This window comes from Dokdonia sp. Asnod2-E02 (assembly GCF_045063915.1).
Taxonomy (GTDB): Bacteria; Bacteroidota; Bacteroidia; order Flavobacteriales; family Flavobacteriaceae; genus Dokdonia.
Genome location: NZ_JBEFNX010000005.1, coordinates 1,483,529 through 1,540,303, shown reverse-complemented (window position 1 = coordinate 1,540,303; position 56,775 = coordinate 1,483,529). Strand labels below are relative to the sequence as shown.

Below are 56,775 nucleotides of genomic sequence, written 5' to 3'. Positions count from 1 at the left end.
CAAAGCACGCCGCAAAGCGTAACTATGGAATAGATGATGCCCGTTTTAAGTGTAGTAGACAGAAACAGATTACACATAATAAAATATCTAAGAGAAGATAAGTGCAAACCGCAGTAGGTTAAACTGTGAAGACGCTGTTAAGCTTTTCGTTTTAAGATATTGTTTAATGATTGAGCATTATCTTTGTACAAAAAATGAGTTGTCACGCTTTCGCGAAAGCGTACTTATAACTCCGCTCACCAAGCACGATAATTTAAGATGACAAAGAAAAAACCAGATCAGGTTGTGTATAATGAAGAAAAAGGGAAGTATGATGCTGCCTTAACTCCATATGCTACAAACCTAGGTGCTCCAGCCATAGTAACAGATGATGTTACTACCTGGAAAAACTCAAATATAAGTAAGGTTAACCATCAATTTAAGACAGAGTACCAAGAGCTTAAAGCGCAGTATGATAAAATGATGGAGCAGTTTGAGTATAATAACCTTATATACTCTGCAAAGTTTTCTTTTGAGCCTATAGTAGGCGCCGTTTATCATTTATACAAGAGAGGAGGAGGTGAGCCTTTTTTATCACTCATCTCGCCAGAGGAATGTAACTGGGACTTTGTAGGCACTTTTGAGCTTAAAGCAGATAAAATTTGGAACCGCATAGACACACCTGTAGATGAAGAAGAATAACTTACAACAAGCAACCGTAGGAGGTGGCTGTTTCTGGTGTACAGAGGCGGTAGTACAACGTCTCAAAGGAGTTACAAATGTAGTTTCTGGTTATGCTGGAGGGACCGTGCCTGGTCACCCTACATATAGAGAGATTTGCTCTGGTCTTACGGGTCACGCAGAGGTGATACAATTTGATTATGATCCTACTGTGATTACTTATGCAGAGATTCTTACAGTCTTTATGACTACTCACGACCCTACTACTTTAAACAGGCAGGGTGCAGACAGAGGTACACAATATAGATCTGTAATTTTTTATCACAATGAAGAGCAAAAAGAACAAGCCGAGCAAGTGATAAAAGCTGTACAAGAGTATTATGAAGACCCTATAGTTACAGAGGTGTCTGAGTTACCTACGTTTTATGAGGCTACGCAAGAGCATCAAGATTATTATAACGAAAACAGATTACAAGGCTACTGTAGAGTCGTGATTGATCCCAAAATTGCTAAACTCAAAAAGTACTACGAGCATTTAATAGCCTCATAGAATACTAGTTTTTTGAGTATGAAATATTTATTTACGCTTTCGCGAAAGCGGACTTATCTTTTCTCATTTATGAGTCTGTAAATTAATAGGGCGGTACGTTTAGTAAGCATCTCTATGGTGTTTATGTATACCGTTTCATTTGGCGTGTGTGCTCCTGTTCCCATTGTGCCCAAACCGTCAAGACAAGCCACATATTCTGCGACAAAAGAGGTGTCTGCAGCACCACGTTTTCCAGGGTCATATGCAGCCACAGCTGGCCCTCCCATATCGAGGCTTACTTGACTTAATTTTTCTAAAAGCGCATAATTTTGAGGAGTAGGCTGCATCGCTGGATAACTATCTTCAAACTCAACTACAGCGCTTGTTTGCGGTAAATTATTTGCAACAATGGCTCTCATTTTATCACGAGCTTCTTCTTTTTGCTCTTCAGATATAAAGCGTAGGCCACCTTGTACGTATGCAGTTTGTGCTACTACATTTCCTTTGCCAAAGATGCTTCCCTTACTTTGTTTTGCTTCAAGATCCATTTTTGTGCCTCCCAGCATCATACCAGGATTAAAGGATAGTAATTCTGGACCTCTTACTTCATTATAAAAACCGTTGAGAATACGTGCAAGTTCAAAATTTGCTCCCGCACCTGCGCTTTCGCGAAAAATCCCGCTTGAGTGTGCTCTCTTTCCTGTAACGGTTACATTCCAGTTTGAAGAACCTCTTCGGGCTACGGTTGCATTATCAAAACCTGTTGAAGTTTCAAAACCAAGGGCAATATCTGAGCTCTTTGCTGCGTCTATAAGATCCTTACGGCTTATAGTGAGCGGTTTTCCTGTGCTTTCTTCATCTCCAGTAAAGGCTACTGTGATTTGTGCACTGTCTAGCATCCCTGCTTCTCTTAGAGCTTTGAGTGCATAAAGTACCACCACGTTACCACCTTTCATATCATTTGCTCCGGGACCTTTTGCTACGGTGTCGTTTACCATTTCAAATTTTTGAAACTCGCTGTCTTCTTCAAAAACGGTATCAAGATGACCTATAAGTAGTAGCCGTTTACCTTTTGTGCCCTCTGTGGAGGCAAAGAGGTGTCCTGCACGATCCATTTCGGTGGGCATATCAATCCACTTTGTGTTAAAGCCTATGTCTGTAAATGCGCTAGAAAAGCGATTACCTACTTCTTTTACTCCTTTTACATTTAGAGTTCCGCTATTTATGTTTACCACCTCTTCTAGAAATGCGATACTCTCTGCCGAGTTTTTTTCTACTAGGCTAAGTATGCGTTGTTCCTCCTTTGAGAGATTTGTATTAGTCTGGGCTGTGAGGGTTAACGCTTTCGCGAAAGCAAAAAAAATAAAAACAGCCGTGTATATAATAGAATTGCGGTTACTCATTGTTTACTATGGATTTATGGGTATGATGTACTTGTTATAAATGTAGCAATATGTCGCCAGTTATCCATCAATCTATAAAATTTAATAAATAGGGTAGGAGTTTTTTTGAGTAGACTGTTTCATAACCAAAGCATTTAATCCTACTAAATGATAGTTGATGCCAAGTGTTGGTATATTGTTTTTATTTAAAACTACCCGACTATGACTTCCCCGAATTCATAATCGGAAACAATAGTTCTCCTACTAGAAGTGTTGTAAATAGAAACATTTTTGAAGAATCCCAAGAAACTTTTGTACTTGGGATTTTTTCATTTTGATTAGATACGCTTTCGCGAAATTCATAATGTAATCACGTAAAAAGCTGTTTAAAAAGTAGTTGTAGATTTCTTTTGTGGGGGTAGGTTTTTCCTTAAGTTATGAAGGCAAAATAAATCACTAAAAAAAGTGGAAAAAATGTCAATTTTTTTTTGATGATTGTAAAAAAGCTTTATATTTGCATCCGCTTACAAAAAGTAACACTCCTCAATAGCTCAGTTGGTTAGAGCATCTGACTGTTAATCAGAGGGTCCTAAGTTCGAGTCTTAGTTGAGGAGCTAGTAAGTAAAAGCCACACAGTCCGTGTGGCTTTTTTGTTTTATGTTCTAGTAAAACAATAGTAAAACATTTTGCCCTATTTTTACTCTTATATGTTTTTCCAATGTTTCCATCCTTAAAGTTTTATAATGACCTTGCTTTTAATAATAAGCTTGAAGAACTAAGTAATTCATTCTATAATAATGCTGAATTATTGGATAAAGGATATTTCTTTGACGGAGATAGAAATGAATATGTCAATTTTGAATTAATTGATGATTCTGTAAATGCTAAATTTCACAATGACATAATCAATATAGAAAAGTTTATTCAACAAAGATTAGAAGACAATAATGAGCAATTCTATGGGTATTTAAGGAAATTGAATAATACATCAGAAGAAGATGATTTCAAGATCTATTTGAATAGCGTTTATGATGATCTCCTTAAAATTTATTTTAAAATTCAAGAAAATTCTGAGTGCAGCTATTTTGATATAATCTTAGATCATTTAATTGACGTTTTTAAAGATTTGAAATTTCTCTTTTCCTCAGTTATAGAGTATCATAGAATTTTCACAAAGATTGCTTCTTTAAATAATGAGGTTAGTCTTTTCCAGTTTAAAGAATTAAAAAGATCCTTTTTTGAAGAGCTTTATGAAGTTGCTTCCAACTTAAATATTATAGATGATATAGTTGTGGAAGAGGATACTTTTATTGATGTATTTACAACTCCAAGACAAAATGAAAAACTCTTTATAATATTCAGATCTCCAAATTATATAGTTACACACTTCTTAGAAGAAATTGGAATTTTCTTTTTCAATTTGAATGGTAAGACAATTGGAGATAGTAAAATGTTTTTGAATAAGTCACAAAAGCCATTTACTGCAAATGATCTTTATGCAGCTAAAAGTAGAGTGCCACATAAAGCAAAACCCAAATTATCTACTATTACTTCCCAAATTCAAATGTTGCAAAAGAAATTTCTGTAACACCTTACATTCCACCTTACACTTTTACTTACAGTCATCTTACCCTTTGAAAATCAAAGGGTTTTAGTTGCATTTCTTTGTTGCAAATAACAAGGATATAGGCCTATATCCATAATCTCAAAAATTATGGAAAGTATCCAAGAACAACTAAAAAGAATAGAAAATTTATTAAAGAGTCAAACACTTCTCAAAAAAGAAATACTAACTGTTAAGGAGGCTTCAATTTATTTGGGGCAATCCACATCTAGTATTTACAAACTTACAGGTAAGAATGAGATACCATTTTATGTGCCTAATGGCAAAATGATTTATTTCAAAAAAAAAGAACTGGATGAATGGCTACTTAAAAATAGAGTGTGCTCATTATAAAATGATTAAGTGAATTTAAAATGATATAGATATGACTAGTGTGAAAATACTGCTTAGAAAAGCTACAAATAAAAAGTACAGACCCATTATAATGAGGGTTATAAAGAACAGAAAAACTAAAACAATTAATTTAGGTTTTGACTGCTTAGAAAAAGATTGGAATGATAAAAATCTAAAATTCAAAAAAAGTTATCCGAACTATAGACAGAGAAATCTTCTTCTCCTTAAATATCTTGAAAAAGCTGAAAAGATTATAGATGATTTTCATCAAGATGATGTTGATTTCACTCTAGACCAATTTGAAGAAAAATTTAGAGGAAGAGAGGTAGATACATACACAGTATCTGAATTTTGGCTAGAAAAAATAGCAGAACTCATAAGTGTTGGTAGGACTGGAAGAGCTAGAGCCTATAAAGGAACTTACTCATCCTTCTATAAATTTAATGACAATTCAGAAATCCTCTTCAAAGAGATAGATTTAAACTTACTAAACAAGTATGAAATATTTCTGAGAAGTAATGGTGGATCTGATGGAGGCATTGGTGTAAGGATGAGGGATATAAGAGCTTTATTCAATGAAGCTATTTCTAAGGGTATAGTAAAAGAAAAATATTACCCATTCAAAGCTTATAAAATCTCTAAGCTCAAGAGTCAAAACACCAAAATTGCCTTGTCAAGAGAGGAGTTTAGAAAAATTGAAGATGTAGATATTTCTGAGCATTTACACTTATATGATTCTAAGAACTACTTGATTTTCAGCTATTACACAGGTGGGATGAATTTTCACGATTTAATGAAACTCAAATGGAGTAATATTCAAGAGGAGAGAATCACTTATAAAAGATCCAAAACAAAAGGAAATTTTAGTATTCCTAAACTTGAACCTATTAGTAAGATTTTGGAACACTATAAGAATCAAGAAAGAACCTCAACTTATGTGTTCCCCATTTTACTATCAGATGATCTCACTCCTCCTCAAATAGAGAACAGAAAGGCGAAAACTCTAAAGAAATTCAATAAGCAACTTAAAGAATTAGCTTCTCTAGCCAAAATAAATAAGAAAGTCACAAGCTATACCATAAGGCACAGCTTTGCAACCAATCTCAAGTATGCTGGAGTTTCAACAGATATTATAAGTGAACTAATGGGGCATACTGATATTAAGGTTACACAGTCTTATCTTAAAGATTTTGGTAGCCAAATCACGGATAAGGCTGTTAGAAAACTATTAGAAGAACCTAGAGTAAGGTATGCTTCTTAACAATTAATGAGTTTTTAAATTTTTAAATTAAATTATTATTAATGAATTATTTAACAAAGCAAGAAGTTGTAGACTTACTTGAAGAAGAAACACAATTTATAGAAATACCAGTATTTAATCCTGAACTGGAACTATCAGAGAACTTAGAAACAGGAACAAAGTATTTTATTATTCCAATAGACTCTAATGAAATAGGACACTATGAAAACAGAAGGCTTATAGCCCCTGGGACAAAAATTATAAGCGGTATTAAGGATATGGAGTCCTTTGAATATTCTGAAATGATGAACTTAATTGTAGATTATGCTACAATGTTTGGAACTAGGCTTAATAGGTTTATGAAGTATAATCCTAAGTTTTTTACTTGCGATGAGCGTGTCTTTTTTGAAAGTCTGTTGATGAAATATAGATACTTTAAGTATAAGCCCTTCTTCCTCTCTTATGAAACTATCTTCCAAGAGATAGGTATTAAGAAAGATAGGGCGGTTTCTATAAGGAAGAAATTTGAGGCGATAGGTATTTTAGAATCTAGTCTGGTTACTTCTAAAATAAATAACAGACCTTCCCAAATCACCTATTACTCCTTACATCTAGAGAAGATCATAAAATTACTCCCTAATATTTTCAAAGATGAAGATGATGTTTTTGACATAAGAGGTGATATAGAGAAGTATTTAAAAGGTAAAAATATCTAAGTGATTTTTATCAATAAATTGAGTAAAGGAAATCCCCCAATACAAGAGAATAGTAGTTTTTAATACTCTTTTATTGGGGGATTTCCAATACCCGCAATTCTAAAAATATAGTTATGGAATTAAGAAAATCAGAAAGAAAAAGAGCCAAGATTAAAATGGCTCTTCAAGGGAGTAGTGGTTCAGGTAAATCTATGAGTGCATTGCTTATTGCAAAAGGATTATCAAATGATGATCTCTCAAAAGTGGCAGTTATAGACACTGAAAATGGCAGTAGTGATCTCTATGCTCATTTAGGTAGATACAATGTAATAAATATGGAACCTCCATATACACCAGAGAAATATATTGAGGCCATTGATATTTGCTTAAATGCTGGAATGGATGTAATCATCTTAGACAGCATTTCTCATTGCTGGGATGAGCTTATAGACTTTCACTCCAAACTGCCAGGAAATAGCTTTACAAACTGGAATAGGGTCACACCAAGACAGAAAGCATTTGTAAATAAAATTCTACAATCTCCTGTTCACTTTATAAGCACTATGAGAACTAAGCAAGATTATGTCCTCAACTTAAAAAATGGAAAGTATGTTCCTGAAAAAGTTGGGTTAAAGGCTATACAGAGAGATGGGGTTGAATATGAATTTACAATTGTATTTAACATTGATTCTAAACATTTTGCCACTGCAAGTAAGGATAGAACCAACCTTTTTGGGGATAAACCAGAATTTCAGATTACATCAGGAGTAGGTAAGCAAATAAAGGATTGGTGTGAGTCAGGAATTGACCTAGATATAATTAAGAAAAATATTAAGAATTGTACATCTCAAGATGAACTTAATGAAATCTATAGAAGTTGTATTTCTTACAAAGACATTCTCAATCAGCATTTTGTAGATCAACAACATCACATTAAAAATAGTCAAATCATTAACTCAAATAACTTTAGCAAGAATGGAACTACAACAAATTAAACAGACTAGTCCTTTACATCAGAAGAGAATATATAATCATAATTCTCCTCTTGATGTAATAGAGATTCCAAAGACAGTCATAGAAGCAAACCCATTTATAGAGGCTAATACCAAAAGTGTTAGCCTTTCTCATTTAAAAGAAGATTGTGTAATCCCTGTTTTTAGTAAAGACAATGAAATTACTATTAGTCATAGCCAATTTATTGAGACAGCTATAGAGGCATCTAGTAATGCTCTTGGAATAGATATTTCAAAGCCAGAAATAAGAATTAGCCATCAAATTAAAGGAAGAACACCAGATGCCTTACAGCTTACCACTTCAGAACTTCAAGATCATCAGAAAACTATCTATTATGAGAGAATGGCTTGGATTGCTAAGATTCCATCTATTACAGCAGATGTGGGAGGAAATAGGCTAGAATTGACCATAGGAGGTGTAAGAGCCTATAATCAAGAAAATATTTACAGTAAAAAAAGCCCTGAGAAGTTCAAGTTTTTTATAGGGTTTCAGAATATGGTATGTTGTAATCTGTGTATATCAACAGATGGATATAGTAGTACTATAAAAGCTATGGGTACTCAAGACCTAAATTCCAATATCATTAACTTAGTTGAATCTTACAACGTAGATCAACAACTTACTTATATGACAAAACTGGACAAACAGAAAATGTCTGAAAAGCAATTTGCTACTCTCATAGGCAGATCAAAGCTATTTCAACATTTACCAAAAAAGGAGAAACAGCTTTTGCCTGAATTACTATTCACAGATAATCATTTCAACACAATAGCAAAAGACTTTTATGAAGATGAGAGTTTTTGTAGAAATGAAGCTGGTGATATTAGTTTATGGAAACTCTATAACTTGTTTACAGGAGCAAATAAAAGCTCTTACATTGACACATTCTTAGACAGGAATGAGAATGCCTTCACATTTTCTGAAGGTATCTCAAAGGCAATCAATGGTGATGGTAATTACTGTTGGTTTTTGAGTTGAATGATGCCCAATCTTTATTAGATTAAGGATTGGGTTATTTTAGATTTTACCCAATAAAAAAACCTAGAGCAAGTCTAGGTTTTAAGTTTTATTCTTTTTAAGTGCAGAAACTAAAGCATTATATGAATAGCAGTGCACTGGCGCAAATGTATAAAAACTTATTTATAATTTATCTTCTCATTAATAATAACTTTAATAGCGTCATTGTTAAAATTCATAGTAAACAGTTCATCAATGTCTTTAAGAAAATCATTTTTTCTATTTTCAGAGATGTGTTCTAGTAGATATGCAATAACTTTTATACAAGCATTAAGAGAACTCCTATCACTACCTACAAAATCTATACCAGGAACCACAGATAAACCTTTAGGAGTTTTAAAGTCATAAAGGACATCACCATGAGAACAAATATTTCTTATCAGAACTACTGTACTCATTAGATTTTCAAACTTATTAGGGTTTAAGAATCCTAAACTCTCTGAAACCCTCTTCTTAATATCTTCACTTCTTACGTTTTTAAATAAATTTAGTAAAACACCAAAAGTGAAAAACTCAAGTGTCTTCCACGCAGGAGCATAAGTATCTTCTGGGTTGTTTTGATGATGTTTTTTTAAAGTTTTATTGTTGTTTATGAACTCAGGATTATAAACTCTATTAAGCATGCTTGTTTTGTAAGGCGTACTATGAATAAAACTATTATTCACAATACTATCATCAGCAAACCAGGCAGGTGAATCTCTAAACTTATTTGATACATAATAGACAACTTTAGTTCTAAAATGAATCTCTATTCTATTTAAGTATCTTAACAAAATACTTCTTAAATCTACATCTAAATAGTATAAAGCTATGACATCAGATAATTTACTGCCTTTGACAAAATTGTGATCATCATCCATTTCAAAATGGTGCCAATAGAAGCCTAATCTATAATATCCTATATCTAGTAAAAATTCTTTTATTTTAGAATCTTCAAAATCAAGGTTCAGTCCTCTTTTTCTTAGAATCTCTATTTGATCTTTTATAATAGTTGCCTTATTACCCATTCAATTTTTTTATAAAACTATGTATTTCAGTCTCAGCTTTAGGATTTGATAGTATAACAGCTAATTCAAAATTTTATGACTGCTGTTATAATTATAAAATTCAATCTTCCCACTCAAACATATTATCATCCACACATTCATCAGAATTTCTATATGTTTTAAAGTGATTATAGGGATGCTCTACATATTTAACTCTATCAATAGGCAAATTATGAATCATTCTGTACCTAGTAAAAAATCCATAGCTCTTTGTTCCTAGTCTATCCCAGTTACTACCAAAGCCACAGATATAATTGTAGTATAACATTAATTGCTCAGAATTAGATAATTGGGCTCTTAAAACCCTTAAATATTGTCTTGCTTCTTTATAGGAAATTACACTATTATCAACCTGAAATGTCACATATTTCACAGTTTGAAATAAATGCCTATAATAATGTGCTAGTCTAGATTCATGACCTTGAAAAGGAACATACCTAGTTTTTATTTTTTGACTACCTCCTTGATATAAGTTGCTTTTATAGTCATCTTGTTCTAGTTTAAGAGTGTTTTTGACAATGTTTTGATGCTCTATTTCTATCATTTTAGAATCTGCAAAATCTGAATATACTCCCCAGAAAAATATAGAATAGGCAAAACTTAAAACATCTTCTTTTTGGTAGCCAAAATTATTTTCTTCCATTAAAATATTTAAGGAGCACTCAAAACAATATTTAAGTTCCTTTGCCATATCTACAAAACCCTTTTTTCCAGTAACTTCCCTCAAAATAATATTTGGGCTTTTTTTTTCTATACTTATATTTATTGTAGATGTGGGAGAATCTCCTAGTAAGTCAAAAAATGGAATGCTAAATTCACCAACATTTCCCCTGTGCAAATCAATCATCTTATAATATTGATTTTCAAATTTTTGAATCTGTAACGTTTGATTCTGAATCTTAAATTCTCTATTTGTTTGTTTTACTTCTTCATAATTTAATTCTAATTGTTCTTTTTGATTTTTTAAATCAATTCTCTGCATATATAGACTTATAATTATTCCAGCAAAAGCTAATCCAGAAAATACTGCATTAACTGCCCCAAACATGTCTCCTAAAGTTCCTCTTTCATTAGAGTCCATAAAGCCTAGAGAAACCATATTTATAAGCCAAAAAACAACAACTATAGATATTGACCACCCGATTATAGTTTTGATATTTTTGTATTCTTCTATATCAGAACTCTTTTTGTTCACAATTTGCTCTTTTGACATTCTCTTATAAATTTTTAACAACCCCAATTATACTCTCAGCAGTAAAACAATCTTCCACTTTCTTAGTTTGAAAAACCATAAAGTAACTATAAGCTCTACCTGCTTCTTTATCCCAAGCTTTACCTAATCTATTCTTATCTCTACTATCATCATTATCTCTATCATCCCCCTTAGTTTCTAAAAGAATAATATTGTCATTTTTAGTATAGATAATAAAATCAGGATAGTGATTGTTTTTAAAGCCATTTAAGAAGAAACCTTTTCCTCTGTCAAGATTTCTGTGCCAGAATAACACATTAGGAAGAGCTTGAATATTAGTAATCATATCCCTCTCAAAATTATTCATACTGCCCTCTCCTTCATAAAGAGACTTAGCAATGGGAGTGCTAGGTCTTAATGGTGTAATACTCTCAGGGAAAGTAAATCTATTGTCCACAAAGATCTGTTGACTAGCAAGACCTTCTTTAAATTTTACTCTAGAATAATCATTAGTAAGCTGTTTAATCTTATCCTTAATTTTCTGAGAATATGAGAAGTCATTAGTTATGACCTCTCTTACTTGTTCAGAATCTAAATCTTCAAAAATCCTAGAGACATATTTTTGTAAATCTTGATGAGGTATAGGGTACATATCCCCAAGTCTAGATATTACGTGATTTGTAACATCCTTTATCTGTGAATCTTTAGGCTTAGCCAAGATATTATCAAGTAAAATACTTTTAGTCCTACCACTTATCTTATCTACTACTATAGACTTGTTATCTGAACTAAAATCTAGTTTTCTAATCTCAGCAGAGATCTCATTAAATGGTATTGTAGAATCTTGGCTAGTAAGATTAAAATTCTTGTCTATCAATTCTACAGGAGAGAGTAGCTTATCATAAGAGGCAGCTTCTTCAAACAATATATTTTCTGGTGCTTGATTGTGATCTTGTTTGATAAAAAACTGTGGAAGTTTTAGTTTAGAATGAATATCCTTAAACTTATCTACCACTTGAAATGTCTTTGGTTTCTTTCCCATTACTTGAGTAAATAGTGCTGTATCATCATCTACAGTTGTTTTTTGAACTTCCATTTCAAAAGCCTGCCCTTCTGTTTCAGCTTTTTGAGTAATATGGGTAACTATTTCAGGTTGATTTACTTGGATTGAAGCTAGAGTTACTTCTTCTGTAGGGTCAAAATCAATGTCACTTATTTCAAAATCATCATCACTCTTTGGTACATCAGGAGAGGAATCACCAAAAAGGTCTTCTTGCAACACCTCATTATCTGTCTTTTCTGCTTCTGGAGCTTCTTCAGCATAATAGTCATCCCTTGAGAAGCCTGATTCTTGCAAACCTTTTACTATGTTGTCTAGTGTATCATTGAATTTTGCAGATGCAGTAAGTACAAATGATAAATTGAGGAGAGGGTTTTTGTGTTTAGTCACATAAGGTTGGCGCAATACCCTCCCTAGAATCTGTTCTACCTCTACAGGACTTGATTTATCTGCCAGAGAAGCAAGTATATAAGCATTAGGGCAATCCCAACCTTCTTTGAGAGCATTTACAGTGATAATGTACCTAATTGGGCAATTCTTAGATGATAAATCTATTCCTTTAAGTTCATCAGTACCACTTACTTTTATAGCAATTTGCTCTTCTGGTATTTTTAGCTTTACTAGCTTGTCTTTGATGTTCTGAAAAGTTGTATTGTTTTTACCTTTAATATTACTTTGAGCCTGAAAGAGTATAATAGGTCTTATATACCTCCCTGTTTCCCCTTCTTCTGCTACAGCGTGTAATTCTAGTTGTCTTTGTAAGTGTAATGCACTACTTATTACTTCTTCCTTTCTGTTATGATTATAAACTACCACAGGCAGTTTTACCATATTCTCTTTCTTTAACTCAATAGCATTTACAAAACTGATGATATTACTATTGCTTTTAGGAGTAGCAGTAAGGTCTAAAACAAGAGAGGGGTTGAGATTGTTAAGCATTTCAACACTTAAATCACTTTCAGCATTATGACTTTCATCTACAATAACTACAGGGTTAAGGCTTCTAATGACATTGATTAGTGCAGTATCATCAGTATCTGGCAGTATGAGATTTTTATCTATTATGCTTTCGCGAAAGCTTTCTAACCTTCCATTATCCTGATATACTTTCCTGTCATCTTTCTTTCTACTATTAATCCTAAGGCTACTAAAATTAAAAACGAAAATATTAAGCTGTTCTGTGACAGAGGAAGGATTGAAATTTGCCCCCTGTAAGAGACTATCCTTATCATAAACTTCTACTCTACCATTAAAAAGGGTGTTGAGTTTATCTCTGTAGGGGTGACTAGGATTATCGAGGTTACCATAAGTTTGTTGTAGGAGATTAGACCAAGGCACTAGCCAAACAACAGCTTTAGCATTACCATTGGCAAGATGTTTATTTATAGTATGAAGTGCATTACAAGCTATAAATGTTTTGCCTCCAGCAGTAGGTACTTTGATAGCAATATGAGTAGCTCCAGGGATATTATCCTTATAGGGTTTCATTCCTGAGAAAGTACCATCCAGTTGTGGAGAATAAGGACCTATCTTATCTGACCAATATTGATTAAAGGCATTATCTGGTGTTTTATTATTTCTTAAATATTCAAGAAATAATTCAAGGTCTTTTATGACTTTTTGTTGATAGGGTTTTAATTCCATTTATACATTTTTTGATCTAAGACACCCTGCTCTTTATGAATAACATATCCCAAACCTGTCCCCATAAGAAACCCTAAGATGATAAATAATTCATTGTATTTCGTAGACTTTGAAAATTTTCCTTTCCCTTGGTCAGTCATACTTTCATATTGCATAGAACCAATGGTATATCTCTTATTTTCTCTAACTCTAAAATAACTTACTTCTTGTGTAAGATAACCAATGGTAAGACCAAAGAAAGCCCCTATTATAATACTTCTGGCTACTCTTTCCCTTATATCTTTTACTGTGAATAATCTTGCAATTCTTCCCATATTAAAATCTACTTATGTCTCTTGGTATTTTCTTGAAAATGATATGGTATTTCTCTAGTATCTTTTTGTCAAGTAAACAGTTATCTGCATAAATTATATATTGACTTGCTTTTGTTTTAATCTTTCTCAAATATTCTAAATCTAGGGTGGTAATCTTTTCCTTGATGTAATAAAAATAGTAAGCTGTATCTTCTTTAGTTCCTAGTAAATGCTCTTCTTCTTGTTTTAGATATAAACCTTTAGTTTCAGAATACCAGACATACTCTAATATCTTATTAATGTCAACTTCTTCATTAAGGTTGTTATTTGAATCAAACAGAGATTTGCCTAATTCATAATAAGAGAAATCTCCCCCTGTGCCTTCTACTTCTTTTGGCTCTTTCCCATAGCCATTAATAACTTTCTTTACTCTTTCAGCAGTAATTTTATTAGCATAATCTTCCATTTCAATAAGAATGAATTTTCTGTTGCCATTATCCTCTTTATTGAGATTAAGAACTGCGTGGGCTGTTGTTCCTGAGCCTGCAAAAGAATCTAAAATAATATCATCTTTATTTGATCCTATTGTTAAAATTTGTCTAATCAACATTTCAGGTTTTGGAAAGTCAAAAGTAGATTTACCAAGAAGATCTGTAAGTTCTCTAGTTCCTTTTATAGAATGGTAATTTTTGCTATCCCAAGTTGTTTTAGCCGTTTGAGAAAGCTTTCTTTCTTTTTGAAAAATTCTAGTTGAACCATCCTTACCAAGTTTTGCAACAAGATCTTTATTTTGATTTGTAGATTTTTCTTTACCCCATCTCCAAACACTCTCTAACCCATCAATTGTACTAGCATAGACCTCTGACCATCCTTCAATAAAGTTAGTGCTAACTTTGAATAAGCCATTGCTATCAGGAGTTTTATGATTTACATAAAACGGGTATCTCAAGTTAGGACGGTTAGTAGAGTTAAAAGATTTTACATTTCTATTTCTCAACCCCTTTAAATTGAAACCGCCATCTTTATCATCATAATCATAAGATTTACCTTCAATAGTAATTTCATTTAATTTTAACTCAGAACTGTTTTTACTGAATACGAGAATATATTCGTGTGTTTTGGCAAAGTAACCATATCTTCTACCTTCTGGTTTTACAATGACTGTTATTGTTGCCACATAGTTTGAATCTCCAAAAATTTCAGAGCATAATTGCCTTAAATTAGTGATTTCATTTTCATCTATTGACATAAAAATCGCACCCTTATTAGATAGTAGTTTATGAAGTAATTTTATTCTAGGGTACATCATACACAACCACTTGTCGTGCCTGCTTAAATCTTCAAATTCTTTACCAACAACCTCACCAAGCCATTTTTTAAATCTTGGATGAGTTAAATTATCATTATACTTCCATTCCTCATTTCCAGTATTATATGGTGGATCTATATAAATACAATCTACTTTGCCCTCATATTCTGGCAGTAAACTTTTAAGAGCTTCTAAGTTATCTCCGTGTATAATTTTGTTATCACTTTTACCATTTGTTTTCTTGCCATTTGCATAGGTGTATTGATGTTCCAATACTTTGTAAGGCACATCTTGATGATGGTTTACTACTTTGTCTTTTCCTATCCAGTTTAGTGTGGGCATAAGGTCAATATTATTTTAGTTGAATAAGCTCGTTAATGCGTAAATAAAAATATAGTAAAGTAATACAACGATAAAAAGACAACCTAAACCATTTATAATATTCTTAATAGTTTCCTTGTCAGCCTTTCTTTGTTTTTTTTTCTTTATTTGTTTTATTTCCTCAGCACTTTTACCCTTATATTCTCCAGTTCTATCAAGATTAGCATTATATATTATTCTGGTTCTTTTTTGATCAGAAGATTCATTTTGTCCATAGGTTCTTTTAGAGTCTTTCCTTCTAAACAAAAAGAAACTCACACCAATGGTAAATAGTTGAAGTATCATTAAGCCTGGCTTATGTATCATAGCAAAGCTAAATAATATGCAGAATATCAATGCAATAAGCCCAAATTTCGAATTTATTCTACAAGCGATAAAAATGACTATGGCAATGCCAATTTGATATTGAAGTACTTCCACTTAAATGAAAAAATATTATTAAGAGACTAATTTACCTATTAGTACCACTCAAAAAAAATTTAAAATTTTTTTGACTAATTCAATAGTGCATTTTTACCCCACCTCAGGAATCACCCCCACCAAGTCTTAGGGAAAGGGGAATCCCCGCACCCAATTATGAGAACTACTTTTTTTATCAGGAGAAATAATACAAGATGATAGCTGTATCTCTTTCCTAATGTTAATGACAATCTCATTTAAAATTATTAACTCAAAAACATATAACAATGGTAACTATTATTAACTACAAAAAACACATTACAAAAGATGGAAGAGACTTCTTAGTACTTATTGTACAAGGAGGAATTGAGATGGTACAATCCAAAAAAACTGGAAACTACTATGCTACTATTAGACAAGCAAATGTGCCATCTACTTTTGATGAGCTCACTTGCAAATCCTTAGTGGGTACAGAGCTTTCTGGAATGGTTGAAAAGGTTGAGACAGACCCTTATGAATACACCATCAAAGAAACAGGAGAAGTTATAGAGCTTTCTCATAGATGGCAGTATAATCCTAATGAGCCAAAACCTAAAGTAGAGAAAAGTACTTCTACAATAGATGACTTTATAATACCACAGAGGCAAGAGAAATTCTCTATGAATGGGGTAGAGCACTAAAAAAGGGGGATATCCAGTTCTTGCAGTCAGTTTTATAAACTGCTGTGGGGATTGGATATTATTAATATTTAGAATTATGAAAAATACAATAGAAGAAATTAAAGTTTCATATACTTCCAATAGTTCTGTAAAACCAAAGATAAGTTCTAGTGAAGATGCTTATAATTTGTTTTTATCCTGTTGGTCAAAATACACAATTGAACTTCAAGAAGAATTCAAAATTTTACTACTCAATAGAGCAAATAAAGTAATGGGAATCTACTCTTGTTCTAAAGGAGGAAGTTCTAGCACTACTGTAGATGTAAAACTCATCTTTGCTGTTATCTTAAAAAGTACAGCATCCTCTGTTATTTTAGCACACAATCATCCTAGTGGCTCTTTAATAGCAAGTCAAGCAGATAAAAATCTTACAAAGAAAATCAGAGATGCTGGAAAACTACTTGATATTGAGGTATTAGATCACCTCATTGTTACCAAAGCTGGATTTATGAGTTTTTTAGATAAAGGGTTAATGTAGAGATGTGAAAATAAGCCCAAAAAAGCGTAAATAATTAAATTAAGAATTATTAAGTATTGTATTAATAGCCTTTATCTAAGATTGGCTTTTAAGATCTATCTTAACAATATCACACAAATCTACTTTAAGAGACTCAGCTATTTTGTGAAGGGTGTATAGAGTAGGGTTAGTATTTCCAGCTTCTAATCTACTGAAATTAGATTTCTCAATATTACAAGCACCAGCAATGTCTTGTTGAGGAATATTTCTATCTTCCCTCAACTCTCTGATTCTTTTTCCCACAGCTATTTGGAGAAGTTTCTTGTCTGAGATTGCTTTTTTACTCACACAACAAAGTTGTCATATAGTACAACTCAGATGGTTATCATAAATGGTAAAAACTTATTTTTGAATTAGATACATAATTATGTTAGAACCATTAAAGGAGATTCTATTAAAATCAACGAATAATCCATTAGAAATGGAGTATATAATTGATTGGCTAAGTGAGAATGAAAAACTTTACAATAAAATAAAAAGAATGACTCAGGCAATGGATTTGTTTGAGACAGACAAAGGTCTTGTAAGGCTTCCTATGGATTTGAATGGTACATCAGAAGATGATCAGTTTTTGGAGATTTATGACAAGCTCACAGAGTTGAAGAGGTTCTTTGAAATGGAGGCTTACTTTAAAGGTGAGCTTGAATTATTTTCTAAAATTGGTGATAATAAAGTATTGCTTCAAGAATTTTATCTCAGGAATAAAGAGGTCTATGATAAGGAGGTGTTCTCATTCTTCATTGAGTACTATGATGAGGTTGGAGCTAAGTTTATGAATATTCCTTTAATCTCGGGAAATCAGAGTCTAGTCATAGTCCCAACTAATTTTTCCAAATTAATAAGCTTTTCAGAGGTCTTTGAAAAGATATCAACGAACCAATAATAATAAAAATAATCTTTATGATAGGACAAATACAATTAGGATTTATAGTGATAGGACTCTTTGGATGGGGTTCACTATTCTATATAATCTTCAATAAAAGAAAGGAGAACCTTGTAAGTATTCCTCTTTTACCGCAAATAGGATTGTACCTTTTATCATTAGTTCCTCTGGGTTTAATAGTAGGTCTTTATATAGAAATGAGAACCAAAAAAATTGAAGGGGTCAAGAGGCCTAAATATTCAGTTAATGCTAGAAAAAATGCAACTTTAATAATTGCTATTTCTATAGCATCTTGCATTTTATCAGCATATAACTTAACACAGAACTAAAATGAAGATTAAATTCCTTTCAGCTATTATAATAATTTCAGGGATACTACTTTCAGTTATCAAATACAATGGTTTTGAGATATGGTCATTACCATTAAAGACTTTAGGTGTCATAGTTACAGTTAGCGTAATTTTATTTCTTGATTCAGTTTTGATATATAATAGACTTATATCTTTAAATAGCAATAAAGTTGCTTTAAATGCAACTAGTAACAATGACGTAATTCTATATTCAAGGAAATCTTTTCAAAAGAAAATTATATATGTAACTAGTATAATAATATTAATATCAGTATTGATTATTTATAAAATTGTTAACCAAGAAAACCATCAAGGACAGGAACCCAAAAAATCTAATGTTACTAGTGTTCCAAGCAAAAACATTGATAAAAGAAAAGACTCACTTCAGTCACATAAATATTTACCTGAAATCTTAAGGTTTGAAACTAATTTTAAAATAGACCCAAATTATGGAAATGATTTAAACGTAAATATTGATTTAAAAAGCACTCATCAAGATGTTTTAGAAAATGCCTCTATGTTAACTTCAATAGAAATTACCTATAGATCAGAGAGTTATACTTTAATGCCAGATTATGAAAAGTCAATTACTCCAAAGGAGTTTACAAATCTTAGTTTAGGGATGCCAAAATTCGACGATTATAACAATACAAGAGTATTTAATAGTGTTGATGCTGTTCCATATTTCAAAGGACTCTATGACAATGAACTTGATTTTCAAATTGACTTATCTGATGTCTATTTTAATAATAACTATAGTAATAGAGAACAAATAAGAGATATATGGTTAGAAATAGATAAGGAGTTTGATGGAGTTTGGTATCCACAACAAATTAAGAAAATTAGATTTTCCTATGACGTTGATGAAATGATAGGCAGAGATAAATTGCCATCTATTGAGTATTTCAAAGCTTCCGTGGTAATTATGAAAAATTATATTGAAGTGAATAATTCCATTGGTTATGATTCTTCTATACTCATTAAGGAGACTGATATAACTAATATTTGGAACGAATACTATTATAAGTCTTTGTAAAACCTCAGTAAAACATTTAAGTACTTTATCTGTTAATAAAGGTTGGCAAGAGATAAATAGAAGTCCTAAAGTTATTGATTTTATTAGGATAAGCTAGCATCTGCTAATTACTGATAAACTATAAAGACTGACTGTTAATCAGAGGGTCCTAAGTTCGAGTCTTAGTTGAGGAGCTAGTAAGTAAAAGCCACACAGTCCGTGTGGCTTTTTTTATGCTCAATAGTTTGTGCAGGGTTTTGGTTATAATAAGTTCTTTTGCACTTATCTTTTTTAGAATGTGCTATAAACAAAAAAAGCCTCTCCTACAGGAAAAGCTCTTCACCGGATTCAACTACAAATCCTACCACGTGTGACGTGGCCAACACAACGATGTTAAAAGTACTAAAAAAATAGAAACTTCTATTTTATCTCTCTCAGTGTAAGAAATAAACTAGGTACAGAAATTATAATATATTTGGGAGATGAAGAAATACGATCTAAGCTTCCCTATTTTTTTTCTTACCCTATTTTATCTTTTAATTTTTGCTTCTCACGCCCATAGCCAGACTAAGGAGGTTGATAGCACAACCTTCTACTATAATTCTATTATGGGTGCTACTAGTAAAGAAGCTATACAAAAGGGTGTGATTTTCTTTGAAAACGAATTAAAATCTAATACTAAAAAAGAGGATCCACATTATAAAGCACAGATTTTTGACCTTATTTCGCTAGGATACTTTAATATGGGTGAGTTTTTTAAAAGCGAAATCTCTGCTATAGAAAGTTATAAGGCTCTTGACCTAGAATCACAAACTACAGATAGAGAGGATATCAAAATAAGATTAGGAAACCGTCTAGGTAGACTCTATAGAAGGCTAGGAGATGATGATAATGCACTAAAGTATTATAAAAATACACTCCCTTTTCTTTCAAAAAACAGAGATAGTTTAATCCTTTCAAATAATATAGCTTCAATCCATATGGATCGTGAAGATTATCAAAAAGCAGTAGACTTGCTTGCTCCCTTTGTAATTGATTCAACTTCTATATTAGAAAAAAAATATCTGGCTACTATTTTTGATAATTACGGTTATAGTTTGTCACATTTACGTCCTCTTGAAGGGCTCTCTTTTATGAAGCGCGCAGGAGATATCAATAAGACGATTGGTTATATGCGAGGGCTCTTTTCTGTTAAAAGACATCTTTCTCAATATTATCGCAATAATGAAAATTTTCTTAAAGCAAGTAAGTATGCGCAAGAAGCTAATGAAATTGCAAACTCACTAGGAAGTACTACTTATCAAAAAGAAGCTTTAGGACTTCTCATTGAGGCAGGTATAACAACAGACGCCTTAGCCTATAAGCAACTGTCAGATAGTTTGCAGAGCGTGCAAGAACAAGTGGCAAATAAATATGTTGCTCAAAAATATGACTACAGTGTCTTTCAAAATGAAGCTCAGGAGAGTGAGCTAGTTGCTCAAAAGGAAAAAACTAAAAATAGATTTTACCAGTTTTTAGTCATTTTCTTAATACTTCTTGCTGTTGCTGTATTTGTTATTTCTAGGCTGTTAAACAAGAAAAAAAGGATGGAGGAGATGTTTAAAACAGAGGCTCGTTTTTCTAAAAAAATACACGATGAGGTGTCAAATGATATTTATAAAGTAATGGCACATATGCAGAGCAGTAAGGAGCTGGATCCTGGTCTTATGGATAACCTAGAAAGTATTTATAATAGAACACGAGATATCTCAAGAGAGACAAGTCCAATAGATGCTGGTAAAAATTTCCAGACTACATTAAGTGATCTTTTACTGGGGTATCAAAGTGACTCATTAAATATTGTTACTAGAAATAGTGATGGCGTGAGATGGACACAAATATCTAACGAGAAGAAGAATGCTATTTATAGAGTTTTGCAAGAGCTTATAACAAATACTTTAAAACACGGTAGGGCAAGTTTGGTTCTTATTGAGTTTAATCAAGATCATAAAAAAATTGCAATCAGATATAAGGATAATGGCATAGGATCAGAACTATCTAATAAAAATGGATTGCAGAATGTGGAAAACCGTATAAAAGCCTTTAAGGGAACTATTACATTTGAAAGTGAAAAGAATAAAGGTTTTCAGGCAAATATCCAGATGTAATGTTTAAAAAAGTTCTAATTGCAGATGACTTAGTCAGTATTAATGAAGGTGTGTCGCATACACTTAGTGGTTTAAATATAAATCGTGCAAAACAGGTCACATATTGTGATGAGGCGTATTTACAAATCAAGAAGGCAGACAGAGATAATTTACCTTATGACTTATTAATAACCGACTTGTCTTTTACAGCAGATCATAGAAAGCAGCGATTTTCTTCTGGAGACGCGCTTGCAGAGGTTGTTAAAAAAGAACACCCCGAGATTAAAGTAATAGTCTACTCTGTAGAAGACCGCTTTCAAAGAGTACGTCAGCTCTATAATGATGTCCATATAGATGCTTTTGTGTGTAAAGGCAGGGATGGCATTACAGAGCTTAAGGACGCAATTAAAACCGTTTTTGAGGGTAACCGTTATATCTCACCTAAAGTTGCAATGGCGTTATCTAATAATGCAAATCTAGAAATAAATGAGTACGACATTACACTTATGAGATTACTCTCATATGGCTACTCTCAAGAAGAAATAAGTAATGATCTTAAAGAAAAGAATGTATCACCTTCTAGCGTAAGTGCTATTGAAAAGAAGCTAAATAAGTTGAAAATTCAATTTAGAGCAAATAATGCAATACACCTCGTAGCTCTGGTGAAGGATATGGGGCTCATTTAAAAGAAAAAATGTTCTAATTGTGGATTCCCGTAAAGTGTAGAAAGTACAATCTTATATACTTGTAATGCTTTAAGTTTTTGGGGGGCTTAAAGCATTTGTTTGTTAAAGAGCATCTTCGGGTGCTCTTTTTTTTGTGCTTTACTTTATCCAGAACTTACCGAAAACAAAAAAAGCCTTTCCAATCAGGAAAAGCTCTTCATCGGATTCAACTACAAACCCTTACCACGTGTGACGTGGCCAACACAACACTGTAAAAAAAAAGCCCACAAATGTGGGCTTAATTATGCGGTCTGGACGAGACTCGAACTCGCGACCCCCTGCGTGACAGGCAGATATTCTAACCAACTGAACTACCAGACCGTTCCCTTATGTTATAGACTTGGAGGTTGTCTTAATTCTTCAATATTTTACTTGCTACATTTCCTTTGTCAAGAACTAACAACTCATCGTTGCTCTGTTGCGGGTGCAAATATAGAACACCTTTTTAATTGCACCAAATAATTTTTTAAAATTTTTATAAAAATTTCTGACGCTCTACTAAAAACGTCGTGAGTATAGGGCTAAAGCCGTTTTCTATAATCGCAGGAATGTACTTAATTCTATATTGTGCACACTTGATTTGCAGTGTTTTAAAATAAGTTTCTACAGAGCTTTTGTAAATATCACGTATACTATCTGCATATAAATTAATAGATGCTCCACTTTCTACATCAACAAACTTTTTTGGGCTATTGTCAAAATCAAAGTTATATTCCTTCTCTTTACTGTAGGTGTGAAACAAAATTACTTCGTGCTTGTTGTATTTAAGATGCTGTAAGGCTTCAAAAAGTTGCTCTTGCTCCACGTCATCTTGTAGCATATCAGAAAAAAGAAAAACTAGAGACCTACGTTTTAACTTCTCTGCAATAAGATGAAGGTGTTTGTAAGTGTCTGTGCCTTTAGGTTGTTCCTTATGTGAGCGAGTAGTATTTATAATACCATTAAGTTGGTCTAGTAGCATATGGTGGTGCCTATCGCTACCTTTTTCTCCTGTATAAAAATCATAAGTATCACTATAGATACTCATTCCCACAGCATCACGCTGCTTCTTCATAAGATTCATAATAGCTGCACTAGCCAGCGCAGAGAAGCTTATCTTGTTAAGCTCTGTTATGCTCGGCTCTTTTACAGCAGGATAGTGCATAGAGCTACTATTATCTACAATAAGGTGACAGCGCAGGTTAGTTTCTTCTTCATATCGCTTTGTGTAAAGCCTGTCTGTCTTTGCATAGAGTTTCCAGTCTATGTGTTTTGTGCTCTCGCCGGGGTTGTAAATCTTATGCTCTGCAAACTCTGCCGAGAAGCCGTGAAAAGGACTCTTATGCATACCAGATATAAATCCCTCTACCACCTGGCGCGCTAGTAGCTCTAAATTGCCAAAACCTGAGGTTTTATGAAGTTCTGATTTTATATCCATCGTTATGCGAGTGTAGCGGTTAGAAATGCTCTTAAATGAATCGGAACTTGCCCTAAAAGAAGAACAAGTTCCGATGTGTGATTAGAGTAGCGGGTTTATCCTTGGTAAACGCCGTCTACGATACCGTAGTCTACAGACTCATCTGCACCCATCCAGTGATCACGCTGGAAATCTTTCATTATTTTATCAAAAGTTTGTCCACAGTTATCTGCAAGAATCTGTGCGCTAAGCTCTTTTGTTTTTACAATTTCTTGTGCAGTAATTTCTATATCAGATGCTTGACCTCTAGCTCCTCCAGAAGGCTGGTGTATCATAACACGAGCGTGTGGCTGTATAAAGCGGCGTCCTTTTTCTCCTACAGAGAGTAATAGTGACCCCATACTAGCAGCTAGACCTGTACAGATGGTAGAGACTGGGCTCTTAATCATCTTTATAGTGTCATACATTGCAAATCCAGAAGTTACATAACCACCAGGGCTATTTATAAATAACTGAATCTCATCGTGCCCTTGTGCGTCAAGATATAGTAATCTATCTATAACGTGCTTTGCGCTCTTATCATCTACCATTCCCCAAAGGAATACCTTTCTATCATTGAGCAACTGGTTGTCAATAGCGTCTTGTACTTTTATTTTCTTTTCCATAAATATCGCTGCTCTGGCAGCTATTAGTCATTTTCGCTTGCGCAAAAATCTATTGGTGTTAGACAATATAAATTTCATAAATAGTAAAGTTTGCATTTTACGCTTTCGCGAAAGCGTACACCTTCTATCTAATGCTTTAAAAATACAAAAAGGCTCGGCACTGTGCCAAACCTTTCTGATAATCTTATTAAAATAGGGGAGACTATAAAAGTCCGTCTATTGCTTCTGTATAAGTAGCCTTTGGAGCAACACCTACTTGACGTCCTACTACTTCACCGTCTTTAAACATAAGTACTGTAGGGATGTTACGTACACCGTATTTTGCTGCAAATTCTTGGTTTGCATCTACGTCTACTTTACCTACGATAGCTTTACCTTCGTACTCTCCAGCAATCTCTTCAATAACTGGTCCTACCATACGACAAGGTCCACACCAAGCAGCCCAAAAGTCTACTAATACTGGCTTATCGCTTTTTAATACTTGTTCTTCAAATGTTGCATCTGTGATTTCTAATGCCATAACTATATCGTGTTAAATTGTTATTCTAATTTGTAATACAAAGTTAGTCAATAATAATTCCAAACCTTACAATGCGCATATCAGGATTGACTATCGCGTCATTGTGGCAGGTTATAGTAAGTAATTAACTACTATATAGTCTTTTATCTTCTACTTCCAAAAACTTGTAGTGCAAAATATAAGAGAGTGGCAAGTGATCCTAAAGCGGCAACAAGATAGGTGCGTGCTGCCCATTTTAAGGCATCCTCTGCACCATCATACTCTTCTGGTGTTACCATATTTTCGGCTTTGAGCCAGGCAAGTGCTCTATTACTTGCATCATACTCTACCGGAAGTGTGATAAGGCTAAAGAGTGTTCCCATTGCATAAAGTGCAAGACCTATAATGGCAACAGTACCACCTATCTTAGTAGTAGCCATAAGTGCAACACCACCCATAATTACCCACATACTCATCTTAGAAGCAATATTTACCACAGGTACGAGCTTAGATCTCATTTGTAAAAAGCTGTATGCTGTAGCGTGCTGTATAGCGTGACCTACCTCGTGGGCAGACACGGCAGCTGCTGCGGCATTGCGCTGGCTGTAAACAACCTCACTTAAGTTTACCGTTTTATCTCTAGGGTTATAGTGGTCTGTAAGCTGGCCTGCAACAGAGATTACTTTTACATCTGTAATTCCATTATCTGCAAGCATTTTTTCGGCAATCTCAGCGCCAGACATCCCGTTGCGTAGTTGTAGGTTAGAATAATGTTTGAATTTGCTCTTAAGCTTAGAACTTACAAGTCCGCTTATGAGTGCAATGGCTCCTACTATAATGTAGTAACCCATAGATCCTGCTAGCATAGTCGTTTATTTTTTTAGTTGTTTTACGTTTTTAAAGTTACAAAAGTATAGCGCATAAACTACGCCAAAATATAAAACGACATTTTCTCACCCCTTTCGTGTCAATAGTCGGTAGATCTATTGCTTTAGTGGAGTGATAGGTCTATAAAGATTTTTTGCGCTTTCGCGAAAGCGTACTCAACCTCCTTTTTAAATCGCTAGTGGTGTGTATGGGATATCAAAAACCTCAGAGATTTCTTCATAAACCACGTTTCCGGAAACAATATTCACCCCTTTTTTAAGAACCTCATCTTGTGCACAAGCTGTTTTCCAGCCTTTGTCTGCTAGTTTGAGCACATAGGGTAATGTAACATTTGTGAGGGCTACCGTAGAGGTGTAAGGCACTGCTCCCGGCATATTTGCAACACAATAGTGCACCACATCATCTATGATAAAAACTGGATCTTGGTGTGTGGTAGGTTTTGAGGTTTCTACACAGCCACCTTGGTCTACCGCTACATCTACTATTACGGTACCAGGTCGCATCTCCTTGAGCATATCACGTGTGATTAACTTAGGTGCTTTTGCACCAGGTATCAATACACCTCCTATGATTAAATCGTGTGTTTTGATATGTTTTCTTATGTTGAATTCGTTTGAGAATTCTGTGACTACGTGTGGTGGCATTATATCATTTACATAGCGTAGTCGCTTCATACTTATATCAAGTATAGTAACGTGTGCACCTAGACCTGCAGCCATTTTGGCTGCTTGTATACCTACTACGCCTGCACCCAGAACGAGTACTTTGCCAGGGCTCACCCCTGGTACACCACCTAGTAGTACACCGCGCCCTTTTACGGGTTTTTCAAGATATCTTGCTCCTTGTTGTATAGACATACGCCCAGCGACCTCGCTCATAGGGGTAAGCAGTGGTAGAGATCTATCTGCTTCTTCTACCGTTTCATATGCGATACAAGTAGCGCGGCTAGCTATCATTGCTTTTGTGAGTGGCTCGCTAGAGGCAAAATGAAAATAGGTAAAGACAATCTGGTCTTTTTTAATAAGCGTGTATTCTGGAGCTATAGGCTCCTTAACCTTTACAATCATTTGAGCAATTGTATATACCTCTTCTATGGTGTCTAGTATGTTTGCTCCAGCATCTATGTATTGCTGGTTTACAAAACCACTGTTTACGCCAGCATCCTTTTGAATATATACTGTATGACCGCGTTTTGTGAGTTCATATACACCTCCTGGGGTGATGCCCACTCGGTTTTCATTGTTTTTAATCTCAGTGGGTACCCCTATAACCATCGCTTAAATTTTTGCGGCAAGGTAGCAGAAATGTAAAAAATGAAAGCTGATAAAATATTAAAAATCAGGGGTGTAAAAAGTGATATTATTAAAAATAGACAGCCATTTTTAATAATATGTAAATGCTAGTTTTTGCCGTATTTGATTTTAAAATACAATAGTAAAAATGAGGAGATAACTGTAATAGCATTTGCCAGTATGATAGATAGACTTTCTTTAAGCACTCCATAAATAAGCCAGAACACAATGCCTACAAAAAACATTGTAAACATAGGTAAGCTCAACCCTGATACATCCTTAGTTTTCCAAGTTTGATATACTTGGGGTAAAAAGGCTGCAGTGGTAAGTGTAGCAGCAATGAGACCTATGATCTCTATATCATCTATTTCAGACATTAGTATGTAATTAAATCTTGCCCATAATATGACTTACAGGCAAGAGTATATGTGTGTTAACCCACTATGTTTACAATCTTACCAGGCACAACAATCACCTTTTTTGGTGTGCGGCCATCAAGATACATTTGTGTTTTTTCGTGTGCCATCACGGTTTTTTCTATCTCATCCTTACTCATATCTAATGGTAGCTCAAGGGTGAATTTCATTTTACCATTAAAAGAGATAGGATAGTTTTTTGCACTTTCTACAAGGTGCTTTTCTTCAAAAACCGGGAAGCCAGCTTCAGAAATACTTTCGGTGTGACCCAGCTTACTCCATAACTCCTCTGCAATGTGTGGCGCATAAGGTGCAATAAGTATAGCAAGTGGCTCAAGAACTTCGCGTGAAGTACACTTTTGAGCACTTAGCTCATTTGCTGCAATCATAAATGTAGATACAGAGGTGTTAAAGGAGAAATTCTCAATATCCTCTTGTACCTTTTTTATGGTTTTATGTAGCGTTTTTAAGCTGTCCTTACTTGCTGGGGTATCGGTTACATTAAAAGCAGCCTCTGCCCCATTATGGTATAACTTCCAGAATTTTTTTAAGAAGTTGTGTACGCCCGTAATACCTGCCGTGTTCCAAGGTTTTGCTTGCTCAAGCGGTCCTAAAAACATCTCGTACATACGTAGGGTGTCTGCTCCATACTGCTCACAAATCTCATCTGGATTTACGACGTTGTACTTAGACTTAGACATTTTTTCAACCTCGCGGCCTACTTTGTAAACCCCATCTTCAAGAATAAACTCTGCATCTTTAAATTCTGGTCTCCATTTTTTGAAGGCTGCTACATCTAGCTCATCAGATGCATTTACAAATGCTACTGGAGCGTGTATAGGTTGTACCTGCTTGTCTTTACTTAATCCTAGTGACAAGAATGTATTGCTATTCTCCTCTCTGTAAACAAAAGCACTCGTCCCCAAGATCATCCCTTGGTTAATCATCTTTTGGAAAGGCTCATCTACACCTACGTGACCTCTGTCTTTTAAGAATTTTACCCAAAAACGAGAGTATAATAAGTGACCGGTACCGTGCTCAGACCCTCCTATGTATAAATCTACATTACCCCAGTAGTCCATCGCTTCTTTTGAGGCAAAGACAGCATCACGCTGTGCTTTTTCCATATACCTAAAGAAGTACCAGCTACTACCTGCCCAGCCTGGCATTGTGTTTAATTCTAATGGGTAAATTCCATTATCCTCGGAGTTCTCGACTGCGCCTGAACGAACAAGGTCATTTGAAACAACTTTGTTAGTCTTACTATCCCACGCCCATACATCTGCACGGCCTAGTGGTGGTTCTCCATCTTCTGTAGGGAGGTATTTTTCTATTTCTGGCAGCTCCAGTGGTAAGTGTTCCACATCAATCATATGTGGCATCCCGTCTTTGTAATATACTGGGAAAGGTTCTCCCCAATAACGCTGGCGGCTAAAAACCGCATCACGTAATCTGTAATTTGTTTTACCAGAACCTGCACCTATTTTTTCTAACTCATAGATGGCAAGTTTTACTGCTTTCTTATACTTTAATCCATTTAAGAAATCAGAATTTGCAATGACGGTAGTTGCCTTATCTGCAAAGGCTTCTTCAGAAATATCTACCCCTTCAAAAACATTAGGAATAGCAATCCCAAAATGCTTTGCAAAGTCATAATCACGCTGGTCACCACAAGGTACTGCCATTACCGCACCTGTACCATAACCGGCAAGTACATAGTCACCTATCCAGATAGGTATAGGCTCTTTTGTAAATGGGTGCTCTGCATAGGCTCCTGTAAATGCTCCCGTGATTGTTTTTACATCTGCCATACGCTCGCGCTCAGAACGCTTTGCGGTAGAGGCGATGTATGCATCTACTTCTTCTTTTTGCTCTGGAGTAGTAATCTCTTGTACAAGATCTAGCTCTGGAGCAAGTGTCATAAAACTTACACCAAAAATAGTGTCAGGGCGTGTGGTAAATACTTCTATCTTTTTGTCGTGATCTTTTAAGTTAAAAGATACAGTAGCTCCTACAGATTTACCTATCCAGTTGCGTTGTGTTTCTTTTATAGACTCACTCCAGTCTAAGCTGTCAAGCCCTTGTAGCAAACGCTCTGCATAAGCAGAGATGCGCATAGACCACTGTGTCATTTTCTTGCGCACTACGGTATGCCCTCCACGTTCTGAAACGCCGTTTACAATCTCATCATTTGCCAGTACAGTACCTAGTGCTGGACACCAGTTTACTTCTGTTTCGGCAAGGTAGGTGAGGCGGTATTGTAGGAGTATGGCTTGTTTTTCGTTTTCAGAAAAGTCGTTCCATTGTGCTGCTGTAAATGGCTCAATGTTATCATCACAAGCAGCGTTTATATTTCCATTTCCTTCTTTCGCGAAAGCGCAAACTAGAGTCTCTATACCTTCTGCTTTATTTGTGTCGTTATTGTACCACGAGTTAAATAGCTCTGTAAAAATCCACTGTGTCCATTTGTAATACTCAGGATTTGAGGTGCGTACCTCGCGACTCCAGTCAAAAGAGAATCCTATTTTATCAAGCTGGTTACGATACCCGGCAATCTCATTACCTTGGTTATCTACACCGCCTTCTATATTAACCTTTGTAGTTACGGCAGGGTGCTGTCCCGTTTGTATTGCATATTGCTCTGCTGGAAGTCCAAAAGAGTCATACCCCTGCGGGTGCAATACATTAAAGCCTTTAAGGCGCTTGTAACGCGCATACACATCACTGGCAATATACCCTAGCGGGTGCCCCACGTGCAGTCCTGCTCCAGATGGATAAGGAAACATATCTAGCACATAATATTTAGGCTTGTCACTGCTGTTTGAGGCGTTAAAGGTGCCCTTATCTGCCCAGTATTTTTGCCATTTGGCCTCTATCTCGTTAAAGTGATATTTCATTGTAAGTGTATTATATATGCGCTTTCGCGAAAGCGTACTCATCCCTATTTAAGGGGGCAAATTTACAATTAATTATGTGGATTAATAAGTGCTTGCTGTGAGAGTTGCTACAACACCTTTGAGTAATCAATAAATAGACTTTATAAACCGTACACGCAGGTAAAACCTTCAAACTCCATAAGATAAATTGCATAGGTTGAAGATGCTCCATTATACACCACTCTTGCTGTAGTTTGTGAGGCGTCCATCTCAAAGTCTTGCACATCTATATGTTTTAAGAAACTCAACCCCTCTTGATTATATAGTTTATATAGCGATTCTTTTGCTCCCCACACATAGGTGAGTTTACGTATGCGAGCCTCAGAGCTGGTAAGGGTGTAATACTCCTCAATAGGTGTAAACTTATGAGCGATGCGTAAAATCTTATCGCGCTGCTTCTCTATATCTATTCCTACTGGGTCGTCACTTATGATAATAGCGGTAAATGTGTAGCTATGTGTTATTGAGATGTGCTTGCCATCGTGCAGGTGAGGCTTGCCAGATGGAGAGTAATATAGGTCAAAATCTGTATAACCTGCCTCTGCGAGTAGGTGGCGTATGCTCATAAAGCCACGCTGGTGCAGGTCAGACTTCATACTGTCAAGTCTTTTTTGGCAATGCGGTGTAAGGATGTGGGTTTGTCCTTCGCCTAAGGGTAGGGTAGATTTAAGCGTTTCTAGACTTTCCTCAATCTTCCAGATGTACACTTTTGTAGTAGGGGAAACTGTTATCGTTTTGTAAAGAGGCATTAGAGTGTCTAAGTTATTGCGTAAATTTGCACCGCCTTAACGGGTCTATGAATTTAAGATAAAGATAAGAAAATGAGCAATAAGACAGTACCGTACGTACCGTACAAAGTAAAAGATATTTCCCTTGCAGCTTGGGGACGTAAAGAGATAGAACTAGCAGAGGCAGAGATGCCTGGGCTTATGTCTTTACGTGAGGAGTATAAGGACGAGCAACCACTTAAAGGATCTCGTATTGCTGGATGTTTACATATGACTATCCAGACTGCAGTACTTATAGAAACTTTAAAAGCACTAGGAGCAGAGGTAACTTGGTCTTCTTGTAACATCTTCTCTACGCAAGATCAAGCAGCTGCAGCAATTGCAGATGCTGGTATCCCAGTATATGCTTGGAAAGGAATGAATGAAGAAGAATTTGACTGGTGTATCGAGCAAACACTTTTCTTTGGAGAAGATCGCAAGCCATTAAATATGATTCTTGATGACGGAGGAGATCTTACTAATATGGTACTTGACCGTTACCCAGAACTAGCAGGAGACATAAAAGGACTTTCTGAAGAAACTACAACGGGTGTACACCGTCTTTACGAGCGTGTAAAGAATGGAACGTTACCTATGCCAGCTATAAACGTAAACGATTCTGTAACTAAGTCTAAGTTTGATAACAAATACGGATGTCGTGAGAGTGCGGTAGATGCTATACGTCGTGCTACAGATACTATGCTTGCTGGAAAGCGTGTAGTAGTATGTGGATACGGAGATGTAGGTAAAGGAACAGCAGCATCTTTTAAAGGATCTGGATCTATCGTTACAGTAACTGAAATTGATCCTATCTGTGCACTTCAAGCTGCAATGGACGGTTTTGAAGTTAAGAAACTAGAAAACGTAGTAGGTAATGCAGATATCGTTATCACAACTACAGGAAACAAAGACATCATACGTGGTGAGCACTTTGAGGCAATGCGTGATAAAGTAATCGTTTGTAACATAGGCCACTTTGATAATGAGATCGATATGGCTTGGTTAAACGGTAACCACGGCGCTACAAAAGATGAGATCAAACCTCAAGTAGATAAGTATACAATAGATGGTAAAGATATTATCGTTCTTGCAGAAGGCCGTCTTGTAAACTTAGGTTGTGCAACTGGTCACCCTAGTTTTGTAATGAGTAACTCATTTACAAACCAGACACTAGCACAAATCGAGCTTTGGAACAATAGCGAGAAGTACAATAACGAAGTTTATATGCTTCCTAAGCACCTAGATGAAAAAGTAGCAGCATTGCACTTATCAAGGCTAGGAGCAGAGCTAGAAACACTTTCTAAAGATCAAGCAGATTACATCGGTGTGACGGTAGAAGGGCCATTTAAGCCTGAGTACTACAGATACTAAGAGCGAGTCGCATAGACAGAACAATTTTTTCGCTTTCGCGAAAATGTTAAATAGAAAAACCCACGTTTATAGCGTGGGTTTTTTATTGCCGTAGATTTATTTGAAACTGATTACTTTTGCTGCTCACTCAAAAAACAACTAATGAATTTAAGATTTCTAAAGATTGCAGTACTATTAATAACATTTGGCTTCATAACAAGCTGTGGTGATGATGAAGGGCCAGCAGAAGCACCTAGCGTAAAATTTAGAGCCTCTGTAGATGGAGCGGTATTTCGTTCAGACACCCCGACGGCAGTACTAAGTAATGACGGTAAACTCTTTGTAGTAACTGCTACAAACGATGTAGGAAGTGAGACATTTACCCTCACAGTAGGCTCATCAAATCCAGATGCGCCCTTAGTGATGGAACAGTCTTATAACACAGCAAATGAAACATTACCAGCTTCTATACAATTTGAAACAGGAGGGGTGACTTATAGAACTAACTTAGAAACTGTAGGTGCAATAAACCTTAACAGTTTTGACCTAGACCTTAATTTTGTTTTTGGTTCATTTACTGGAGATCTTGAAAACGTTGCCGTGCCAGATGAGTTGCTATTTGTAACAAGCGGAAATATGACAGGTATAGAGATAAGCGTGCAGTAAAAACACATACCTCTTTTAAAGTCTAAAGCCCTTATGTTTTATAACATAAGGGCTTTGTTAATTTTGTAAGTGTGCTTATTGCTTTACAAGTGTAAGCTCTGCTTTTTCGCCAGTTTTGAGGCTTGTCCTTGTGGTTATAAGACTTGGCCCGTCTTTTACTTCTACCTTCACTGTGTTAGGTGATGAGGTTCCTTCGGTTATTGCCTCTACACGCACGACAGCGGTTTTATTTGTAATAGTTACGGGTATGTTTTTCTTCTCACGAGTGATAGAGTAGTTTTCTAGTATAAGCTTGTCATCTACGTATAGATTAATGCGATCATCATCTACTTTTCCAGAGTCGTATATAGATACCATAATCTCTTTGCCCTTTGTAAAGATGTTAAGGTTCTCGTCTTTCTTTACAATACTCATTGTAAGTGTGTCAACCAGCTTTCTAGCCGAAATCTTATCCTTGACCTCTTGGCTTACTTTTTTTGATTTTTGAATCTTGCGGTCCATTCTATCTATTCTTTTCTGTACTTCTTCAGACGCAGACATTATGAGCATACCATCTAGACAAGGATTTTTGTCAGGATAAAGCCCTTGGAATGGACCGCTAAAGGCCTTGCTACGCTCTAAACTTCTAAGACCTCCTGTAAAGTTTACAAGACACATATCAATTTCTCCTAAAGGTGATTTTGTATACACAATATCATACTCTGCAAATGAGAGTTCTTTTTTGTCACTATCATAAGTCCCCTTTATATTAGACTTGGTCTCGTGCTTACCACCTAGATCAGACATAGAGTAGCCTTGTATCTTCCCGTCTAACTCTTCAAAGGCTAGCTTGTATGATATAAAGGCGGAGTCATTAAGCTTTATCACACCCATATATTCATAATCTTCTAATTGCCCAAAGCAAATAGCTGTAATTAAACAATTGAGAAATAGTAGTATATATTTAAAGGGCATAGTATTTTTTTAGTAAATTAGATTCGTCTAACAAAATAAAATCAAAAAATGAGACTCAAAATTACACTATTATTTGCGTTTGTAATGCTAGCCGTTACAAATACTTATGCTGGATTTCCAGTACAGAGAACTGCAGTAGCAACAGTAAACGGGGTAACCCTTGCTGAGGAGGATACTACAGAGGTTCTTACATCACCTGCCGCTACTGCTGCAGACAAGCAAGTTGTTGCATTATTACTATGGTTCTTCTTAGGACTTTTTGCAGCTCACAGATGGTATTTAGGAAGTCCAATAGGATGGAATATTCTATACATCCTTACGCTAGGAGGTTTAGGAATCTGGGCTATTGTAGATCTTATCGATCTAATCACAAAGAACTACCCAGGACTATAATTTATAGTTTCTTTAAAAAAGTAAAGCCTCTCATTTTGAGAGGCTTTTTTATGAAGTATATATAAGCTCTAGTTTATATTTTTATCTGTCTGTCTATTTGCTGGTCTAGGGAGATAAAGGTTTCTGTGCGAGAAACCCCGTCTATAGCTTGTATTTTCTTGTTAAGTAAGTTCATAAGATCCTCATTGTTTTTACAAAGAATCTTGATCAAAACAGACCAGTTACCTGTAGTGTAGTGACACTCTATTACCTCTGGTATATCCTTAAGCTGTCTTACGGCTCTTGCGTTATTTGCAGCGCGATCTAAGTGAACTCCTATAAAAGCTTGCGTGCGATAGCCTAGTACTTTTGGGTCTATAATAAATTTTGAACCGGCAATGAGACCAGATTTTTCTAGCTTACGTAAACGCTGGTGTATGGCAGCACCAGAGATACCCACTTTACGAGCTATCTCAAGTATGGGTTTACGAGCATCTTCCATAAGCTGGCGCAAGATAATTTTATCTATACCATCTATAACCAGTTCGTCTTTAACTATTTTCATCGCTTGTGATTGTAAATTGAAAGAGAAAGATACGTAATAACTGGTAATGTGTAATTGAGTTGCGTGTTTTTTGTGACGCTTTCGCGAAAGCGTAAAACTATCCCCCTACATTATCTGGGTTGTAACCTAGGTAGTCTACCTCATACTCTTTAAAGGTGATGCCATACTCTTCTAGCTCTTTGAGAATAGGCTCATACACCTCACGATTAATAGGTAGCTGAACGCCTGGTGTGGTAATCTCACCATTAAGTATGCGCAGTGTGGCCATTGCTACTGGGAGCCCAACGGTTCTTGCCATTGCAGTTTCTACTTGATCTTCTCCTATGTTTACCATAGTCGCATCTATTTGCTTGCGAGTACCATTGAGCTCGTAGCCAAATTTATGATACATCACAATCATATCTTTATCTTCTGGAGCGAGTGTCCACTTGTCTTCTAGTATGCGTTGTAGTGCTTGTGCTGGAGTAGCGTTTGTAAGTCCTAATTTTTTTGAAGGATTAAAAAGGTCTAGTTCTAGTAATTTATCCCATAGCAAGTCATCTTGGTCAATTTTAAGATAGTGACGTAGCTTGAGCTCTACAGAGTCTGTAGGTGAGTAGGGTAAGAAAAGGTTTGTATAATCACGATAGCTCATTGTCTCTGTGTCTTGTAGGGTATAACTATCATCTGTCATACCTAGTAACACAAATAATTGCCAGGCACGTGAGAAACCTACTCGACGTATGGTACCTCGGTAAAGCGTAGGGATATCATCAAGACCATATATAGAACGATACTTAAGGGAGTTACGGTTTGCGTATCCTTCAAATCTTCCGTGGCCTTCTATTTCTAAAAATTCTGTACGCCTAAAGAGTCTTTGGTAAGGGATGTATTTATAAGTACCTTCTTGTATAAACTCTGCTGCACCGCCTTGACCGGCAAGTACCACATTGCGAGGGTTCCAAGTAAATTTATAGTTCCAGAGGTTTGTGTCACTCTCTGGCGCAACAAGGCCTCCAGTAAAAGACTCAAAAAGTATCACCTTACCGCCTTTGTCTCGTATGCGATCTAGCACCTGCATAGCACTCATATGGTCTATACCTGGGTCGAGCCCTATCTCATTCATAAACACAAGCCCTTTTTCCTTAACAGCGGTATCTAGTGCTTCCATTTCTTTTGAAATATAAGATGCGGTCACCATAGACTTATTAAAAGTCACACAGTCTTTTGCCACCTCTATGTGAAAACGTGCGGGTAGCATTGAGATAACGATGGTTGCTTCTTTTATGGCTTGCTCTCGTTGTGTTTTGTCAAAAACATCTAGTGAGATGGCTGTCCCGTTATCGTGATTATTTATAAGCTTTTGAGCATTTTCAAGAGAGAGGTCACCTACGGTAATGTGCAAATCTTCTGCTGCAGATTTATTGAGTAAATAGTTTACGAGTTGGCTAGTAGATTTACCGGCTCCTATGACTAGAATCTTTCGCATTGATAGTGTATTTTGTAGTTTTGTGTTTGATTTATGCAGGTTTAAATGTACACTTTTGCAAAGCATATAATAGTAAGATTATGGATAAAAAGTTACGTATAGCGGGTGCGATATTTGGGTTAACGGCTGTAGTTATTGGCGCCTTTGGGGCTCACGGGCTAGAAAAAGTTCTTGATGCAGATGCACTTTCTACATTTGAGACAGGTGTAAAATACCAGATGTATCACGCCTTATTGCTATTGCTCATATCTGTTTTCGCTTTAAGCGAAAAGTCAAAGAGGATACTTCTCATACTTACGGTTATAGGTATACTATTCTTTTCTGGCTCTATTTATGGGCTTGCTACTAATGATTTGACCAGTTTTAACTTCACAAAAATTGCTCTTATCACCCCTCTAGGAGGTACTTTGCTCATTGTGAGCTGGGTAATACTCCTAGTACAATTCATAAAATCTAAATAAAACAGCGAAAACGTTATAGTACCTAGATTAGACTTCTTACTTTTGTGTCATAAAACAACACAAAACTCATTGGTATGGTCGCAGATAGCTTAGCATCGAAGACACTCTCATTAGAAAAAATTGGCATAAAAAATGCCAAAATCAACTACCAACTTTCTCCCGAAAAACTACATCAAATTGCTGTAGAAAATGATATGGGTAAAACCGCATCATCTGGCGCTCTCGCTGTAAACACAGGTAAGTTTACAGGTAGATCTCCTATGGATCGTTTTATCGTAAGGGACGCAAAAACAGAAGATAAAGTCTGGTGGGGAGATATAAACCTCCCCTTTGGAGAAGAGGCGTTTGCAAAGCTTAAAACAAAAGTTGCAAACTATCTCTCAGAAAAAGAAATCTACGTGCGTGATAGTTATGCGTGTGCAGATAAAGATTACAAACTTAACATACGCGTTGTAAACGAGTACCCTTGGTCTAATATGTTTGCATATAATATGTTTCTTAGACCTACAGAAGAGGAGCTTAAAGGATTTGACCCAGAGTGGACTATCTTAAACGCACCGGGCTTTCTAGCAGATCCAGCTGTAGATGGTACACGCCAGAGCAACTTTGCGATATTATCTTTTACAGAAAAAACCATCATTATAGGTGGTACAGGTTACACAGGTGAGATTAAGAAAGGAATCTTCTCTGCACTTAACTTTATACTTCCTGTAGAGAAAGAGACATTACCTATGCACTGTAGTGCAAACGTAGGTGATAACGGTGAGACCGCTATCTTCTTTGGACTTTCTGGAACAGGTAAAACCACACTCTCTGCAGATCCTGAGCGCAAGCTTATAGGTGATGATGAGCACGGGTGGACTAAAGATAACACCATCTTTAACTTTGAGGGTGGCTGTTATGCAAAAGTGATTAACCTCTCTGCCGAAAATGAACCAGATATCTACAATGCTATAAAGCCAGGAGCCATTCTAGAGAATGTTATACTAGATGAGCAAGGTAATGTAGCTTTTGAAGATACGTCTATCACACAAAACACACGTGTAAGTTACCCTATAGATCACATTGAGAACATACAGGTACCATCACTAGGTAAAAACCCAAAAAACATCTTCTTCCTTACGGCAGATGCTTTTGGAGTACTGCCTCCTATCTCTAAGCTCACGCCAGGTCAAGCGGCATACCACTTTATAAGTGGGTATACTGCAAAGGTTGCTGGTACAGAAGCAGGAGTAAATGAGCCTGTACCATCATTTTCAGCGTGTTTTGGAGCGCCATTTATGCCGCTTCACCCTACAAAATATGCAGAGATGCTTAGTAAGAAAATGACAGAGGCTGGAGTAAACGTATGGCTTATCAATACAGGATGGACCGGCGGACCTTACGGAGTAGGATCACGTATGAAGTTAAAGTACACGCGTGCGATGATTAAAGCTGCGATGGAAGGGAAGTTACCACAAGAAACTACGCACGATGACTATCACATACACTCAGTTTTTGGACTAGCACAACCACGTACGTGTCCAGGAGTGCCTACAGAAGTATTGAGCCCACGCGCAACGTGGAATAATGACAAAGGTTATTATGAGACGGCAAACAAGCTTGCAAGATCTTTTAAAGAAAACTTCAAGCAGTTTGAAGCATTTGCAAGTGAAGAGATTATGAATGGACAGCCACCATTAGGCTAGAAAAACGACAGTTTAGTTGGTGAAAGGCGGTTTACTTAGGTAGACCGCTTTTCTTTTTTTTACGCTTTCGCGAAAGCGTGAACCTACATAGTAAGAGTTGTTTTTACAGCGCTTATGCTTTTTTTCTGGCGCTATTACCTATATAAACGCCTACAAGAATGATAAGGGTGGCAATAAACTGAAGCATTGTAAAGGCCTCTCCATCTAGCAGGCCCCACATTACAGATATAATAGGCATCAAATAGGTAACAGAAGAAGCAAAGACGGGATTGCTCATTTGCACAAGTTTGTTAAACATCACTTTTGCTAGTGCAGTGCCAAATATAGAGAGGATCACGATGTACCCTATAGATTGCTGTAGCGTAGCATCTGTAGTAACGGGTAAATCAAAAAACCCAGAAATAGCGAGTATAATTGCCGCAGGTATAATGAGAAAGACAAAGTTACCAGCCGCAATAGCGATGGCAGGCACTTCTTGTAGGTGTCTTTTTATAATATTTACATTAAGTGCATAAAAGGAGGCTGCTATAATGACCAGTGAGGCATACCAATAATTTTGACCTTCATTAATTTGAGCGCCTATATAAATAAGAGCCCCAGCACCCACAAGCCCTAGAAGCACGCCTATAAATTGCCGTTGTATAAATTGTGCACCAAAGAGTAATATCCCAAAAATAAACGCCAGTAAGGGTACGCTAGAGTTTAAAATACCTACCACGGCACTATCTATTTCTGTCTCTGCAAAAGCAAATAAAAATACAGGCAGCCCTGTACCTAGTATACCTGTAATACCTATCCATTTCCAGTCTTGTTTTTTTATCTTTTTGAGACTTTTCCACCCAAAAAGCAATAATACCGTTGCCGAAAATAAAATACGTAAAGCCCCTAGTTGCAATGGGTCTAGACCTACAAGCCCTTTTTTAATAAGGATAAAAGAACTACCCCAGATAATGGATAAAACAAAGAGGTATATCCATTTTAAAGACTTGTTTGGCATTGCTTTGATTTAAGAATGCAAAGGTCGGCGTTTTTAAGGTAAAAATCTAAAAGGTTTGTGAGGTAAAGTAGGGCGATATTATTTACGCCATTCTATACTTTCCATAAGGTGGCGTATGTCATTTTTGAGATACATAGCTGCAGGATAGATACTATCATAGTTAGGCTTTGCATTAAAATAAATAGAACCTGTAAGAAAGTGATTTGTACTATCTGTAATATAAAATTGAGACTGTGAGGCTGCATCTCCTTTTATATCATAAAACATCCCGTAGGCGTTTTGGGTCTCGTTTACATACTTTTCTTCTATAATATTATCTGCTTTACGCACGTGCTCATAGGTGAGCTTTTGAGCGTCATTGAGCAGTGCATTAATATTATTATCAACCTTGCGGTAGGTTAAAAAGATGCTGCCGTTTATGGTTGGGTAATCAATTACTGCAGAGCAGTCATTCTTATAAAGCACAATTCCTAGTTTGTTGAGGTCAAAGTTATAATCACAGTCGCTAGCAGTAGCCTTGTAGCTAGGCGCAGGGTATGATAAACTAAGCTGGCTTTTAGGTTTTGGCAAGGTGTCCCCTCCACAAGAAATAAGTGATATGCTTACAATGATTAAGATGAGTATGGCTGCTGTGTTTTTCAAGATGTAATGGTAAATTTAATTTGCTTGATGCGCTTTTTATCTATAGCCTCCACAGTAAACGCATAGGTGTCATACTTTATTACCTCATTTTTACGAGGAAAGCCTCCAGATACTTCTAGTACAAAGCCAGCGATGGTTTCGGCTTCACCTTTCTTGTTTTCAAAGATGGTGGTGTCTTCTAGTTTTATGATGCGATAAAAATCCTTGAGCGATGTCTTACCATCAAAGATCCAGTTATAATCATCAAGTTTGGAATAGATAATATTTTCATCATCAAACTCGTCTGAGATGTCTCCCACGATCTCTTCTATAATATCTTCTAGAGAGATAAGGCCACTAGTACCACCGTACTCATCTACTACGATGGCTAGGTGGTTTTTCTTTTCTTTAAACTCTGCGAGTAAGTCATCTAGCTTTTTATTTTCTGGCACAAAGTAAGGCTCGCGTATAAGTTTTGTCCAGTCAAAGTCTTTTTTAGTAAGATGTGGTAGTAAATCTTTTACATAGAGAATACCTACTATAGTATCTACACTCTCAGAAAATACGGGGATGCGGGAGAAACCATTTTCTGTAATCTCTTTAAGTACTTTTTGGTAATCGTCATCCTTATTAAGGGCAAAGACATCCATACGTGGTCGCATTACCTGTTTTGTATCTGTATTACCAAAAGATACAATGCCTTTTAAAATTTTTTGTTCCTCCTTTGTTGTGTCTTCTTCACTTGTAAGCTCTAGTGCCTGTGATAATTGATCTACATTAAAACTAGATTTTTGTTCACCTAGCTTATTTTGTATCCACATCGTAGCAAGTCGCATAGGGCTGCTCAGTGGTGTGAAGATCATATCTAAAAAACGCAGAGGGTATGCCATTAGCGCTGCAAATTTCTTGTTGTTTCTGTTTGCATATACCTTAGGTAAAATCTCTCCGAAAAGTAATATCAAAAACGTGATAAGTACCACTTCCAGTAAGAAGCGCACAGGGATGGTAAGAATCTCTGCCGTAATATTTGCAAATATGACTTCACCCAGGCTGGCAAATAGAAGTACAATAGCAATATTTATGGCATTATTTGCCACAAGTATAGTTGCTAGTAGTTTTTTAGGTTTGGTGAGTAATTTCTTTACCACCATCATCTTGCGATCTGCTACCAGCTCTTCGGTTTCTAATAAGTCACTAGGTGATAACGAAAAAAAAGCTACTTCTGCACCGCTTATAAGCGCAGAGCACGTAAGCAGTATAACAAGTGCCACAAGACTCAAAATACTTGAGGTGTCAAGGGCGAGTAAAAGTATAAGTAAGGGTTCGGGATCGGGATCCAAAGGTTCAAAAATTTAAATTAACTTAAAATGGCAAATCATCTACATCACTAGTGTCTGTAGTAGGTTGCGCAGGTTGAGATGGTTGATTTGTATTATAAGGTTGCGCTTTAGGCTGTGCTGGTTGAGCAGCTTGTCTTGGTTGCTGGGCTTGCTGCCCTTGCCCTTGACTCTCGCCTTTAGGTGTTAAGAAGGTAAACTCTTGACACTGTATCTCTGTAGAGTAGCGGTCCATACCTTTATCATCTGTCCACTTACGAGTTTTAAGGCGACCTTCTACATATACTTTATCACCTTTTTTTAGATATTTCTCGCAGATTTCGGCAGCTTTATTACGCACAACAATGTTGTGCCACTCAGTGTTACTTACGCGCTCTCCCGTGGTACGGTTTACATACTCCTCGTTAGTCGCTAGAGGAAATCTTCCTATACAATTACCTCCTTCAAAGTAATTCATCTTTACGTCATCTCCGGTGTGACCTATTAAGATCACTTTATTGATAGTTCCTGCCATAGTATCAAATGTAATAAATATTGCGATGCAAGGCTGTTATGCTTTCGCGAAAGTTTACCAAAACACACTTGTATCACATAAAGGCTATAGATTTCTAATCTCCTTAACTAACAGTGATACCTCATAATAAGACATAAAAAATCCCTAAAAGAACCACCTTTTAGGGATTAAACTAAGCATACTAATTTTTACACAAAATAAACTAGTCTTGTTTATCCGATAACCACCTCTTTGGTGTAACTCTTGTCACCGTCTTTTACTTTTACATAATACGTACCCTTGAAAGCTTTAGTAAAGTTAAAAGCCTTGTGTACCGTTTTTGTCTCTTCAATAGTTTCTGTAAAAACAATACGTCCCATTGCGTCACGTACTACTACATTTACTGGGCTTTGGTCAAGATTAAGTAGGTTAAGATACACAACCTCTCCGTCTGTTTTTAAAACTAAGCTCTCTGCAGATGTCTTAGGAGGATTATTTAATCCTGTAGCATTAACTTGAATGCTTGTTACTAAAATTGCAAAGGCTGCTAGTAATTTGATTGCATTTTTCATAATATTTCAATTTAAAAGATTGATTTCTAATTTTTTACACTGCAAACATACGGTCGATTATAAGTTTCTACTACACGCATATTTTCAAATATATGTGTGTAATTAACACGGTAATGTGTTAATAAATCATAAAATGTTAATTTAGCACATAATTGAGGTAAATTTCTAGTGATGTAAGGTTTTAAACCTATTTAATTTTGCCTCGTAAAGCAGTTCTACTATGATTTTGCAAAAACCTACTTTTGAGTCTATTTCTCCAGATTTTGGAACCTCGTTTGCCTACCAGAAGTTTGATGAGCGCACTACAAACGTTAATAATGTGTGGCATTATCATCCCGAGATAGAGCTCGTTTTTGTAAACGGGGGTACAGGGAGAAGGCAGGTAGGGAGTAACGTGTCTTATTATACCTGGGGAACACTTATAATAGTAGGTAGCAATTTACCTCACTGTGGTTTTACAAATGAGGATACAGGTAACAGCTGTGAGACCGTCATACATATGAAACCCGATTTTTTAGGAGCAGACTTCTTTAATATTCCAGAGATGGCAAATATTAAAAGACTACTACACGTAGCAAATCGTGGGATTGTGTTTTCTGGAGAGACAAAGGCGAGAGTAGGGGCGATGATGGAAGCAATGGAGCATCAAACAGATTTTGAACGTCTAGTATCACAACTCAACATCCTAAGTGATCTTGCTCAGACAGAAGAATATAGAATTCTCAATGCAGATGGCTTCTCGTTACTCTCAGATGTAAAAGATAACGACCGCATTAATCTCGTATTTAATTATGTGAAGACTAATTTTAAGGAAGAAATCCCACTAGAAGATATGGCAGATCTTACTAACCTTACCATCCCGAGTTTTTGCCGTTTCTTTAAAAAGATTACAAATAAAACCTTTACCCAGTTTGTAAATGAGTACCGTCTCGTACACGCATCAAAATTACTAGCAGAGCAACCCCTTAGTATTACAGAGGTATGTTTTGCAAGCGGGTTTAATAATTTCTCTCACTTTAATAAAAAATTTAAGGCCTTTGTGGGGCAAAATCCTTCAGAGTATAGAAAAGAGCTTAGAACCGTATTAGAGTAACTTCTCTATAAAATTTCCTATCAGCACGGGTACAGGTAGCTCGGTGATTCTATTTATAGGTGTGGCATTATCAGTAATTTCATCTACCGTTACTATCCAGAATGTGGTGTGTAGATGCTGGTGTGACAGTTTATGCACAATAGGAGTGTCATTATATCTATCAATATCATTTATAACCAGACCTTGTAATAAGGAGTGGTTTTTTACGCTTTCGCGAAAGCGGTCTTCTTCCCCCTCTTGCAGCGCCGTAAGTTCTTCTATAACCGGAAACTCATACAGTCCCTGCCAGATGCCCTTGCCCGTGCGTTGCTTTATGATAGTTTGCTCTTGCTTATCTTTAATATATAGGTAGTGGAAATATTTGTGCTTCACCTTAGTCTTCTTGAGCTTTACGGGAAGCACAGATACTTTATTTTGTTGTAGCGCCACACAACTGTCATTATATATACAGTGCAAGCAGTAAGGGTTTTGAGGTTTACATTGTATCGCCCCAAACTCCATTATAGCCTGGTTAAAATCTGCAGGGCGGTCTTCATCAATAAGTTCTTGTGCCAGTGCTTTAAACTCTTTTACTCCGGCAGTACTATTTATAGGAGTGTCTATGCCGTATACTCTAGATAGCACTCTATACACATTACCATCTACTACGGCAGTAGGCTCATTAAAGCATATGCTTGCAATGGCACTGGCCGTATAATCTCCTACACCTTTAAGTTTTTTAATCTCCTCATAGGTGTTAGGAAAAACGCCATCCATCTCTTCTACAATTATTTTTGCACTTGCGTGCAGGTTGCGACCACGAGAATAGTAGCCTAGACCTTGCCATAATTTAAGTACTTCTTCTTCTGTGGCTTGAGCAAGATCTTGTACTGTGGGGAAGGCTTCTGTAAAGGCGATATAATACGGTAATCCTTGCGCTACGCGCGTTTGCTGAAGAATAATTTCTGAGAGCCAGATGTGGTAAGGATGGGTGGTATTGCGCCACGGCATATCGCGCTTGTGTTCTAAATACCAGGCAATGAGTTTGTTAGAAAAAGACAATGTAAAATAGGGTTTTATACAAAGCTAGATGTTATGTGTCTATTTTTTAAAAGATTATGTTTGATTCTTTGATATTTTAATTCCTATATTTGCAATCTTGAATTTTAACCCCCTAATATATTTGACATTATGACTAAAGCTGATATCGTAGCGAAAGTTTCTGAGAAACTTGGTATCGAAAAGAACGACGTACAAGCGACTATTGAATCTTTTATGGAGGAAGTAAAAACTTCATTAGAAGGAGGAGATAACGTGTACTTAAGAGGATTCGGTAGCTTTATAATCAAAACTAGAGCCGAGAAGACTGGTAGAAATATTTCAAAAAATACAACTATCAAGATTCCAGCACATAATATTCCAGCGTTCAAGCCTGCTAAAGTATTTGTAGAAGGTGTAAAAACGAACGTTAGTGTAGACTAATAAGTAATATTTTAAACTATCATTTTTATGCCAAGCGGTAAAAAAAGAAAAAGACACAAGGTAGCGACTCACAAACGTAAGAAAAGACGTAGAGCAAATCGCCACAAAAAGAAAAAGTAGTCTTAAGACTACTTTTTCTTTTATTACACCCTAAGGGTGCAATAACGCGTTCTTTGACATCGCAATAACAGCACTATCTTTTACCTAAGATACGTCATTATTGCAACGGTATTTATTACACACAGTATGTAAACACATACACTATACACCTGTGATAAATTAAAAGTATCAACCATCCCGATTTACATTGGGATAAAATTACTACAACGTGAATAAAGAATTGATCATAAGATCTAGTTCCTCCGTAGTTGATTTTGCCTTACTAAAAGATGGAAAACTTATTGAGCTTCATAAAGATGAAGATGAAAATAAGTTTAACGTAGGTGATATTTATATCGCAAACGTGAGAAAGGCCGTATCTGGTCTCAACGCTGCATTTGTAAATGTAGGCTATGAGAAAGATGCATTTTTGCATTACCACGATCTCGGACCTAAGCTACCTACCTTACAGAAGTACATCAAAAGTATAAGCACAGGTAAATTAAAAGACTATTCCTTACAAAACTTCACCTTTGAAAAAGACATAGATAAAAATGGCAAAATAGCCGATGTTCTAAAGTCTAAACAAAGTGTACTTGTACAGATTGCAAAAGAACCTATCTCGACTAAGGGACCTCGCATAAGTAGCGAGTTGTCTATAGCTGGCCGTTATATTGTTCTCGTACCATTTTCAGACCGCATCTCTATCTCACAAAAGATTGAGAGCAAAGAAGAAAAGGCACGTCTTAAAAGACTAGTAACAAGTATCAGACCTAAAGGGTTTGGCGTGATTGTGCGCACTGTTGCACAAGGTGTAAAAGTTGCAGAACTAGATAAGGACCTGCAAAATCTAGTGGACAAATGGACCACTATGAGCAAAAAAATTAAAGGTGCTCACCACCCTAGTAAAGTTCTAGGAGAGATGAACCGTGCATCGTCTATCCTGCGGGATATTTTTAACGATAGCTTTACGAGCATCACTGTTGATGATGAAACACTTTATTATCAAATTAAAGAATACCTAAGCGAGATCGCTCCTCACAAAGAGAGCATTGTAAAATTATACAATAGCCAGGTGCCTATTTTTGAGAAATTTGGAATCGAGAGACAAATTAAAACGTCTTTTGGACAAACAGTATCAATGAGCCGTGGCGCTTATCTTGTGATTGAGCATACAGAAGCCCTACACGTCGTAGACGTAAACAGTGGTAACAGATCTAATAAAGCCAAGAGTCAAGAAGATACAGCACTCGAGGTAAATATGATTGCTGCTACAGAAGTAGCAAGACAGCTTAGCCTCCGTGATATGGGAGGAATTATCGTAATAGACTTTATCGATATGGGTAAAGCCGAAAATCGTCGCAAACTCTTTAACCACCTCAGAGATGAGATGAAAGAAGATCGCGCAAAGCACAAAATATTACCTCCTAGTAAATTTGGACTTATCCAGATCACTAGGCAGCGAGTACGTCCAGAGATGAACATTAAGACCCGTGAAGATAATCCTAACGGGGGATCTAATGAGATAGAAGCACCTATTGTAATAGTAGAGAAGCTTCAAGGACAACTCAACCGTATTTTAAAATCTGGTGCAAAAAAGGTGACGCTACACGCGCACCCCTTTGTTGCAGCCTATTTAACAAAAGGCTTTCCTTCTATACGTTCTAAATGGTTTTTAGAACATAAAAAGTGGGTAAAGGTAATGCCGCGAGATGCATACACGTATCTCGAGTATAACTTTACAGACGCTTCTGGCAAGGACATCAAGATTGTAAACTAGTAAAAACCCCATTCTCAATAGAGGATGGGGTTTTTTTATGCCTTGTTGTAAAAATGATATCGCGGTAAAACAAGTACATTTGCCCAGTGCAACAACCCGTAAAAACATATACTGTAGAAGAGGCAAAACGCAAGCTAGAAGCCTACTGCGCCTATCAAGACCGCTGTCATAAAGAAGTAGCACAAAAGCTTAGAGATATGCGTATGATACCAGAAGCTATAGATGTAGTGATAGGTCACCTACTTGAGCACAACTTTTTAAATGAGGAACGATTTGCAAAAGCCTTTGCAAGGGGCAAATTTCGTCATAAAAGCTGGGGGAGGGTACGTATCACTCGTGAGTTAAAACAACGCGGCATAAGCGCTTATAATCTCAAAACAGCCCTACTTGAGATAGAAGAAGCGGAGTATGATAGGGTTTTTAATACGCTTTCGCGAAAGCGTTATGAACAACTCTCCTCAGAAACCGATAAATACCGCAAGCGTAAAAAACTCGCAGACTATCTCTCCTACAGAGGTTGGGAAGGTGATCTAGTATATGAAAAGGTGAAGGAGCTGGTGCCTTAATTAATAAACTTCTACGCCAAAAGATGCTCTTACGTAAGAACCATTTGCTTGTGACTGCAACCAGATTTTATCTTTGAGCCTGGCAAGCGTTACAAACGCATTTATAGATGAGTCGTTGCCAGCTGTAAATCCATAGGCAGCATCATTATTTTCTCCTAGCCATTCTAAGCCTATAAACAGTCCTTCGCTAGGCATCTCTATGTATTGATCTTGAATATCTATACTAAGTGTGCCTTTTTTTCTACGTACGGGATAGATAATTGATTTTGACAATAACTCTTTGTTGGGCTTTTTAGTTATGGGGTCAACGCTATAAATGTGGGCTCTTACTAAAAGGCTATCTTTTTTCTTTGATCGTATCTTGTAGTTAAGCGATTTAAGGGTATGTGCAGCGCCTGTTTTATTAGGTATGTGTTGTGCTAGAATAATATTTTCACCATAGGTTGTGATATAACGAGTTTTCTTAAGATTTGTATACCCTAAGGTTTGCACTTTTTTATTCTGTACTATAACCTCTGTTAGGTTTGTGTTCTTTTCTTTTAGAAAGATAGTATCATTATATACTTCTTTTTTTAAGGTTTTTGTGTAGTAGCCTAGATGGGTTATTGTAATGGCTTCTTCCTTATATCCTTGTTTTAAAATCACGGCTCCAGTTACATCGCTTGCAAGACCTTCATTGTTATTGCCTGTAAAAATATGAGCAAATGCAATAGGCTTATTTGATAAACTGTCAACTATTATAAGTTTTCGTTCTTGGCATTGAGCGTGACAACAAATAAGCAATGTAAGTAGGAACAAATAAAATTCCCAAATAATAAAAACATTCCTATAGTTTATATAGGAATGTTTTAGATTTTTATTGACTTTATATTTACCGCTCACAATAAGAGTTTCTTAATTTCTTTATTAGGATTTTTAAAATAAGCCCCAACTATAATCTCTCTATACGGATTTGCGATTTATAAAAATATTACCAATTAATAGTTGTATTTAACTGATTCGTATCACCATTAACTTTGTGAAATATTGAACCACTCAAATTAACTCGCCATTCATAATGACTTATTGGGGTAGAACTAACAAAATTATAATTACCTATCCAAAAGGATTTGGTTCCTTTTAATGGTGAAGAACAATAATTTTTATCATTAATTGAAAAAGATTTAACTGAGGTTATATTTCCTCCATATTTGTATTTAATGTACCAACTTCCAGATAAATTGAGGTCATATAACCTTTCAGTTGTCGTATTGTTATATTTCCAACCAGATCCCGTCTTTTGACTCATTCTCAATTTAAAAATTAGATCTGACTGAGTAAAAAACGGACCAGATACTTTTCGTACCACTAAGTAGTGTACGAGTCTGTACTTTAGGCTTTTGTTGTATGGTGTGCCGCAGCGAGTACGATATTTTTGTCTATTATATTCGCGCCATCCTTGTTTGTATTCCCCTCCATTAGCATTAATTGAAACCCTATTAGATGTGATTTTATCTGTTAAGCCATCTTCGTTATCTGTTGAAAGAGGGGATTGCTCGACTTTTGCAAATATTTTATTAGATTGGTTTAAACCATTTAGATTCCTTTCATAAAAGACACCTTCACTGTAATTAATAATTCTATCTCCTATTTGAAATTCTCTTTTTTCATTTAATAGGAATAGGAATGATAGAGGCAAATCTTCTTGCTCTTTTAGAGTAATGTTCTTGTCAGAGTAAAGGGAATTATAGTTTTGTTGTCTACTCCAATCTTCAAATTCAGAGATTTCATTAAAAGAATTAAATAAATTTAGCGTATTTTTAAAAGTCTCATTGCTTTCGAAATATATAATTTCTCCAAGACTATTTTCATTTTCAATTGATAATTCTTCTTTCGAGCACGAAAAACTCAGGCTCAATACTAGAAGAACAATGGTATATATTAAAGGCTTTTTCATTTTTGATTGATTATAAATTATTTAGTTTGTGGTTTTAACATTAATATGTGTTTTGTTTTTTTTGCATTTCATCTGCGGGTGGTCAGCCCATAATTAACCTTATAATTTTAGAAAGTAATTTTGAGCAATGTAGAAAATTCTTACGTGATTATTTTACGGATTTCCTTTATTTCAGAGTTCTGTCAAAACAAATTAGTTGTTTTGATTTTATAGAAAGAGCTGTTTTGTAGTGGTATACAGTTTTTTTTGTCAAAAAGTTAATATTTTGTTAAAAGAGATTTAAGGAGTTTAGGAGTAGTTTCTAACGCTTTCGCGAAAGCGCAAAAATATCCACCTGCAATTTGCGTGGAGTGCAAGTAGTTTAAGAAAAGTGTGCTATACTAATGAGTCAAAAAAGGGAGGACTCAATATTTAAAAGAAAAAAATACTAGGCTACTCTAGCAGGTTTCTCTAGTGCCATAAAATGAGTGATTTCACTTTTTGAGTTGTGTAGCGGTATAATTTTTATATCACACAGGTACGGTGTGCCGTCTTTTTTATAATTGAGAAGTTGTCGCTCTACTACGGCCCCTTTACTAAGGTGTATTTTAATTTCTTCACGTACTTGCGGAGAAGTTTTTGCTCCTTGTAAAAAACGAGGGTGCTTCCCTATGGCATAACTCTTAGGGTAACCTGTCATATCGCTAAAGCCTGCATTTACCCATTGTATGTGCTGTGTGTGATCTGTAACAACTATGGTGGTGTAGTCTTGGTCTGTGATAGAAGCTACGTCAATTGTCCACTTATGTTTTTTCTTGAAAATCGCAAGTTGCTCTCGTTCGGCTTTTTTTCTCGCTTTTATGCTATTTTGAGCAAGACCTTCAGAAAAAATATCCCAAGACTGTAATGGGGCAATGGCACGTATAGTTTTCTTCTTCATCTTCTCAATTTTTGAGAAAAGTACACAAGTTTATATCCATAGGTGTTAAATTAGTGAGGATTAACACTTTAGTTTAAGGTGTAGCGTATCCCAAAGAAGCCGCGTATTCCTTGGTTAGGAGCAAATATATAGTTGGGGTCAAAGGTGAGTGCATTTGGGTTATCTGCCGTAGGCACTACTTGCCCTTGATTATCAAAGACTACATTTTCGTCAAAAGGATCGTCTGCTCTGGCGATGATAAAAGGGTTATTGCGGTTAGGAGTGTAGTTCAACAAGTTTTTGACGCCGCCATAGAGTTCTAGATTTGTAATGCCGTCATAGGTGAGCTGTATGTTTTGTGTGCTCCAGGTGGGGCTGTATTCTTCTCTAGGGTCTAGTTCTCCCAGTATGGGTAATCGCATAGGGCCGTATAGGCTGCCTGTATAATCTATATTGAGATTAAGGTTTTCTATTTTATAACTTAGTGACCAGTTTGCGCTATAACTCTCGGTAAGAATTTGACGCTCACGCACGCCGTCTTCGGTTTGTGATACATCTTGATATGTAACTCCTAGACTTCCTTTTATACCGTTTGTAAGTGTGGCGTCTAGATTAATACTAGCACCGTAAGTTTGTGAGTAGCCATTAAGGTTGCTGTATATAATCTGGTTTGGGTTTGTGTCATAATCTGGGAGTATTTGATTTGTAAAATGTGTAAACCAAGTAGAAGCATCTAATGTTAAGATAGCATTTCGATTATAAATTTTCTTTAAGTAGTTGAGATTTACATTATACGATTGCTCTGGGTCTAGCTCTTCTGTGATAATGACATCTCTTGCACCTGTAAGCGCGGCGTGATCTTCGGCAAAGAGGCTTACTATTCTAAAACCTGTACCAGCATTGATTCTTAAAATATTGTCTTCATTAAATTTATGTCTGTATGCTAGGCGCGGGGTAAATATGCTGCCGTGTCGTGAGTCATAATCATAACGAGCACCCAGTAAAAGAGTGTTTTTATCTGTAAACTTAATCTCATCTTGTATTAAAAATGAAGGAATCACCACCTCTTCTTCGGCATTTGCTCCTGCATTAAAGGTTGCTGTGGTATTGTCATCATAAAAGTTATAACGTACACCACCAGCGAGCAGTAGGTCGTGTCTGTTTATTTTTTTATTCCAAGTGAGTTGGGTAAAGCCTATACGCTGCTGTGCGATGTAAGCTTCGTTACCATACACGCTATTTTGATCGTGGTCTGTGTATGAAAAGCGTAGTAAAAAATCTTCGGTAGTGGGTAGTTGGTAATTTCCTAAAATTTCAAAACGACGTGTGTAAATGCTCTCTCCGTAAATCTCATCGCCTCCGCGAAAAGCGGGTGTCCACTGTAGCTCTCCACCCCATCTATCTTCATAAAAAAACCGTCCAGCGAGATCAAAGACTTTATCATTTTTGCGGTCAAAACTCCACTTATTAAACACCGAAATACGGTCCTGCAGCGTTACATCTGTAAAGTTGTCGTTGTTGTTATCTATGGGATTGCTATAGTTGTAATAGTTTACACCCACTAGACTGTTTGCTTTTCCAGCCTTAAAAGAAGCGCCTATGTCTAAGTTGTTTTCTCCCCAACTTGTAAGTTGGTTTTCTATAAAAAAGCGTGGTGCTTGTTCGGGTATTTTTGTAATCACATTTATTAATCCTCCTACTGCCTCGCTTCCATAGAGAGATGAGGCTGGCCCTTTTACAACTTCCACACGTTCTATAAGCGAAGTAGGAATCCCAGAAAGACCATATACAGTAGAAAGGCCACTTACAATAGGCATCCCGTCTATAAGTACAAGCGTGTATGGTCCTTCAAGACCATTAATATGTATGTCGCCTGTATTACACACACTACAGTTGAGTTGCGGGCGCACGCCATTCACATTTTGCAACGCCTCAAAAACCGAGGGAACAGGATTCTTTTTTAAAAATGCTTGAGAGTAGACCTCTACAGGTACTGGGCTTTCTTTACGCACCACGGGTTTGAGTGTTCCAGAAATTACGACTTCCTCAAGAGATGTGTTTTGTTTTAGATAGAAATTTGCGGTAATAGTTCCACCGTTTACAGTGACGTTTTTCTTTACAGATTCATAACCTGTAAAAGAGGCAATAAGGGTATAAGTTCCGTCTGGCACATTTAAAATCTCAAAGCTACCATCATTGCTTGAAGATGCACCTAGAGTTGTATTTGCGAGGTATACGTTTACAAAGGGTAATGGGCCCTTAGGGTCAGAAACTTCACCTTTAATGGTGGTTTGAGCAGTGGTAAATTGAGTGGCAAAAAGCAATAGACATAAAAGTACTCTATGCATAGTTTTTCTTTTTTCTGCAAAGCTATATAAAAAGTTAGTCTTATCTAAAAAATTATTGTTGCGATTGTAAAAATCTGTATCTTTGGTGACATCAATAAGTTATGTATAGCAAGTCAGAAGAAAATTATTTAAAAGCAATCTATCATCTTGAGGCGATTGCAAAGCACGGGGTGAGCACTAATGCCATAGCAGGAGAGATGGAGACTAAGCCATCTTCAGTCACAGATATGGTAAAGAAGCTTGCAGACAAGCAACTGGTGAATTATGTAAAGTACAAGGGCACCACACTTACAGAAAAAGGAAAAAAAGCGGCGCTAGGTGTCGTGCGAAAACATCGTATTTGGGAAGTTTTTCTTTTAGAAACGCTCGATTTTCAATGGGACGAGGTGCACGATATAGCAGAGCAACTGGAGCACATAAAATCACAAGAGCTCATAAACAGGCTCGATAAGTTTTTAGATTATCCAGATTATGATCCGCACGGAGATCCTATTCCAGATAAAAACGGAAATATCAAAAGTGCCGAAAAGAAACTACTCGCCGAACTTAAGAAAGGAAACCAAGGTCAGCTAGTAGGTGTACGTGAGACAAGTCCAGACTTTCTTCAGTTTTTAGACAAGCGTAGCATAGCGATAGGTTCAAAAATTAAAGTACTTGGTAAAGAGTTTTTTGATGGATCAATGGTCATTCAGGTGCAGGGAGAGCAGTTTTTTATCTCAAAAAAAATAGCCGAAAATCTTTACATCCACATTTAATTTAAAGCAGCATTAATGAAGCAGAGTTTTTATATCGCAATTGTATTTTTCGCTTTAAGCGTGATAAGTTGTAAAGAAAATAAAGAGGATAATGGTAGGTTAAACGTTGTTACCACTACCTCTATGATTACAGACCTCGTAAAAAACATAGGAGGTGAGCACATCAACTTGCAGGGGCTTATGGGTGCCGGAGTAGATCCACACTTATATAAAGCAAGTGCTGGCGATGTGACAAAATTATCTCGTGCAGATGTTATTTTTTATAACGGCCTACACCTAGAAGGTAAACTGGTAGAGGTGTTTGAAAAGATGAACGCCACCCAAGTGACGCAGGTGGCTCTAGGAGAAGCTCTTGATAAAAGCACGCTCATAGGGTCAGACTATTTTGCGTCTAACTATGATCCTCACGTGTGGTTTAATATCAATTACTTTAAGCAGTTTGTAGCAGAGGTGACAAGTACGCTTTCGCGAAAGGATCCTCAGAATGCACAACACTATCAAACAAATGCCAAAGCATACCTCGCAAAACTAGAAACCCTAGAAGCCGAAATAAAGGCCAAAGTAGCAACCCTTGCCCCCGAAAAAAGGATACTCGTTACCGCACACGACGCCTTTAATTATTTTGGCAAGAGTTATGGTTTTGAGGTAGTAGGCTTGCAGGGTCTATCTACAGCAACAGAGGCTGGTGTTCAAGATGTACAGCGTCTATCAAAATTTATAATAGAGAATAAGGTAAAAGCCATCTTTGTAGAGAGCTCTGTGCCTAGACGCACGATAGAGGCATTGCAAGCCGCAGTTCAGTCTAAAGGAAACGAAGTAACCATAGGGGGGTCTTTATATAGCGATGCGCTGGGTAATGCTGGTACAGAAGAGGGAACCTACATAGGGATGTTTACATATAATGTGACTACAATCGTAGAAGCTTTAAAATAAAACAATGTCAGAATCAAAAATAGCCATACGCGTAGATGATCTCACCGTTGCTTATAACTATAAGCCAGTGCTGTGGGATATTGACCTTGAGGTGCCTGAAGGTGTGCTTATGGCAATAGTAGGTCCTAATGGTGCTGGTAAGTCTACTCTAATAAAATCCATTTTGGGTATTATAGACCCCATAGCGGGTAGTGTTTCTATTTATGGAAAACCATACGATAAGCAGCGTAAGCTAGTGGCCTACGTACCTCAAAAGGGGAGTGTAGACTGGGATTTTCCCACCACGGCGCTAGATGTAGTGATGATGGGAACGTATGGAAAGCTAGGGTGGATAAAGCGACCAGGAGCAAAGCAAAAAAAGGCAGCGCTAGAAGCACTAGAAAAAGTAGGGATGCTACCTTTTAAAAGTAGACAGATAAGCCAACTGTCTGGCGGGCAGCAGCAACGTGTCTTTCTTGCCAGAGCACTTGTGCAAAATGCTGCTATTTATTTTATGGATGAACCTTTTCAAGGGGTAGATGCTACGACAGAGATTGCCATTATCAATATCTTAAAGGAACTTCGTAAAGCAGGTAAAACTGTAGTGGTTGTGCATCACGATTTACAAACGGTCCCAGAGTATTTTGACTGGGTAACATTCTTAAATGTAAAGAAGATTGCTACCGGTCCAGTAAAAGATATTTTTAATGATGATAATCTCACCAAAACCTATGGGATTAATTATAAGGTAGCTGTAAATCAGTAGTTATAAGTCTATAGTCTGTAGTAGAAAAAAGGACGTATGGAAAACCCTAAGTTTAAGTTTGAAGATTTGATAGTGTATCAAAAGGCCTTAGATTTTGTTGATTATGTTTATTGTGTCATTAAGAAATTTCCAAAGGATGAGTTGTATGGTTTAGCTTCACAATATAAACGTGCTGCTGCTTCCATTCCTTTGAATATAGCAGAAGGATCGGGAGATACAGATGCTCAGTTTAATCGATATCTCCAAATGGCTTGGGACTCAGTAAAAGAATGTGTAGTATGCTCAACAATAGCGAGAAGACAAGATTTTATATCAGCAGATGAAGATCAGTACGCAAGAAATAAATTATCAGAATTAGCAAAGATGATAACCTCATTACAACGTTACTTAAAAAAGAAATAATAAAAATACAGTAAGCACTACTGTCTAAAGTCTACCGACTACCGTCTAAAAACAAATGGAACTCTCAGATTACTTCTCGCAATTATTTTCAGATTATACTCTAAGGACTATTACCTTGGGTACAGCTATTCTTGGAGCAATCTGTGGGATGTTAGGGAGTTTTGCGGTATTGAGAAAACAGAGCCTTCTAGGTGATGCTATATCACACGCAGCCCTACCAGGTATTGCAATAGCTTTTTTAATCACCGGCACAAAGGATAGTAATATCTTATTGCTTGGAGCACTCGTAAGTGGTTTGATAGGTACTTTCTGGATACGAGGTATGATTACAAAAACGCACCTCAAGAGTGATACAGCACTTGGTCTTGTGTTATCATTATTTTTTGGTTTTGGAATGTTATTGCTCACATTCATACAGAAACAGCCCAATGCAAATCAAGCAGGACTTGATAAATACTTATTTGGTCAAGCCGCAACCCTCGTAGAGAGCGACGTAATTTTAATGGCGATTGTAACTGGGATTTGTCTGGTGATTATGTTACTCTTCTGGAAAGAGTTTAAAATTCTTCTCTTTGATGCAGATTATACAAAGACATTGGGTTTTAATACTAGATTTATAGATGTGCTTATCACCTTTTTTATTGTTCTGGCTATTGTTTTAGGATTGCAAACGGTAGGTGTTGTACTTATGAGTGCTATGCTTCTTGCTCCTGCCGCAGCTGCAAGACAGTGGACAAATAAGCTGAGTGTAATGATCGTCCTTGCAGCGATTTTTGGTGCCTTTTCTGGTGTATTTGGGACAGCTATAAGTGCGAGTCAAAACAACCTATCTACAGGGCCCGTTATTGTGCTGGTAGCTGGTGTGTTTGTGGTGGTTTCTTTTGTGTTTTCTCCTGGGCGAGGAATTTTGTTCAAACAGCTTCGCAAGTATCAGAATAGACGAGATCTCAAATTACAAAAGACCTTGCAATTTATGTTTGATATCGCAAAAACACACGAGAATATATCACACCCACACGCAATAAAGATTCTTAATAATTTTCAAGGGTATACCCGTGCTTCTCTTAAAGAGATGGAAGAAAAAGAATGGGTGAAAGTACGAGGTCAGAAATGGGCAATGACAGAAAAAGGCTATGATGCCGCAGTAAACCTTTATAAGAATAACTAATGGATGCTCAGGTAGAAATACAACTTATTGCCGCA

At 36.2% G+C, this 56,775-nt stretch carries 60 protein-coding genes and 2 tRNA genes (2 of these 62 only partly in view); 32 read left to right on the top strand and 30 right to left on the bottom strand.

The features are described 5' to 3' along the window. From ACJJVM_RS06930 to msrA, 3 genes are all read left to right on the top strand, one after another. Positions 1–101, top strand: the final stretch of a protein-coding gene (locus tag ACJJVM_RS06930) for a TIGR03643 family protein (RefSeq protein ID WP_038601158.1). Its footprint begins 184 nt before the window's first position; only the last 101 of its 285 coding nucleotides appear in the window; its start codon lies beyond the left edge, outside the window; its stop codon occupies positions 99–101. Between the two features lie 157 nt (positions 102–258). Further along, on the top strand, positions 259–681 hold the full coding sequence (locus ACJJVM_RS06925; RefSeq protein WP_299149104.1) for a DUF2452 domain-containing protein: 423 nt from the start codon (positions 259–261) through the stop codon (positions 679–681). Further along, positions 668–1,210, top strand: a complete 543-nt coding sequence (gene msrA, locus ACJJVM_RS06920) for a peptide-methionine (S)-S-oxide reductase MsrA (RefSeq protein ID WP_405211204.1) — start codon at positions 668–670, stop codon at positions 1,208–1,210. The genes ACJJVM_RS06925 and msrA overlap by 14 nt, the downstream gene beginning before the upstream one ends. Before the next feature lie 53 nt (positions 1,211–1,263). On the opposite strand, the gene ACJJVM_RS06915 is transcribed toward msrA, so the two are convergent. Next, positions 1,264–2,592, bottom strand: coding sequence for a M20/M25/M40 family metallo-hydrolase (locus ACJJVM_RS06915; protein ID WP_405211203.1), 1,329 nt, complete (start codon positions 2,590–2,592; stop codon positions 1,264–1,266). A gap of 519 nt (positions 2,593–3,111) precedes the next feature. On the opposite strand from ACJJVM_RS06915, the gene ACJJVM_RS06910 reads away from it, so the two are divergent. The 7 genes from ACJJVM_RS06910 to ACJJVM_RS06880 all read left to right on the top strand — a co-directional run bounded on the left by ACJJVM_RS06910 (position 3,112) and on the right by ACJJVM_RS06880 (position 8,455). Then, positions 3,112–3,185 (top strand) — tRNA-Asn (locus tag ACJJVM_RS06910). Between the two features lie 104 nt (positions 3,186–3,289). After that, positions 3,290–4,159: a hypothetical protein gene (locus ACJJVM_RS06905; RefSeq protein ID WP_405211202.1), complete on the top strand. Its 870-nt coding sequence runs from the start codon at positions 3,290–3,292 to the stop codon at positions 4,157–4,159. Positions 4,160–4,285: 126 nt separating this feature from the next. Then, complete coding sequence (locus ACJJVM_RS06900; protein ID WP_405211201.1) at positions 4,286–4,528, top strand: helix-turn-helix domain-containing protein; 243 nt, start codon at positions 4,286–4,288, stop codon at positions 4,526–4,528. A 31-nt stretch (positions 4,529–4,559) separates the two neighbouring features. After that, complete coding sequence (locus ACJJVM_RS06895; RefSeq protein ID WP_405211200.1) at positions 4,560–5,789, top strand: tyrosine-type recombinase/integrase; 1,230 nt, start codon at positions 4,560–4,562, stop codon at positions 5,787–5,789. A gap of 41 nt (positions 5,790–5,830) precedes the next feature. After that, positions 5,831–6,484 carry a hypothetical protein gene (locus tag ACJJVM_RS06890; protein WP_405211199.1) on the top strand — a complete coding sequence of 218 codons (654 nt, stop codon included), beginning with the start codon at positions 5,831–5,833 and terminating at the stop codon, positions 6,482–6,484. 113 nt (positions 6,485–6,597) lie between these two features. Then, positions 6,598–7,458, top strand: coding sequence for an AAA family ATPase (locus tag ACJJVM_RS06885; RefSeq protein ID WP_405211198.1), 861 nt, complete (start codon positions 6,598–6,600; stop codon positions 7,456–7,458). Next, positions 7,439–8,455 carry a DUF3871 family protein gene (locus ACJJVM_RS06880; RefSeq protein ID WP_405211197.1) on the top strand — a complete coding sequence of 339 codons (1,017 nt, stop codon included), beginning with the start codon at positions 7,439–7,441 and terminating at the stop codon, positions 8,453–8,455. The genes ACJJVM_RS06885 and ACJJVM_RS06880 overlap by 20 nt, the downstream gene beginning before the upstream one ends. Positions 8,456–8,613: 158 nt before the next feature. On the opposite strand, the gene ACJJVM_RS06875 is transcribed toward ACJJVM_RS06880, so the two are convergent. From ACJJVM_RS06875 to ACJJVM_RS06850, 6 genes are all read right to left on the bottom strand, one after another. Beyond that, entirely contained in the window at positions 8,614–9,501 is an 888-nt protein-coding gene (locus ACJJVM_RS06875) for an Abi family protein (RefSeq protein ID WP_405211196.1), read from the bottom strand. Positions 9,502–9,601: 100 nt separating this feature from the next. Next, entirely contained in the window at positions 9,602–10,753 is a 1,152-nt protein-coding gene (locus tag ACJJVM_RS06870; RefSeq protein ID WP_405211195.1) for a putative phage abortive infection protein, read from the bottom strand. A 4-nt stretch (positions 10,754–10,757) separates the two neighbouring features. Then, positions 10,758–13,436 (bottom strand): DEAD/DEAH box helicase, encoded by a 2,679-nt coding sequence (locus ACJJVM_RS06865; RefSeq protein ID WP_405211194.1) that lies wholly within the window; start codon positions 13,434–13,436, stop codon positions 10,758–10,760. Beyond that, positions 13,427–13,750, bottom strand: coding sequence for a hypothetical protein (locus ACJJVM_RS06860; protein WP_405211193.1), 324 nt, complete (start codon positions 13,748–13,750; stop codon positions 13,427–13,429). The genes ACJJVM_RS06865 and ACJJVM_RS06860 overlap by 10 nt, the downstream gene beginning before the upstream one ends. A 1-nt stretch (position 13,751) precedes the next feature. Then, the gene (locus ACJJVM_RS06855; protein WP_405211192.1) at positions 13,752–15,380 is read right to left on the bottom strand and encodes a site-specific DNA-methyltransferase; all 1,629 of its coding nucleotides are present in this window, start codon (positions 15,378–15,380) and stop codon (positions 13,752–13,754) included. 15 nt (positions 15,381–15,395) lie between these two features. Further along, complete coding sequence (locus ACJJVM_RS06850; RefSeq protein ID WP_405211191.1) at positions 15,396–15,839, bottom strand: hypothetical protein; 444 nt, start codon at positions 15,837–15,839, stop codon at positions 15,396–15,398. A 266-nt stretch (positions 15,840–16,105) separates the two neighbouring features. On the opposite strand from ACJJVM_RS06850, the gene ACJJVM_RS06845 reads away from it, so the two are divergent. Both ACJJVM_RS06845 and ACJJVM_RS06840 read left to right on the top strand, forming a co-directional pair. Then, the gene (locus ACJJVM_RS06845) at positions 16,106–16,498 is read left to right on the top strand and encodes a hypothetical protein (RefSeq protein ID WP_405211190.1); all 393 of its coding nucleotides are present in this window, start codon (positions 16,106–16,108) and stop codon (positions 16,496–16,498) included. Positions 16,499–16,574: 76 nt separating this feature from the next. After that, positions 16,575–17,015, top strand: coding sequence for a RadC family protein (locus ACJJVM_RS06840; RefSeq protein ID WP_405211189.1), 441 nt, complete (start codon positions 16,575–16,577; stop codon positions 17,013–17,015). A gap of 75 nt (positions 17,016–17,090) precedes the next feature. Here the strand turns inward: ACJJVM_RS06840 and ACJJVM_RS06835 are convergent, their stop codons facing one another. Further along, positions 17,091–17,342 carry a helix-turn-helix domain-containing protein gene (locus tag ACJJVM_RS06835; RefSeq protein ID WP_405211188.1) on the bottom strand — a complete coding sequence of 84 codons (252 nt, stop codon included), beginning with the start codon at positions 17,340–17,342 and terminating at the stop codon, positions 17,091–17,093. A gap of 79 nt (positions 17,343–17,421) precedes the next feature. Between ACJJVM_RS06835 and ACJJVM_RS06830 the strand changes: the two genes are divergently transcribed. The 5 genes from ACJJVM_RS06830 to ACJJVM_RS06810 all read left to right on the top strand — a co-directional run bounded on the left by ACJJVM_RS06830 (position 17,422) and on the right by ACJJVM_RS06810 (position 22,114). After that, a complete protein-coding gene (locus ACJJVM_RS06830; RefSeq protein ID WP_405211187.1) occupies positions 17,422–17,937 on the top strand; it encodes a hypothetical protein in 516 nt (171 codons plus the stop codon). A gap of 17 nt (positions 17,938–17,954) precedes the next feature. Further along, entirely contained in the window at positions 17,955–18,266 is a 312-nt protein-coding gene (locus tag ACJJVM_RS06825; protein ID WP_405211186.1) for a hypothetical protein, read from the top strand. A 1-nt stretch (position 18,267) separates the two neighbouring features. Continuing rightward, entirely contained in the window at positions 18,268–19,323 is a 1,056-nt protein-coding gene (locus tag ACJJVM_RS06820; protein WP_405211185.1) for a hypothetical protein, read from the top strand. Between the two features lie 461 nt (positions 19,324–19,784). Next, positions 19,785–21,449 carry an ATP-binding protein gene (locus tag ACJJVM_RS06815; RefSeq protein ID WP_405211184.1) on the top strand — a complete coding sequence of 555 codons (1,665 nt, stop codon included), beginning with the start codon at positions 19,785–19,787 and terminating at the stop codon, positions 21,447–21,449. After that, positions 21,449–22,114, top strand: a complete 666-nt coding sequence (locus tag ACJJVM_RS06810) for a response regulator (protein ID WP_405211183.1) — start codon at positions 21,449–21,451, stop codon at positions 22,112–22,114. Before ACJJVM_RS06815 ends, ACJJVM_RS06810 begins: the two co-directional genes overlap by 1 nt. 286 nt (positions 22,115–22,400) lie before the next feature. Here ACJJVM_RS06810 and ACJJVM_RS06805 read toward each other — a convergent pair. The 9 genes from ACJJVM_RS06805 to ACJJVM_RS06765 form a co-directional block, all read right to left on the bottom strand. Continuing rightward, positions 22,401–22,474, bottom strand: a tRNA-Asp gene (locus ACJJVM_RS06805). Positions 22,475–22,628: 154 nt separating this feature from the next. Further along, positions 22,629–23,570, bottom strand: a complete 942-nt coding sequence (locus tag ACJJVM_RS06800; RefSeq protein ID WP_298350130.1) for a DUF58 domain-containing protein — start codon at positions 23,568–23,570, stop codon at positions 22,629–22,631. A 95-nt stretch (positions 23,571–23,665) separates the two neighbouring features. After that, the gene (locus tag ACJJVM_RS06795) at positions 23,666–24,214 is read right to left on the bottom strand and encodes a ClpP family protease (RefSeq protein ID WP_298350131.1); all 549 of its coding nucleotides are present in this window, start codon (positions 24,212–24,214) and stop codon (positions 23,666–23,668) included. A gap of 202 nt (positions 24,215–24,416) precedes the next feature. Then, positions 24,417–24,734: a thioredoxin gene (trxA, locus tag ACJJVM_RS06790; RefSeq protein WP_035326672.1), complete on the bottom strand. Its 318-nt coding sequence runs from the start codon at positions 24,732–24,734 to the stop codon at positions 24,417–24,419. A 143-nt stretch (positions 24,735–24,877) separates the two neighbouring features. Next, positions 24,878–25,579 (bottom strand): zinc metallopeptidase, encoded by a 702-nt coding sequence (locus ACJJVM_RS06785; protein WP_236626648.1) that lies wholly within the window; start codon positions 25,577–25,579, stop codon positions 24,878–24,880. Between the two features lie 189 nt (positions 25,580–25,768). Continuing rightward, positions 25,769–26,875, bottom strand: a complete 1,107-nt coding sequence (gene ald, locus ACJJVM_RS06780; RefSeq protein ID WP_405211182.1) for an alanine dehydrogenase — start codon at positions 26,873–26,875, stop codon at positions 25,769–25,771. 125 nt (positions 26,876–27,000) lie between these two features. Beyond that, positions 27,001–27,270, bottom strand: coding sequence for a SemiSWEET family sugar transporter (locus ACJJVM_RS06775; RefSeq protein WP_298350138.1), 270 nt, complete (start codon positions 27,268–27,270; stop codon positions 27,001–27,003). Positions 27,271–27,326: 56 nt separating this feature from the next. Then, a complete protein-coding gene (gene leuS / locus ACJJVM_RS06770) occupies positions 27,327–30,206 on the bottom strand; it encodes a leucine--tRNA ligase (protein WP_405211181.1) in 2,880 nt (959 codons plus the stop codon). 140 nt (positions 30,207–30,346) lie between these two features. Then, positions 30,347–30,994, bottom strand: a complete 648-nt coding sequence (locus tag ACJJVM_RS06765; RefSeq protein ID WP_405211180.1) for a 4'-phosphopantetheinyl transferase family protein — start codon at positions 30,992–30,994, stop codon at positions 30,347–30,349. 72 nt (positions 30,995–31,066) lie between these two features. On the opposite strand from ACJJVM_RS06765, the gene ahcY reads away from it, so the two are divergent. Further along, on the top strand, positions 31,067–32,383 hold the full coding sequence (gene ahcY / locus ACJJVM_RS06760; RefSeq protein ID WP_405211179.1) for an adenosylhomocysteinase: 1,317 nt from the start codon (positions 31,067–31,069) through the stop codon (positions 32,381–32,383). Between the two features lie 141 nt (positions 32,384–32,524). After that, positions 32,525–33,028 (top strand): DUF6252 family protein, encoded by a 504-nt coding sequence (locus tag ACJJVM_RS06755; RefSeq protein WP_405211178.1) that lies wholly within the window; start codon positions 32,525–32,527, stop codon positions 33,026–33,028. Positions 33,029–33,103: 75 nt separating this feature from the next. Here ACJJVM_RS06755 and ACJJVM_RS06750 read toward each other — a convergent pair whose 3' ends face one another. After that, complete coding sequence (locus ACJJVM_RS06750) at positions 33,104–33,982, bottom strand: hypothetical protein (RefSeq protein WP_405211177.1); 879 nt, start codon at positions 33,980–33,982, stop codon at positions 33,104–33,106. 48 nt (positions 33,983–34,030) lie between these two features. On the opposite strand from ACJJVM_RS06750, the gene ACJJVM_RS06745 reads away from it, so the two are divergent. Beyond that, the gene (locus ACJJVM_RS06745; protein ID WP_298350144.1) at positions 34,031–34,375 is read left to right on the top strand and encodes a TM2 domain-containing protein; all 345 of its coding nucleotides are present in this window, start codon (positions 34,031–34,033) and stop codon (positions 34,373–34,375) included. Positions 34,376–34,448: 73 nt separating this feature from the next. Here the strand turns inward: ACJJVM_RS06745 and ACJJVM_RS06740 are convergent, their stop codons facing one another. Together ACJJVM_RS06740 and ACJJVM_RS06735 are read right to left on the bottom strand one after the other, a co-directional pair. After that, positions 34,449–34,919, bottom strand: a complete 471-nt coding sequence (locus ACJJVM_RS06740; protein WP_298350145.1) for an Lrp/AsnC ligand binding domain-containing protein — start codon at positions 34,917–34,919, stop codon at positions 34,449–34,451. Positions 34,920–35,016: 97 nt separating this feature from the next. After that, positions 35,017–36,453 (bottom strand): saccharopine dehydrogenase family protein, encoded by a 1,437-nt coding sequence (locus ACJJVM_RS06735; RefSeq protein WP_405211176.1) that lies wholly within the window; start codon positions 36,451–36,453, stop codon positions 35,017–35,019. 14 nt (positions 36,454–36,467) lie between these two features. Between ACJJVM_RS06735 and ACJJVM_RS06730 the strand changes: the two genes are divergently transcribed. Beyond that, entirely contained in the window at positions 36,468–36,848 is a 381-nt protein-coding gene (locus ACJJVM_RS06730) for a DUF423 domain-containing protein (protein ID WP_038601163.1), read from the top strand. 74 nt (positions 36,849–36,922) lie between these two features. Then, positions 36,923–38,536: a phosphoenolpyruvate carboxykinase (ATP) gene (gene pckA, locus ACJJVM_RS06725; RefSeq protein ID WP_298350149.1), complete on the top strand. Its 1,614-nt coding sequence runs from the start codon at positions 36,923–36,925 to the stop codon at positions 38,534–38,536. Positions 38,537–38,648: 112 nt separating this feature from the next. Here pckA and ACJJVM_RS06720 read toward each other — a convergent pair whose 3' ends face one another. The 5 genes from ACJJVM_RS06720 to ACJJVM_RS06700 form a co-directional block, all read right to left on the bottom strand. After that, the gene (locus ACJJVM_RS06720; protein ID WP_380031287.1) at positions 38,649–39,533 is read right to left on the bottom strand and encodes a DMT family transporter; all 885 of its coding nucleotides are present in this window, start codon (positions 39,531–39,533) and stop codon (positions 38,649–38,651) included. Between the two features lie 78 nt (positions 39,534–39,611). Continuing rightward, positions 39,612–40,175, bottom strand: a complete 564-nt coding sequence (gldD, locus tag ACJJVM_RS06715; protein WP_405211175.1) for a gliding motility lipoprotein GldD — start codon at positions 40,173–40,175, stop codon at positions 39,612–39,614. After that, positions 40,172–41,494, bottom strand: a complete 1,323-nt coding sequence (locus ACJJVM_RS06710; protein WP_298350155.1) for a gliding motility-associated protein GldE — start codon at positions 41,492–41,494, stop codon at positions 40,172–40,174. Before ACJJVM_RS06710 ends, gldD begins: the two co-directional genes overlap by 4 nt. 22 nt (positions 41,495–41,516) lie before the next feature. Further along, positions 41,517–42,005 carry a single-stranded DNA-binding protein gene (locus ACJJVM_RS06705; RefSeq protein ID WP_035326717.1) on the bottom strand — a complete coding sequence of 163 codons (489 nt, stop codon included), beginning with the start codon at positions 42,003–42,005 and terminating at the stop codon, positions 41,517–41,519. 212 nt (positions 42,006–42,217) lie between these two features. Further along, positions 42,218–42,556, bottom strand: a complete 339-nt coding sequence (locus ACJJVM_RS06700; protein WP_298350158.1) for a T9SS type A sorting domain-containing protein — start codon at positions 42,554–42,556, stop codon at positions 42,218–42,220. 220 nt (positions 42,557–42,776) lie between these two features. On the opposite strand from ACJJVM_RS06700, the gene ACJJVM_RS06695 reads away from it, so the two are divergent. After that, entirely contained in the window at positions 42,777–43,649 is an 873-nt protein-coding gene (locus tag ACJJVM_RS06695; RefSeq protein ID WP_298350160.1) for an AraC family transcriptional regulator, read from the top strand. On the opposite strand, the gene mutY is transcribed toward ACJJVM_RS06695, so the two are convergent. Next, positions 43,641–44,690 (bottom strand): A/G-specific adenine glycosylase, encoded by a 1,050-nt coding sequence (gene mutY, locus ACJJVM_RS06690; protein WP_405211174.1) that lies wholly within the window; start codon positions 44,688–44,690, stop codon positions 43,641–43,643. The two genes, ACJJVM_RS06695 and mutY, sit on opposite strands and share 9 nt — an antisense overlap. Positions 44,691–44,819: 129 nt before the next feature. Here mutY and ACJJVM_RS06685 point away from each other — a divergent pair, with 129 nt between their 5' ends. The 3 genes from ACJJVM_RS06685 (at position 44,820) to ACJJVM_RS06675 (ending at position 47,555) form a co-directional block, all read left to right on the top strand. Continuing rightward, complete coding sequence (locus ACJJVM_RS06685) at positions 44,820–45,110, top strand: HU family DNA-binding protein (protein WP_013750876.1); 291 nt, start codon at positions 44,820–44,822, stop codon at positions 45,108–45,110. A gap of 328 nt (positions 45,111–45,438) precedes the next feature. After that, the gene (locus ACJJVM_RS06680) at positions 45,439–46,989 is read left to right on the top strand and encodes a ribonuclease E/G (protein ID WP_298350164.1); all 1,551 of its coding nucleotides are present in this window, start codon (positions 45,439–45,441) and stop codon (positions 46,987–46,989) included. Between the two features lie 86 nt (positions 46,990–47,075). After that, a complete protein-coding gene (locus ACJJVM_RS06675) occupies positions 47,076–47,555 on the top strand; it encodes a regulatory protein RecX (protein WP_298350166.1) in 480 nt (159 codons plus the stop codon). On the opposite strand, the gene ACJJVM_RS06670 is transcribed toward ACJJVM_RS06675, so the two are convergent. The 4 genes from ACJJVM_RS06670 to ACJJVM_RS06655 form a co-directional block, all read right to left on the bottom strand. Beyond that, positions 47,556–48,353: a hypothetical protein gene (locus ACJJVM_RS06670; RefSeq protein ID WP_298350168.1), complete on the bottom strand. Its 798-nt coding sequence runs from the start codon at positions 48,351–48,353 to the stop codon at positions 47,556–47,558. A gap of 172 nt (positions 48,354–48,525) precedes the next feature. Continuing rightward, on the bottom strand, positions 48,526–49,491 hold the full coding sequence (locus ACJJVM_RS06665) for a hypothetical protein (RefSeq protein ID WP_405211173.1): 966 nt from the start codon (positions 49,489–49,491) through the stop codon (positions 48,526–48,528). Positions 49,492–49,918: 427 nt separating this feature from the next. Beyond that, a complete protein-coding gene (locus ACJJVM_RS06660) occupies positions 49,919–50,410 on the bottom strand; it encodes a PAS domain-containing protein (protein ID WP_298350172.1) in 492 nt (163 codons plus the stop codon). 68 nt (positions 50,411–50,478) lie between these two features. Next, positions 50,479–52,737 carry a TonB-dependent receptor gene (locus ACJJVM_RS06655; RefSeq protein WP_405211172.1) on the bottom strand — a complete coding sequence of 753 codons (2,259 nt, stop codon included), beginning with the start codon at positions 52,735–52,737 and terminating at the stop codon, positions 50,479–50,481. A 101-nt stretch (positions 52,738–52,838) separates the two neighbouring features. Here ACJJVM_RS06655 and ACJJVM_RS06650 point away from each other — a divergent pair, with 101 nt between their 5' ends. The 6 genes in view from ACJJVM_RS06650 to ACJJVM_RS06625 are tightly spaced (at most 55 nt apart) and all read left to right on the top strand, a layout consistent with a single transcriptional unit that may run on beyond the window. Beyond that, complete coding sequence (locus ACJJVM_RS06650) at positions 52,839–53,492, top strand: metal-dependent transcriptional regulator (RefSeq protein ID WP_298350177.1); 654 nt, start codon at positions 52,839–52,841, stop codon at positions 53,490–53,492. A 15-nt stretch (positions 53,493–53,507) separates the two neighbouring features. Continuing rightward, positions 53,508–54,425 (top strand): metal ABC transporter solute-binding protein, Zn/Mn family, encoded by a 918-nt coding sequence (locus tag ACJJVM_RS06645; protein WP_299151534.1) that lies wholly within the window; start codon positions 53,508–53,510, stop codon positions 54,423–54,425. 4 nt (positions 54,426–54,429) lie between these two features. Then, positions 54,430–55,170: a metal ABC transporter ATP-binding protein gene (locus tag ACJJVM_RS06640; RefSeq protein ID WP_038598619.1), complete on the top strand. Its 741-nt coding sequence runs from the start codon at positions 54,430–54,432 to the stop codon at positions 55,168–55,170. Between the two features lie 36 nt (positions 55,171–55,206). Further along, positions 55,207–55,572 (top strand): four helix bundle protein, encoded by a 366-nt coding sequence (locus tag ACJJVM_RS06635; RefSeq protein ID WP_405211171.1) that lies wholly within the window; start codon positions 55,207–55,209, stop codon positions 55,570–55,572. 55 nt (positions 55,573–55,627) lie between these two features. After that, the gene (locus ACJJVM_RS06630) at positions 55,628–56,740 is read left to right on the top strand and encodes a metal ABC transporter permease (protein WP_299151539.1); all 1,113 of its coding nucleotides are present in this window, start codon (positions 55,628–55,630) and stop codon (positions 56,738–56,740) included. Beyond that, positions 56,740–56,775, top strand: partial view of a metal ABC transporter permease gene (locus ACJJVM_RS06625; protein ID WP_298350186.1) — the 5' end (the start) only. 1,122 nt of this gene lie beyond the right edge of the window; only the first 36 of its 1,158 coding nucleotides appear in the window; it begins with the start codon at positions 56,740–56,742; its stop codon lies off the right edge, out of view. The genes ACJJVM_RS06630 and ACJJVM_RS06625 overlap by 1 nt, the downstream gene beginning before the upstream one ends.

What these genes read in the sequence shown, in the direction of transcription:
- ACJJVM_RS06925 (WP_299149104.1), top strand. Translation starts at nt 259, where the DNA reads ATGACAAAGAAAAAACCAGATCAGGTTGTGTATAATGAAGAAAAAGGG.
- msrA (WP_405211204.1), top strand. Translation starts at nt 668, where the DNA reads ATGAAGAAGAATAACTTACAACAAGCAACCGTAGGAGGTGGCTGTTTC.
- ACJJVM_RS06915 (WP_405211203.1), bottom strand. Translation starts at nt 2,592, where the DNA reads ATGAGTAACCGCAATTCTATTATATACACGGCTGTTTTTATTTTTTTT.
- ACJJVM_RS06905 (WP_405211202.1), top strand. Translation starts at nt 3,290, where the DNA reads ATGTTTCCATCCTTAAAGTTTTATAATGACCTTGCTTTTAATAATAAG.
- ACJJVM_RS06900 (WP_405211201.1), top strand. Translation starts at nt 4,286, where the DNA reads ATGGAAAGTATCCAAGAACAACTAAAAAGAATAGAAAATTTATTAAAG.
- ACJJVM_RS06895 (WP_405211200.1), top strand. Translation starts at nt 4,560, where the DNA reads ATGACTAGTGTGAAAATACTGCTTAGAAAAGCTACAAATAAAAAGTAC.
- ACJJVM_RS06890 (WP_405211199.1), top strand. Translation starts at nt 5,831, where the DNA reads ATGAATTATTTAACAAAGCAAGAAGTTGTAGACTTACTTGAAGAAGAA.
- ACJJVM_RS06885 (WP_405211198.1), top strand. Translation starts at nt 6,598, where the DNA reads ATGGAATTAAGAAAATCAGAAAGAAAAAGAGCCAAGATTAAAATGGCT.
- ACJJVM_RS06880 (WP_405211197.1), top strand. Translation starts at nt 7,439, where the DNA reads ATGGAACTACAACAAATTAAACAGACTAGTCCTTTACATCAGAAGAGA.
- ACJJVM_RS06875 (WP_405211196.1), bottom strand. Translation starts at nt 9,501, where the DNA reads ATGGGTAATAAGGCAACTATTATAAAAGATCAAATAGAGATTCTAAGA.
- ACJJVM_RS06870 (WP_405211195.1), bottom strand. Translation starts at nt 10,753, where the DNA reads ATGTCAAAAGAGCAAATTGTGAACAAAAAGAGTTCTGATATAGAAGAA.
- ACJJVM_RS06865 (WP_405211194.1), bottom strand. Translation starts at nt 13,436, where the DNA reads ATGGAATTAAAACCCTATCAACAAAAAGTCATAAAAGACCTTGAATTA.
- ACJJVM_RS06860 (WP_405211193.1), bottom strand. Translation starts at nt 13,750, where the DNA reads ATGGGAAGAATTGCAAGATTATTCACAGTAAAAGATATAAGGGAAAGA.
- ACJJVM_RS06855 (WP_405211192.1), bottom strand. Translation starts at nt 15,380, where the DNA reads ATGCCCACACTAAACTGGATAGGAAAAGACAAAGTAGTAAACCATCAT.
- ACJJVM_RS06845 (WP_405211190.1), top strand. Translation starts at nt 16,106, where the DNA reads ATGGTAACTATTATTAACTACAAAAAACACATTACAAAAGATGGAAGA.
- ACJJVM_RS06840 (WP_405211189.1), top strand. Translation starts at nt 16,575, where the DNA reads ATGAAAAATACAATAGAAGAAATTAAAGTTTCATATACTTCCAATAGT.
- ACJJVM_RS06830 (WP_405211187.1), top strand. Translation starts at nt 17,422, where the DNA reads ATGTTAGAACCATTAAAGGAGATTCTATTAAAATCAACGAATAATCCA.
- ACJJVM_RS06825 (WP_405211186.1), top strand. Translation starts at nt 17,955, where the DNA reads ATGATAGGACAAATACAATTAGGATTTATAGTGATAGGACTCTTTGGA.
- ACJJVM_RS06820 (WP_405211185.1), top strand. Translation starts at nt 18,268, where the DNA reads ATGAAGATTAAATTCCTTTCAGCTATTATAATAATTTCAGGGATACTA.
- ACJJVM_RS06815 (WP_405211184.1), top strand. Translation starts at nt 19,785, where the DNA reads ATGAAGAAATACGATCTAAGCTTCCCTATTTTTTTTCTTACCCTATTT.
- ACJJVM_RS06810 (WP_405211183.1), top strand. Translation starts at nt 21,449, where the DNA reads ATGTTTAAAAAAGTTCTAATTGCAGATGACTTAGTCAGTATTAATGAA.
- ACJJVM_RS06800 (WP_298350130.1), bottom strand. Translation starts at nt 23,570, where the DNA reads ATGGATATAAAATCAGAACTTCATAAAACCTCAGGTTTTGGCAATTTA.
- ACJJVM_RS06795 (WP_298350131.1), bottom strand. Translation starts at nt 24,214, where the DNA reads ATGGAAAAGAAAATAAAAGTACAAGACGCTATTGACAACCAGTTGCTC.
- trxA (WP_035326672.1), bottom strand. Translation starts at nt 24,734, where the DNA reads ATGGCATTAGAAATCACAGATGCAACATTTGAAGAACAAGTATTAAAA.
- ACJJVM_RS06785 (WP_236626648.1), bottom strand. Translation starts at nt 25,579, where the DNA reads ATGCTAGCAGGATCTATGGGTTACTACATTATAGTAGGAGCCATTGCA.
- ald (WP_405211182.1), bottom strand. Translation starts at nt 26,875, where the DNA reads ATGGTTATAGGGGTACCCACTGAGATTAAAAACAATGAAAACCGAGTG.
- ACJJVM_RS06775 (WP_298350138.1), bottom strand. Translation starts at nt 27,270, where the DNA reads ATGTCTGAAATAGATGATATAGAGATCATAGGTCTCATTGCTGCTACA.
- leuS (WP_405211181.1), bottom strand. Translation starts at nt 30,206, where the DNA reads ATGAAATATCACTTTAACGAGATAGAGGCCAAATGGCAAAAATACTGG.
- ACJJVM_RS06765 (WP_405211180.1), bottom strand. Translation starts at nt 30,994, where the DNA reads ATGCCTCTTTACAAAACGATAACAGTTTCCCCTACTACAAAAGTGTAC.
- ahcY (WP_405211179.1), top strand. Translation starts at nt 31,067, where the DNA reads ATGAGCAATAAGACAGTACCGTACGTACCGTACAAAGTAAAAGATATT.
- ACJJVM_RS06755 (WP_405211178.1), top strand. Translation starts at nt 32,525, where the DNA reads ATGAATTTAAGATTTCTAAAGATTGCAGTACTATTAATAACATTTGGC.
- ACJJVM_RS06750 (WP_405211177.1), bottom strand. Translation starts at nt 33,982, where the DNA reads ATGCCCTTTAAATATATACTACTATTTCTCAATTGTTTAATTACAGCT.
- ACJJVM_RS06745 (WP_298350144.1), top strand. Translation starts at nt 34,031, where the DNA reads ATGAGACTCAAAATTACACTATTATTTGCGTTTGTAATGCTAGCCGTT.
- ACJJVM_RS06740 (WP_298350145.1), bottom strand. Translation starts at nt 34,919, where the DNA reads ATGAAAATAGTTAAAGACGAACTGGTTATAGATGGTATAGATAAAATT.
- ACJJVM_RS06735 (WP_405211176.1), bottom strand. Translation starts at nt 36,453, where the DNA reads ATGCTTTGCAAAAGTGTACATTTAAACCTGCATAAATCAAACACAAAA.
- ACJJVM_RS06730 (WP_038601163.1), top strand. Translation starts at nt 36,468, where the DNA reads ATGGATAAAAAGTTACGTATAGCGGGTGCGATATTTGGGTTAACGGCT.
- pckA (WP_298350149.1), top strand. Translation starts at nt 36,923, where the DNA reads ATGGTCGCAGATAGCTTAGCATCGAAGACACTCTCATTAGAAAAAATT.
- ACJJVM_RS06720 (WP_380031287.1), bottom strand. Translation starts at nt 39,533, where the DNA reads ATGCCAAACAAGTCTTTAAAATGGATATACCTCTTTGTTTTATCCATT.
- ACJJVM_RS06705 (WP_035326717.1), bottom strand. Translation starts at nt 42,005, where the DNA reads ATGGCAGGAACTATCAATAAAGTGATCTTAATAGGTCACACCGGAGAT.
- ACJJVM_RS06700 (WP_298350158.1), bottom strand. Translation starts at nt 42,556, where the DNA reads ATGAAAAATGCAATCAAATTACTAGCAGCCTTTGCAATTTTAGTAACA.
- ACJJVM_RS06695 (WP_298350160.1), top strand. Translation starts at nt 42,777, where the DNA reads ATGATTTTGCAAAAACCTACTTTTGAGTCTATTTCTCCAGATTTTGGA.
- ACJJVM_RS06685 (WP_013750876.1), top strand. Translation starts at nt 44,820, where the DNA reads ATGACTAAAGCTGATATCGTAGCGAAAGTTTCTGAGAAACTTGGTATC.
- ACJJVM_RS06665 (WP_405211173.1), bottom strand. Translation starts at nt 49,491, where the DNA reads ATGAAAAAGCCTTTAATATATACCATTGTTCTTCTAGTATTGAGCCTG.
- ACJJVM_RS06660 (WP_298350172.1), bottom strand. Translation starts at nt 50,410, where the DNA reads ATGAAGAAGAAAACTATACGTGCCATTGCCCCATTACAGTCTTGGGAT.
- ACJJVM_RS06655 (WP_405211172.1), bottom strand. Translation starts at nt 52,737, where the DNA reads ATGCATAGAGTACTTTTATGTCTATTGCTTTTTGCCACTCAATTTACC.
- ACJJVM_RS06650 (WP_298350177.1), top strand. Translation starts at nt 52,839, where the DNA reads ATGTATAGCAAGTCAGAAGAAAATTATTTAAAAGCAATCTATCATCTT.
- ACJJVM_RS06645 (WP_299151534.1), top strand. Translation starts at nt 53,508, where the DNA reads ATGAAGCAGAGTTTTTATATCGCAATTGTATTTTTCGCTTTAAGCGTG.
- ACJJVM_RS06640 (WP_038598619.1), top strand. Translation starts at nt 54,430, where the DNA reads ATGTCAGAATCAAAAATAGCCATACGCGTAGATGATCTCACCGTTGCT.
- ACJJVM_RS06635 (WP_405211171.1), top strand. Translation starts at nt 55,207, where the DNA reads ATGGAAAACCCTAAGTTTAAGTTTGAAGATTTGATAGTGTATCAAAAG.
- ACJJVM_RS06630 (WP_299151539.1), top strand. Translation starts at nt 55,628, where the DNA reads ATGGAACTCTCAGATTACTTCTCGCAATTATTTTCAGATTATACTCTA.